This is a genomic window from Azospirillum sp. B21 (assembly GCF_008364825.1).
Classification (GTDB): domain Bacteria; phylum Pseudomonadota; class Alphaproteobacteria; order Azospirillales; family Azospirillaceae; genus Azospirillum.
The window spans coordinates 171,048-227,698 of record NZ_VTTO01000007.1 but is presented as its reverse complement, the minus strand read 5'-3'; the positions used below and the strand labels follow the sequence as shown (position 1 = coordinate 227,698).

The 56,651-nt window shown below is 68.5% G+C and carries 53 protein-coding genes and 1 riboswitch (2 of these 54 cut by a window edge); of the genes, 26 read left to right on the top strand and 27 right to left on the bottom strand.

Features of this window, described 5'->3' with window-relative positions:
* From FZ983_RS18755 to deoC, 9 genes are all read right to left on the bottom strand, one after another.
* Positions 1–1,050, bottom strand: partial view of a penicillin-binding protein activator gene (locus FZ983_RS18755; protein ID WP_149225036.1) — the 5' portion only. It extends 102 nt beyond the left edge of the window; 1,050 of the gene's 1,152 nt are visible here — the first part of the coding sequence; it begins with the start codon at positions 1,048–1,050; the stop codon falls past the left edge of the window.
* Between the two features lie 439 nt (positions 1,051–1,489).
* Positions 1,490–3,130 (bottom strand): FGGY-family carbohydrate kinase, encoded by a 1,641-nt coding sequence (locus tag FZ983_RS18750; RefSeq protein WP_149225035.1) that lies wholly within the window; start codon positions 3,128–3,130, stop codon positions 1,490–1,492.
* 83 nt (positions 3,131–3,213) lie between these two features.
* Entirely contained in the window at positions 3,214–4,137 is a 924-nt protein-coding gene (rbsK, locus tag FZ983_RS18745) for a ribokinase (RefSeq protein WP_149225034.1), read from the bottom strand.
* A 29-nt stretch (positions 4,138–4,166) separates the two neighbouring features.
* The gene (locus FZ983_RS18740; RefSeq protein ID WP_149225033.1) at positions 4,167–5,252 is read right to left on the bottom strand and encodes an aldose 1-epimerase family protein; all 1,086 of its coding nucleotides are present in this window, start codon (positions 5,250–5,252) and stop codon (positions 4,167–4,169) included.
* Positions 5,253–5,275: 23 nt separating this feature from the next.
* A complete protein-coding gene (locus FZ983_RS18735; protein ID WP_149225032.1) occupies positions 5,276–6,268 on the bottom strand; it encodes an ABC transporter permease in 993 nt (330 codons plus the stop codon).
* Between the two features lie 11 nt (positions 6,269–6,279).
* Complete coding sequence (locus FZ983_RS18730) at positions 6,280–7,257, bottom strand: ABC transporter permease (RefSeq protein ID WP_149225031.1); 978 nt, start codon at positions 7,255–7,257, stop codon at positions 6,280–6,282.
* Positions 7,258–7,268: 11 nt separating this feature from the next.
* Entirely contained in the window at positions 7,269–8,771 is a 1,503-nt protein-coding gene (locus FZ983_RS18725; protein ID WP_149225030.1) for a sugar ABC transporter ATP-binding protein, read from the bottom strand.
* An 85-nt stretch (positions 8,772–8,856) separates the two neighbouring features.
* Positions 8,857–9,903: an autoinducer 2 ABC transporter substrate-binding protein gene (locus tag FZ983_RS18720; RefSeq protein ID WP_149225029.1), complete on the bottom strand. Its 1,047-nt coding sequence runs from the start codon at positions 9,901–9,903 to the stop codon at positions 8,857–8,859.
* A gap of 183 nt (positions 9,904–10,086) precedes the next feature.
* Entirely contained in the window at positions 10,087–10,758 is a 672-nt protein-coding gene (gene deoC / locus FZ983_RS18715) for a deoxyribose-phosphate aldolase (RefSeq protein ID WP_149225028.1), read from the bottom strand.
* 285 nt (positions 10,759–11,043) lie between these two features.
* On the opposite strand from deoC, the gene FZ983_RS18710 reads away from it, so the two are divergent.
* Positions 11,044–11,805, top strand: a complete 762-nt coding sequence (locus FZ983_RS18710; RefSeq protein ID WP_247883824.1) for a DeoR/GlpR family DNA-binding transcription regulator — start codon at positions 11,044–11,046, stop codon at positions 11,803–11,805.
* A gap of 15 nt (positions 11,806–11,820) precedes the next feature.
* Here the strand turns inward: FZ983_RS18710 and FZ983_RS18705 are convergent, their stop codons facing one another.
* A complete protein-coding gene (locus tag FZ983_RS18705) occupies positions 11,821–12,705 on the bottom strand; it encodes a DMT family transporter (RefSeq protein WP_211102945.1) in 885 nt (294 codons plus the stop codon).
* 112 nt (positions 12,706–12,817) lie between these two features.
* On the opposite strand from FZ983_RS18705, the gene FZ983_RS18700 reads away from it, so the two are divergent.
* On the top strand, positions 12,818–13,303 hold the full coding sequence (locus FZ983_RS18700) for an Lrp/AsnC family transcriptional regulator (RefSeq protein WP_149225026.1): 486 nt from the start codon (positions 12,818–12,820) through the stop codon (positions 13,301–13,303).
* Positions 13,304–13,311: 8 nt separating this feature from the next.
* On the opposite strand, the gene FZ983_RS18695 is transcribed toward FZ983_RS18700, so the two are convergent.
* A complete protein-coding gene (locus tag FZ983_RS18695) occupies positions 13,312–14,457 on the bottom strand; it encodes a hypothetical protein (RefSeq protein WP_149225025.1) in 1,146 nt (381 codons plus the stop codon).
* Between the two features lie 176 nt (positions 14,458–14,633).
* Between FZ983_RS18695 and FZ983_RS18690 the strand changes: the two genes are divergently transcribed.
* Positions 14,634–15,620: an aldo/keto reductase gene (locus tag FZ983_RS18690; protein WP_149225024.1), complete on the top strand. Its 987-nt coding sequence runs from the start codon at positions 14,634–14,636 to the stop codon at positions 15,618–15,620.
* Between the two features lie 39 nt (positions 15,621–15,659).
* Here the strand turns inward: FZ983_RS18690 and FZ983_RS18685 are convergent, their stop codons facing one another.
* Positions 15,660–16,634, bottom strand: coding sequence for an MBL fold metallo-hydrolase (locus FZ983_RS18685; RefSeq protein ID WP_149225023.1), 975 nt, complete (start codon positions 16,632–16,634; stop codon positions 15,660–15,662).
* Between the two features lie 175 nt (positions 16,635–16,809).
* On the opposite strand from FZ983_RS18685, the gene FZ983_RS18680 reads away from it, so the two are divergent.
* From FZ983_RS18680 to FZ983_RS18650, 7 genes are all read left to right on the top strand, one after another.
* Positions 16,810–18,027 carry an AAA family ATPase gene (locus tag FZ983_RS18680; protein ID WP_149225022.1) on the top strand — a complete coding sequence of 406 codons (1,218 nt, stop codon included), beginning with the start codon at positions 16,810–16,812 and terminating at the stop codon, positions 18,025–18,027.
* 116 nt (positions 18,028–18,143) lie between these two features.
* Positions 18,144–19,220 carry a putative sulfate exporter family transporter gene (locus FZ983_RS18675; protein WP_211102944.1) on the top strand — a complete coding sequence of 359 codons (1,077 nt, stop codon included), beginning with the start codon at positions 18,144–18,146 and terminating at the stop codon, positions 19,218–19,220.
* A gap of 210 nt (positions 19,221–19,430) precedes the next feature.
* A complete protein-coding gene (locus FZ983_RS18670) occupies positions 19,431–19,799 on the top strand; it encodes an HPF/RaiA family ribosome-associated protein (protein ID WP_149225021.1) in 369 nt (122 codons plus the stop codon).
* A gap of 259 nt (positions 19,800–20,058) precedes the next feature.
* Entirely contained in the window at positions 20,059–20,661 is a 603-nt protein-coding gene (locus FZ983_RS18665) for an XRE family transcriptional regulator (protein WP_149225020.1), read from the top strand.
* A gap of 202 nt (positions 20,662–20,863) precedes the next feature.
* The gene (locus tag FZ983_RS18660; protein ID WP_149225019.1) at positions 20,864–21,364 is read left to right on the top strand and encodes a DUF305 domain-containing protein; all 501 of its coding nucleotides are present in this window, start codon (positions 20,864–20,866) and stop codon (positions 21,362–21,364) included.
* A gap of 89 nt (positions 21,365–21,453) precedes the next feature.
* Entirely contained in the window at positions 21,454–22,260 is an 807-nt protein-coding gene (locus FZ983_RS18655; RefSeq protein WP_188092402.1) for an alpha/beta hydrolase, read from the top strand.
* A 317-nt stretch (positions 22,261–22,577) separates the two neighbouring features.
* A complete protein-coding gene (locus FZ983_RS18650; protein ID WP_247883823.1) occupies positions 22,578–23,534 on the top strand; it encodes an AraC family transcriptional regulator in 957 nt (318 codons plus the stop codon).
* A gap of 59 nt (positions 23,535–23,593) precedes the next feature.
* Here the strand turns inward: FZ983_RS18650 and FZ983_RS18645 are convergent, their stop codons facing one another.
* On the bottom strand, positions 23,594–24,964 hold the full coding sequence (locus tag FZ983_RS18645; protein WP_149225017.1) for an FAD-containing oxidoreductase: 1,371 nt from the start codon (positions 24,962–24,964) through the stop codon (positions 23,594–23,596).
* A 242-nt stretch (positions 24,965–25,206) separates the two neighbouring features.
* On the opposite strand from FZ983_RS18645, the gene FZ983_RS18640 reads away from it, so the two are divergent.
* A complete protein-coding gene (locus FZ983_RS18640) occupies positions 25,207–26,844 on the top strand; it encodes an ATP-binding protein (protein WP_247883822.1) in 1,638 nt (545 codons plus the stop codon).
* Between the two features lie 5 nt (positions 26,845–26,849).
* Complete coding sequence (locus FZ983_RS18635) at positions 26,850–27,503, top strand: response regulator (RefSeq protein WP_149225015.1); 654 nt, start codon at positions 26,850–26,852, stop codon at positions 27,501–27,503.
* A 15-nt stretch (positions 27,504–27,518) separates the two neighbouring features.
* Here FZ983_RS18635 and FZ983_RS18630 read toward each other — a convergent pair whose 3' ends face one another.
* The 14 genes from FZ983_RS18630 to FZ983_RS18565 all read right to left on the bottom strand — a co-directional run bounded on the left by FZ983_RS18630 (position 27,519) and on the right by FZ983_RS18565 (position 45,513).
* Positions 27,519–29,675, bottom strand: coding sequence for a TonB-dependent siderophore receptor (locus tag FZ983_RS18630; protein ID WP_149225014.1), 2,157 nt, complete (start codon positions 29,673–29,675; stop codon positions 27,519–27,521).
* Between the two features lie 133 nt (positions 29,676–29,808).
* Positions 29,809–30,594 (bottom strand): (2Fe-2S) ferredoxin domain-containing protein, encoded by a 786-nt coding sequence (locus tag FZ983_RS18625; protein ID WP_149225013.1) that lies wholly within the window; start codon positions 30,592–30,594, stop codon positions 29,809–29,811.
* 16 nt (positions 30,595–30,610) lie between these two features.
* A complete protein-coding gene (locus FZ983_RS18620; RefSeq protein WP_149225012.1) occupies positions 30,611–31,639 on the bottom strand; it encodes an iron ABC transporter permease in 1,029 nt (342 codons plus the stop codon).
* Positions 31,636–32,622 (bottom strand): ABC transporter substrate-binding protein, encoded by a 987-nt coding sequence (locus FZ983_RS18615; protein WP_149225011.1) that lies wholly within the window; start codon positions 32,620–32,622, stop codon positions 31,636–31,638. The genes FZ983_RS18620 and FZ983_RS18615 overlap by 4 nt, the downstream gene beginning before the upstream one ends.
* A complete protein-coding gene (locus FZ983_RS18610) occupies positions 32,619–33,458 on the bottom strand; it encodes an ABC transporter ATP-binding protein (protein ID WP_149225010.1) in 840 nt (279 codons plus the stop codon). The genes FZ983_RS18615 and FZ983_RS18610 overlap by 4 nt, the downstream gene beginning before the upstream one ends.
* A gap of 122 nt (positions 33,459–33,580) precedes the next feature.
* Positions 33,581–33,800, bottom strand: a riboswitch (cobalamin riboswitch).
* Positions 33,801–34,142: 342 nt separating this feature from the next.
* Positions 34,143–35,291, bottom strand: a complete 1,149-nt coding sequence (gene argE, locus FZ983_RS18605) for an acetylornithine deacetylase (protein ID WP_149225009.1) — start codon at positions 35,289–35,291, stop codon at positions 34,143–34,145.
* Positions 35,292–35,321: 30 nt separating this feature from the next.
* The gene (locus tag FZ983_RS18600) at positions 35,322–36,719 is read right to left on the bottom strand and encodes a formimidoylglutamate deiminase (RefSeq protein ID WP_149225008.1); all 1,398 of its coding nucleotides are present in this window, start codon (positions 36,717–36,719) and stop codon (positions 35,322–35,324) included.
* Positions 36,720–36,755: 36 nt separating this feature from the next.
* Positions 36,756–37,715, bottom strand: coding sequence for an agmatinase (locus FZ983_RS18595; RefSeq protein WP_109157420.1), 960 nt, complete (start codon positions 37,713–37,715; stop codon positions 36,756–36,758).
* Between the two features lie 53 nt (positions 37,716–37,768).
* Positions 37,769–38,188 (bottom strand): RidA family protein, encoded by a 420-nt coding sequence (locus tag FZ983_RS18590; RefSeq protein WP_149225007.1) that lies wholly within the window; start codon positions 38,186–38,188, stop codon positions 37,769–37,771.
* Between the two features lie 106 nt (positions 38,189–38,294).
* The gene (locus FZ983_RS18585) at positions 38,295–40,424 is read right to left on the bottom strand and encodes an ABC transporter ATP-binding protein (RefSeq protein WP_149225006.1); all 2,130 of its coding nucleotides are present in this window, start codon (positions 40,422–40,424) and stop codon (positions 38,295–38,297) included.
* Position 40,425: 1 nt separating this feature from the next.
* A complete protein-coding gene (locus FZ983_RS18580) occupies positions 40,426–41,289 on the bottom strand; it encodes an ABC transporter permease (RefSeq protein ID WP_149225005.1) in 864 nt (287 codons plus the stop codon).
* Position 41,290: 1 nt separating this feature from the next.
* Entirely contained in the window at positions 41,291–42,247 is a 957-nt protein-coding gene (locus FZ983_RS18575) for an ABC transporter permease (protein WP_149225004.1), read from the bottom strand.
* Between the two features lie 64 nt (positions 42,248–42,311).
* Complete coding sequence (locus FZ983_RS18570; protein WP_247883821.1) at positions 42,312–43,814, bottom strand: ABC transporter substrate-binding protein; 1,503 nt, start codon at positions 43,812–43,814, stop codon at positions 42,312–42,314.
* Between the two features lie 268 nt (positions 43,815–44,082).
* The gene (locus FZ983_RS18565) at positions 44,083–45,513 is read right to left on the bottom strand and encodes an MmgE/PrpD family protein (RefSeq protein WP_149225003.1); all 1,431 of its coding nucleotides are present in this window, start codon (positions 45,511–45,513) and stop codon (positions 44,083–44,085) included.
* A 196-nt stretch (positions 45,514–45,709) separates the two neighbouring features.
* On the opposite strand from FZ983_RS18565, the gene FZ983_RS18560 reads away from it, so the two are divergent.
* The 14 genes from FZ983_RS18560 to FZ983_RS18495 all read left to right on the top strand — a co-directional run.
* The gene (locus tag FZ983_RS18560; RefSeq protein WP_247883820.1) at positions 45,710–46,666 is read left to right on the top strand and encodes a LysR family transcriptional regulator; all 957 of its coding nucleotides are present in this window, start codon (positions 45,710–45,712) and stop codon (positions 46,664–46,666) included.
* 166 nt (positions 46,667–46,832) lie between these two features.
* Entirely contained in the window at positions 46,833–47,051 is a 219-nt protein-coding gene (locus tag FZ983_RS18555; protein WP_149225001.1) for a hypothetical protein, read from the top strand.
* A gap of 15 nt (positions 47,052–47,066) precedes the next feature.
* Entirely contained in the window at positions 47,067–47,402 is a 336-nt protein-coding gene (locus FZ983_RS18550; RefSeq protein ID WP_149225000.1) for a hypothetical protein, read from the top strand.
* 97 nt (positions 47,403–47,499) lie between these two features.
* Complete coding sequence (locus FZ983_RS18545) at positions 47,500–48,060, top strand: sigma-70 family RNA polymerase sigma factor (RefSeq protein WP_149224999.1); 561 nt, start codon at positions 47,500–47,502, stop codon at positions 48,058–48,060.
* 18 nt (positions 48,061–48,078) lie between these two features.
* A complete protein-coding gene (locus FZ983_RS18540) occupies positions 48,079–48,855 on the top strand; it encodes an anti-sigma factor (RefSeq protein WP_247883819.1) in 777 nt (258 codons plus the stop codon).
* 20 nt (positions 48,856–48,875) lie between these two features.
* A complete protein-coding gene (locus FZ983_RS18535; RefSeq protein ID WP_149224998.1) occupies positions 48,876–49,397 on the top strand; it encodes a hypothetical protein in 522 nt (173 codons plus the stop codon).
* A 235-nt stretch (positions 49,398–49,632) separates the two neighbouring features.
* Positions 49,633–49,968 (top strand): hypothetical protein, encoded by a 336-nt coding sequence (locus FZ983_RS18530; RefSeq protein ID WP_149224997.1) that lies wholly within the window; start codon positions 49,633–49,635, stop codon positions 49,966–49,968.
* Positions 49,969–50,195: 227 nt separating this feature from the next.
* Positions 50,196–50,630, top strand: coding sequence for a DUF4399 domain-containing protein (locus tag FZ983_RS18525; protein ID WP_149224996.1), 435 nt, complete (start codon positions 50,196–50,198; stop codon positions 50,628–50,630).
* A 66-nt stretch (positions 50,631–50,696) separates the two neighbouring features.
* On the top strand, positions 50,697–51,272 hold the full coding sequence (locus FZ983_RS18520; protein WP_247883818.1) for a DUF4399 domain-containing protein: 576 nt from the start codon (positions 50,697–50,699) through the stop codon (positions 51,270–51,272).
* 52 nt (positions 51,273–51,324) lie between these two features.
* Positions 51,325–52,884: a DUF4384 domain-containing protein gene (locus tag FZ983_RS18515; RefSeq protein WP_149224995.1), complete on the top strand. Its 1,560-nt coding sequence runs from the start codon at positions 51,325–51,327 to the stop codon at positions 52,882–52,884.
* Between the two features lie 115 nt (positions 52,885–52,999).
* The gene (locus FZ983_RS18510) at positions 53,000–53,776 is read left to right on the top strand and encodes an OmpA family protein (RefSeq protein WP_149224994.1); all 777 of its coding nucleotides are present in this window, start codon (positions 53,000–53,002) and stop codon (positions 53,774–53,776) included.
* Positions 53,777–53,802: 26 nt separating this feature from the next.
* Positions 53,803–54,159 carry a hypothetical protein gene (locus tag FZ983_RS18505; RefSeq protein WP_149224993.1) on the top strand — a complete coding sequence of 119 codons (357 nt, stop codon included), beginning with the start codon at positions 53,803–53,805 and terminating at the stop codon, positions 54,157–54,159.
* A gap of 25 nt (positions 54,160–54,184) precedes the next feature.
* A complete protein-coding gene (locus FZ983_RS18500; protein ID WP_149224992.1) occupies positions 54,185–55,330 on the top strand; it encodes a DUF4384 domain-containing protein in 1,146 nt (381 codons plus the stop codon).
* Positions 55,331–55,446: 116 nt separating this feature from the next.
* A protein-coding gene (locus tag FZ983_RS18495) for an adenylate/guanylate cyclase domain-containing protein (RefSeq protein ID WP_188092401.1) crosses the window boundary here: on the top strand, positions 55,447–56,651 show its 5' portion. It continues 598 nt past the right edge of the window; the window shows 1,205 of its 1,803 coding nt (coding positions 1–1,205); it begins with the start codon at positions 55,447–55,449; the stop codon falls past the right edge of the window.

The following is a 56,651-nucleotide window of genomic DNA, read 5'->3' as shown; positions in this document are numbered from 1 at the left end:
GAAGCGGTATTCGCCGTTCGGCGCCTTGTAGTCGGTCTTGCCCAACGCCGTGCGGATGGCCTCGGCATCGGTGCTGCCGGCCTGGGCGATGGCCTGCGCGGTGATGTTCAGCGCGTTGTAGCCGGCCGCCCCGTACTTGCCGGGCTTCACCTTGTACTTGGCCTCATAGGCCTTCACGAACTCGTTGTTGCGCGGGGTATCGACGCTGGAGACATAGGGAACGGCGGCATAGATGCCTTCGGCCGCGTCGCCGGTCAGGTTGATGAAATCGGCGGTCGCCCAGGAGCCGACGCCGAACACCTTGCTCTGCACCCCCATTTCCTGGAGCTGCTTGACCAGGATGGAGCCGTCCTGCGTTTCCGCCGCGACGAAGATGCCGTCGGGCTTTGCGGCGCGCAGCTTGGTCAGCAGGGTGAAGAAATCGGTGGAGCCATGGTCGAAATACTCGGTCAGCGCCGTCTTCACACCCAGCGCCGACAGGTCGCGGGAGAATTCCTCCACCCCGCCGCGGCCCCAGTCGTCGTTGACGCCGACATAGGCGACGGATTTCAGCTTCAGATCGTTGGCGAGGATCTTGGCGAAGGCCTTGGCCATCAGCGCATCGGTTTCGGCGGCGCGGAAGAACCAGGGATTGTTCTGCTCGGTCAGGGCGGCGCTCGACGACACGCCGGTCACCAGCGGAATCTTGTACTTCGCCGCCACCGGCATGATCGCCGCGGTGGCGGAGCTGCAGAAGGCGCCGACCAGGACGGCCACCTTGTCCTTCTGTACCAGCTTCTCGACCGCGTTGACCGAGTTGGCCGGGGCGCATTGCCCGTCCTCGATCACCAGCTCCACCGGCTTGCCGAGCACGCCGCCCTTGGCGTTGATCTGCTCGACCGCCAGCTTGGCGCCCTCGACCACCGACTTCCCGTTATAGGCGACGGATCCCGTCAGCGGCTCGACGAGGCCGATCTTCACGCTGTCCTGCGCGTTGGCCGAACCCGATGCGGCGATACCGGACGCGGCGACACCGGCCGCAAGCGCGCATCCCAGAACATAGCGGTACATCTCTAACCCTCCTGTCCCTTGGGGAATGTGTGGAATTGGTCGTGATCCCACGCCTGCGCGGGTGTCGGGCCAGCCCGAAGGCGCGCGCAGGGGTTGCCCCCATTCGGGGTGCTTATGCGCCGTATTCCATACGGTTAGGCGATTTTATTATTCGCCCAATTAATTCTTGTCCCAACGTTAACGAGGGCCGGCGCCCCCTGTCAATCCCGATTATCGGCCTGCCTGCCGACCCGATCGGAGGAATTCACGCTGCGTCGCAAAATACGGGCCAGACCGGGCAACCGGCGGAACGCAGCGGTTCCCGCGGTCCATGGACGTGGGCACACGGAAGATCAGGGGGATGGGAGTGCCCAAAATCCGCGCATGCACATGCATTCCAGGCAGGCCGCCCAAATCTTGGGCGGCTGCAGGTCGAACGTACGGTGGCGCGGCGGAGCGGTCAGCCGGCTCCGGCCATCAGAGCGCGATAGACCATCTGGTCGTCGTGAAGTCGCAGGAAGACGCTGTATTTGGCGTCGTGGTAGGCGCGCAAACGCCCTTCGGCCGGCGCGATGCTGCGGCCGGCGCGGGCCATGCCGGCCATGCCGGCGGCGATGTCGGGGAAGGCGCCCGCCGCGACGGCCCCCAGAACAGCGGAGCCCAGAAGCACCGCCTCCGGTTCCTCCGGCAGGACAAGGGTGCAGCCGGTGGCGTCGGCATGTGCCTCCAGGAACACCGGATTCTTGGTGCCGCCGCCGCAGGCAAGGATGGTGTCGATGGTGTAGCCGGTGTCGTTCATCGCCCCGACGATGTGACGGGTGCCGTAGGCCACCGACTGCACCGTCGCCAGATAGAGCAGGGCCAAGTCTTCCAGCCCGTCGGACAGGCGAAGCCCGCTGATGGAGCCGCGCAGGCTCGCATCCGCCCGCGGCGAGCGGTTGCCGTGGAAGTCGGGCAGCACATGCAGGTCGCGGGTCAGCATCGCCATCGGCCCGCCGCTGCGCTCGGCCAGCGCGGCCAATTCTTCGTTCAGCAGCTGGTAGACAGTCGTGCCGCGGCGGCTGGCTTCGGCGGCAAGATCGGCATGGTGGGGATGGCTCTGCACCACATGGTCGATTAGCGCGCCGGTCGCCGACTGCCCACCCTCGTTCAGCCAGAGCCCCGGCAGCATGGCGGAGTGGTAGGGTCCCCAGACGCCGGGGATGAAGCGCGGCGCCGCCGGGCTCATCACCATGTGACAGCTCGATGTGCCGCCGATCAGCGCCAGCCGCCGGTCGTAGTCGATGACCTCACCGGCGGATACAGGGGCGCCGATGACGCCGATCCCGCCGGCATGGGCGTCGATCATGGAGGTGCCGACCGCGATGCCCGGCGTCAGGCCAAGTTCGCGCGCCGCATCCACGGTCAGGCCGCCGCCGATGGCGCTGCCGACCGCGCCCACATCGGTGCCGATGCGCGCATGACCCTCATCCACCAGATCGCCCAGCCCGATGGCGCGGAAATAGGAATCGTCCCACCGTCCCTCATGGCCCAGATAGGTCCATTTGCACACCAGTGAGCACAGCGACCGCCGCGTCGATCCAGTCGCCCTCCAAGTCAGGAAATCCGGCAGGTCGAAGAAATGGGCGGCGCGGCTCCAGCTTTGCGGAAGGTTCTCCTTCAGCCACAGCAGCTTGGGCGTCTGCATTTCCGGCGACAGCCGGCCACCGACATAGCGCAGCACCTCATGGCCGCCAGCATTGATCCGGTCGGTCTGGTCGATGGCGCGGTGGTCCATCCAGACGATGACGTTGCGGGCGTCGTCCCCAGCCGGATCGACCGTTACCGGCCGTCCGGCGGCGTCCAGCACCACCAGCGAGCAAGTGGCGTCGAAGCCGATACCGACCACCTCCGGCCGTTCGCCGCAAGCCTCCATAGCCTCGCGCACAGCAGCGCAGACCGCGGTCCAGATGTCGTCGGAGGACTGCTCCGCCCAGTCCGGATCGGGCTTCCACATCCGGATCGGGCGCGATGCGGCGGCCAGCCGCCGGCCGGCAAGGTCGAAGATGCCGGCGCGGGCGCTGCCGGTCCCCACATCCACCCCGATCACGGCGCGCGTCATGGCATGTCCTCCGTCCGACGCTTGCAGTGCGATCGCTTCAGACGGAATCGTCTGAAGCGTGAGTCGCACGGAAAATCAAAAAGCTACAGGCTCGCGCAGAAGGCCTCGAACGCCTCGCGGCTGGCATAGGATTTCTGGGTGCCCGGCCGGGTGATGCTGTCGGCGGCATAGCGCACCGCCATGTGCAGTGCCGCGTCGAGATCGCGGTTTTCCACATAATAGCGCGCGAAGCTGCCGATGAAGGCGTCGCCGGCCCCGGTGGTGTCCACCGGCGTGACCCGCACCGGCTCGATCCGCCGCGTGTCCTCCCCCTTCGTCACCAGCAGGGCACCGCGCGCGCCCAGCGTGACGATCACCGTGCGGATGCCGCGGTCGATCAGGGAGCGCGCCGCCGTTTCGGCCTCCGCCTCTGAATTCACCGCCAAGCCGGAGATGGTCGCCAGTTCCGTTTGGTTCGGCACCAGGAAGGTCACCTGCTCGATGCGCTTCGGGTCGAGATCGGCAGGGGCGGGAGCCGGATTCAGCAGGGTTTCAATGCCGTGGCGGGCACCGAATTCGATGGTGTGGTAGATCGTCTCCAGCGGGACTTCCAGCTGCATGACGATCAGGTCGCAGCCCTTCAGATCCTTGGCAGCGCGGTCGACGTCGGCCGGCGACAGCAGGGCGTTGGCGCCCTTGATGATCAGGATGCTGTTCTCGCCCGACGGCTCGACGAAGATCGGGGCGACGCCGCTGGAGGTGCCGGGCACCCGCTCGACATAGCGGGTGTCGATGCCCGACGCCTCGAAGTTGCGGATGGTGTTGTCGGCGAAGATGTCGTCGCCGACCTTGGTGACCATCATCACCTCCGCGCCCAGCCGGGCGGCGGCGATGGCCTGGTTGGCGCCCTTGCCGCCGCAGCCCATTTCGAAGCGCGGCGCTTCGATGGTTTCGCCGGGGCCGGGCATCCGGGCGGTGTAGGTGATCAGGTCGACCATGTTGCTGCCGACCACGGCGATCTTGCCCATCTTCGTATCTCCTCTCACAGCGCCCTAAATCACAGCGCCCGGATGGCGCATTCCTCGGCTTCGGCCTCGTCGGCGGTCAGGTAGCCCAGCCGGACGGAAAAGCGCCGCGTCTCGCCGCCCGCCAGTTTCTGGACGTTGCCCTTCATCGCCTCCGCATTGTAGCCCTCCGGTTCGCAGGTGGAGGGCAGGGCGAAGGCGCAGACCTTCTGGTCGCTGTTGACCAGCACCCAGCGCACCGTCTTGGGGAACTCCCGCGTGCTGTAGGCGATGTGGAAGGCGTCGCCCTCCCGCCGCCGCATCATCACCGCGGTGCCGCCCTCCTCGTCGGTGCGCAGGCCGCGGATGTAGAAGACCTGCTCCGGGTCGTAGCGCTCGGGCTCGTCCAGCACCTCCATCACCGCCGGATCGCGGGCGAGGTCGGACAGCAGCGCGTCATAGGCGGGGCTGCGCGGCACATGGGCCGGCACCGCGGTGCGCACCGCCGTCGCCTCCGGCGTGAAGGGAGCGGGCTGGACGATGCGCGCGCCCTCGGCGAAGGCGAAGTTGACGTGGCACATGTACATCAGATCCATGGCGGCACCCGACAGGTTTTCCACCTCCATCCTGATGTCGAACAGGGCGGAGCCGGGGCGCAGCACCACGCGCGGGCGGGCGGCGTAATGGGCGCCGAATCCCATCACATATTCGCGCAGGCCCGTCACCGCCATGTAGGGGCCTTCGTCGTCATCCCCCACCTCCAACCCGGCGGCGTCCATCGGCGCGCAAGGCATCTCGCCATGCAGGAGGTGGCTGTCCTGCGGGCCGGGGCAGCCGTTGCGCAGCAGCCCGGAATGGAAGGCGAAGCAGCCGTATGTGCCGACGATCTCGCTGGCCGGGCGCGGCATGTCGAACATGTTCGCCATGGTCAGGTCGACGCCGTCGAACACGGCATCCCACACCATCTGGCCGTAATAGGGCAGCACCACCAGATGGCCGCGGCGGTTGGACAGCCGCACCGCCTCGATCCCGCTGTCGTAGCGGAACAGGCTGGCGGTCATGCCGTGCGCCTCGGCGATCGGGCGCTCCGCCTCGCCGAAGAAGCTCTTGCGGAAATGGATCGCGGTCCGGACGTTCATGGCAGGTCCCCCGAAGAAGCGGGCTAACGGGTGCGGTTCTTGTAGGCGTTGATCACGATGACCAGCAGCAGGAACGCGCCCCAGATGAAGTCGATCAGGTGGTTTGAGAAGCGCAGGATCTGGAAGCCGCTCGACAGCAGCATCAGGGCCGCCACGGCGATGGTGATGCCCAGAACCGTGCCGCGCCCGCCGGCCGGATTGGTGCCGCCCAGCACGGCGATCAGCACCGCCTGCAGGAGATAGGAGTTGCCGTAGTCCGACTTCGCCGCGTTGGTCCGCCCCGACAGGATGATCCCGGCGACCGACGCCAGCACGCCGGTCAGCATGTAGCTGTAGAGCACCATGCGCTCCCGCTTCAGCCCGGCGAACAGCGCCGCCTTCGGGTTGGTGCCGATCAGCATCAGGTTGATGCCGAAGGCGGTGCGGGTCAGCACGAAGGCGATCAAGGCGGCGATGACCGCGAACAGCACGAAGGGCGTCGCCAGCCCCAGGATCTTGCCGTTGCCGAGGAAGGCCCAGGCGGTGGGAAAGCCGACGATGGCCGGCCCGCCGGTCAGCACGATGGCGAGCCCGGTGAAGACCTGCCCCGTTCCCAGCGTCGCCAGGATCGGCGTAATGCCCATCCGGGTGATCAACAGCCCATTCACCGTCCCCGCCACCAGCCCGGTGCCGAGCGCGATGACGCCGCCCAGCAGGACGGTCAGGATGCCGGTGTCGGCGATGCCGGCCGCCCCCGCCAGCTTGTGGAACAGCACGCCGGCCAGGATGCCCGACAAATTGGCGACCCCGACGACTGACAAATCGATGCCGCCGGTCAGCATGGCGATCATCATGGCGATGGAGAGCAGGCCAAGCTCGGGGAAGATGTAGGTGATGGATTCGAAATTATAGTAGCGCAGGAACTTGTCGGGGCTGAGCGCCGTCATCACGGCGAAGATCAGCACCGTCATCACCAGAAGCTGGACGATGTTGTTGTCGCGGTTGACCAGACTGCGGATGTTCATCTGTGCCTTCATGATCCGCCTCCTCACGCCGTCCGGCGACGGTCGCGCCAAGCCGACAGGGCGGTCGCGACGATGACGATCGACCCCACGACGACGAGCTGCCAGGTGGTGTCCACTCTCATGATGATCAGGCTGTTTTTGACCATCACCAGCATGAAGACGCCGAGCATGGTGCCGAGAACGCTGCCCCGCCCGCCGAAGATCGACGCCCCGCCCAGCACCACCGCGGCGATCACGTCCAGTTCAAGACCGACGAAGTCGCGCGGGTTGGCCAGCCAGATCATGCCGCTGTGCAGAAGCCCGGCGAAACCGGCCAGCGCACCGGCGACGCAATAGATGAAGAAGATGGTCTTGCGCAGGTCGAATCCGGCGCGCCGCGCCGCCTCCGGATCGCCGCCCAGCGCATAGGCGCTGCGGCCGATCATGGTGTAGCGCAGCACCAGATGCATGGCGACCGCCAGCCCCACATAGATCAGCACCATCGCCGTCAGGCCGTAGGTGGTGCCGTCGGCCTTGGTCACGCTGATCACGTCGGTGCGGGCGAAGTCGATCAGCGCGGTCGGCATCTTGTTGATGTTGATCATGCTGGTGCCGACGACGCCCAGCAGGAAGCCGCGCACCATGGCGCTGGTGCCCAGCGTCACGATCAGCGGGATCATGCGGAATTTGTAGACGAAGAAGCCGTTCACCGCGCCGAACAGCAGCCCCATGATGGTGGCGGCCAGCAGCGGCAGCACGACGCCGTTGTATCCCAGCGCCAGCATGCCCTTGATCGTCAGATACATGGCGGCGACGGCGAAGGCCGGGAAGGACACGTCGATGCCGCCGGAGATCAGCACCAGCAGCACGCCCAGGGCCATGATGCCGATGATGACGTTGCTGCGCATCAGGCTGAACAGGTTGTCGAGCTGCCAGAAGGCAGGGTTGATCGTGCCGATGAGGACCATGGCGAGCAGCAGGATGCCCGCGATGACCGTTTCCGACCGGCGGAGCAGGGCCATCGGTTCCTCCCTCAGGTAAAGGTCTTGAGCCGGTCGCTGACCGTCTCTTCGGTGACGTCGGCGGCGGGCAGATCCTCGATGAAGCGCCCGCGATGCATCAGCACGATGCGGTTGCAGTTCTGCACCAGCTCCGGCACATCGTCGGAGATCATCAGGACGGCAAGGCCGTGATGCTGGGCCAGCTCCCGGATCTTGGCGTGGATTTCCGCCTTGGACCCGACATCGACGCCGACGGTCGGGCCGTTGAGGATCAGCACGCGGGCATCGGTCAGCAGCCAGCGGGCCAGCACCACGCGCTGCTGGTTGCCGCCCGACAGCTGCATCACCGGCTTTTCGGCGGTGGGGGTGGCGATCTGCATGGCGCGGACCATGCCCTGCGTCATCTCCTCCGCCCGGTCGCGGTCGATCACCAGCTTGCGTGCCAGCCGTTCGTAGGAGGTGGCGAGCATGTTGCGCTTGATGCTCTGGGGCAGGAACAGCCCTTCGGTCAGCCGGTCCTCCGGCACATAGGCGATGCCGGCCTCGATGGCCTCCTGGGTGGAGCGCAGCCGCACCGGCGCGCCGTCGATCAGGATTTCGCCCTCATAGCGCGGGACCATGCCGAACAGCGCCAGCGCCAGATCAGTGCGGCCGGAGCCCAGCAGGCCCGACAGCCCGACGATCTCGCCCGGCCGGATGGCGAGACTCAGCCCCTCGCACTTGCCGGGCACGGCCAGGCCGCGGATCTCCAGCCGCGGCACCGGTGGCGGGCCGGAGGGCGGGGTCCAGACATAGGGTTCGCTCAGGATGTCGCTGCCGGTCATGTGGCGGGTGATCAGCGCCTCGTCAAAGTCGCCGGTCGGCCCCTCCGCCACCTTGCGGCCGTTGCGGATGACGGTGATGCGCTCGCTGATCTCCAGCATCTCGCGCATCTTATGACTGACGAACAGAATGGCGATGCCGCGCGCCTGGATGTCGCGAACGATGCGGAACAGCGTCTCGACCTCCTTGCGGGTCAAGGCCGTGGTCGGCTCGTCCATGATGATCAGGCGGGCGTCGGACATCAGGGCGCGGGCGATGGCGACCAGCTGCTTGCCGGCGGTCGGCAGCGAGGCGACCTCCGCATCCAAATCCAGCTCCACGCCCAGCCGGTCGACCGCCTCGCGGGCGATGGCGCGGGTGCGCCGCCAGTTCATCAGGCGCCGCTTCTCGCCGAGATGGACGTTCATCGCCAGATTCTCGGCGACCGTCAGGTTCCCGAACAGGGAGAAGTCCTGATAGATGACCTGGACGCCGTGGGCGATGGCGCCGATCGGCGTCATGCCCGGTACCGGCTTGCCGTCGATCAGGATTTCGCCGCCATCCGGCTGGTAGACGCCGGACATGATCTTGATGACGGTGGATTTGCCCGACCCGTTCTCTCCGGCCAGGCAATGGATCTCGCCGGGCTTGATGACCAGGGACATGGCGTCCAGCGCGACGACGCCGGAAAACACCTTCCGGATGCCGCGGAGTTCGATGAAACCGTCTGACATGTCTTCCGCCCGGCGGTTCGAGGAAAAGGATGAAGACGCGGGCGCCGGCTGCCTTTATGGACCGCCGGCGCCCGTCTTCAGGTCATCAGAAGTCGTAGGCGTCCATGTTTTCCTTGGTCACGCCGACCCAGCCCTGGCCGTACAGCAGGTTGGCCTTGGCACCCTGCGGCGTGGTCAGGGCGGTGTAGCCGGGCAGGCCCAGGTTCAGGCCGGCCTTGATCTGGTCCTTCTTCCCGTCCAGCGCCATCACCGCCATCATGTTCATGGCATAGCCGGCGACCGCGGGGTCCCAGAACTGGATGTACTGGATGTCGCCCTGGGCCAGATACTGGCCGGCGACAGAAACCAGACCGGTGCCGGAGAAGAACAGCTTGTTCTTCAGGCCGCGTTCGGCCACCAGACGGCCGGCGCCGGCCGAGGTCGGCATCGGGCCGCCGATGATGCCCTTCAGATCCGGGTAGGTGGTCAGGACTTCCTTCAGCTTGTTGTAGTCGGTGTTGGCGTCGTCATAGGTCTCCAGACGGTTGGTCACCATCTGCATCTTGGGGAAGTTCTGCTTCTGGTAGGCGATGGCGCCGTCGATCCATTCGTTCTGCGACTTCGAGGTCAGGCTGCCGACGGTGCAGACATACTTGCCCTCGCCGCCCATCGCCTTGCCCAGCACTTCCATCAGCTTGGCGCCGTAGGCGAAGTTGTCGAAGGCCTCCAGCACATAGTCGGCGTTCTGGATGTTCGACGCCTCATGCGCGATCACCACGATGCCGCGGTCGCGCGCCTTCTTCAGCACCGGCTCCACCGCCTCGACGGAGAAGGGGACGATGGCGATGGCGTCCACGCCCTGGGCGATCAGGTTCTCGACCAGCTGGACCTGCGCCGCCGCGTCGGCCTGGCTCGGCCCCACCATCCAGGTGTCGTGGCCGGTGTCGCCGGCGAACTGCTTCACGCCGTCGCGCATGCGGTCGAACCAGGCGATGCCGTCGACCTTCACCACGGTGGCGATGGAGTATTTCTTCTTGGTGGCGTCGGACTTCAGCGTCTTGACGGCATCCGGGGTCGGAACCGGATCGGCGGCCATCGCCGGCCCGGCGACCAGCGACGCGGCGACGATGAGCGAAGACAGCAACTTCTTCATGTTGGCGTGACTCCCATGGCAGGCGATGTGCGCCGCCCGGTGGGGGAGGGGAAGCCTCGACTCACCGGCGGCGCCGGGGTGTTTGCCACCCCCTTCCGCGTTCCGTTTTTGATGATGCCGTGCCGGCTGGGACGGACGGAACACCCGCCCGGCCGGCACGCTGTGCAGCGTGGGCCCGCGGCGTCAGCCGCCGACGATCGCCACGCTGGCGCTGGCGCCGATGCGCGAGGCACCGGCTGCGATCATGCGGCGGGCATCCTCGGTCGTCCGCACGCCGCCCGACGCCTTGACGCCCATCTCGTCGCCGACGGTGCGGCGCATCAGCGCCACATCCTCGACGGTGGCGCCGCCCCCGGCGAAGCCGGTGGAGGTCTTGACGAAATCGGCTCCGGCCTCCTGCGACAGGCGGCAGGCCAGAATCTTCTCGTCGTCGGTGAGCAGGCAGGTCTCGATGATGACCTTCAGCAGGGCGTCGCCGCAGGCGCGCTTGACCGCGGCGATGTCGTCGCGGACTTCCGAAGTCCTGCCGCCCTTCAGCAGGCCGATGGGGATCACCATGTCGACCTCGCGGGCGCCGTGGCGGACCACCCATTCTGCCTCGTCGGCCTTGATCGCCGTGGGATCGGCGCCGAAGGGGAAGCAGATCACGGCGCAGGGCGCCACCGGCGATCCGGCCAGCCGCTCCGTCACCAGCGGGATGAAGATCGGGTTGACGCAGACCGCCTTGAAGCCATGCGCGCGCGCCTCGTCGCACAGCCGCTCGACATCGGCAGGCTGGGCGTCCGGGCGCAGGATGGTGTGGTCGATGAACGGAGCCAGACCGGCCGACTCCGTCGGGACGCTGGGAACGGGCATCTTGGTCCTCCCGGGGAGACCCTTTTCGCCGGGCCTCTCCTCGATTGCCGCCGGGATGCCAACATCTCGTGCGCTGATGTTAACATCCTAACATTTTCTGAAAGGATAGTTTCATGCTGCCGCGCAGTGTGTCAAGATCAATGCATGCGATTGTGATTTTGGCTACGCCCAAGCCGTTCCGGGCATCGTGCCATTGGGATTAACCCGTTTGGATTGTAGGCTGCGGCCGTGCCCGGGCAGGGCGGAACCGGCTGGACGGAAGCGCTACGGGATGCGGATATGTCGATGAGAAGGGCCGATCGCCTCGACCGGTTACAGACCGCACTGGATGCCGGCGGATATCTTCGGCTGAAGGACGCGGCCCGGCTGCTGGGCGTTTCCGAGATGACGGTGCGCCGCGACATCGCGTCCTGCGGCGGGCGCTTCGCCTATCTCGGCGGCTACATCGCCGGCGGGCTGGAGAGCAGCGGCGGCATGGGTTACATGCTGGACCGGGAGCGCGACGCCCATATCGAGATGAAGCGGGCGGCCTGCGAGGCGGCGGCGACCTTGCTGAAGCCGGGGGAGACGGTGTTCATCGACTGTGGCACCACCACCACCCACCTCGCCAGCCGCATCCCGGCCGACAGCCAGATCACGGTGGTCTGCTACGCCATGAACATCGCGGAGATCGTCTGCCGCAAGCCGGGCGTGCGCGTGGTCATGCTGGGCGGCCTCTATCACGCCTCGTCGGCGTCCTTCTCCAGCCCCGAGTCGCTGGAGATGCTGCGCGGCATCGGCATCAACACCGCCTTCATCTCGGCCGGCGGCGTGCACGAGTCGCTGGGAATCAGCTGCTCCAACTTCCACGAGGTGGAGATCAAGCAGACCGCCATCGCCAACGCCGTGACCAAGGCGCTGGTGATCGACACCAGCAAGTTCGATCAGGTCAAGCCGGCCTTCTTCGCCAAGCTCGACAGCTTCGACATCCTCTGCTGCGACCGCGGCCTCGACGACGAGCGGGCAGGGCGGCTCACCGCGGCGGGTGTCCGCATCGTACCGGCCTGAGCCGCCGGACGCCGATCAGCCTGATTTGGCTTTGCCCAGCGCGCTGCCGGCCGACGCGCACATGATGCAGGCGATGGCCGCCCACTGCACCCAGCTCAACCGTTCGCCCAGTATCAGGAAGCCGATCATCGCAGCCACGGCCGGCGACGCGCTGACTGCGAGGCCGAACACGGGGCCGGGCAGGCGGCGGAGCGCCATCATCTCCAGCGTGTAGGGCAGCATGCTGGACAACGCGGCCACCGCGAGGCCGACCGCCAGCACGGACGGGACCAGCAATCCGCCGCCGGCATGGGCGACCCCCAGCGGCACCGTGAAGCTGGCGGCGACCAGCATGCCCCAGGCCACTGCCTGTCCGCCGGGCAGGGACGAGGCGCGCTTGCCGAACACGATGTAGAGCGCCCAGCACAGCGCCGCCGCCGCCGCATAGACGACGCCCAGCGGGTCGAGCGCGGTCGCCGCCTGTTGCAGCGGCAGCAGCAGGGCAAGGCCGGTCGCAGCGCAAGCGATCCACAGGAAGTCCTTCAGCCGGCGGGAGCCGAGCAGCGCCACCGCCAGCGGTCCGGTCACCTCGATGGCGATGGCGATGCCGATGGGGATCAGCTCCATCGCGCGGTAGATCGACAGGTTCATCGCCCCCAGCGTCGTGCCGTAGACCAGCAGGTTGCGCAAATCCCCGCGGCCGGGACGGCTGCGCCAAGGCCGCAGGATCGCCGCCAGCATCAGCGCGGACAGCCCGACCCGCAGCGCCGTGACGCCCTCCGCCCCCACCAGCGGGAACAGCGACTTGGCCGATGCGGCGCCGACATATTGCGACAGCAGCGAAGCCAGCAGGAGCAGCAGCTGCAGCACCGCAGGCTCCGTCCTGCCGGCGGTCGTCGGATCGGTGGAGGCGTTCGCCACGCTCGGGGGCTCCGGATTGAGGGTGGGTCCGGACGAAAAGATACTGTGACGTTGCGGCGCTGAGCGCTTAAGTTTCGCCCCATCGACGCATCGTTATTTCGCAAGAGCCCCCATGCGCTCAACAACCGCTCGACCGCCGGACCAGCTCGACGACCAGGACCGCGCGATCCTGCGCATTCTCCAGCGCGACAACGCGACCTCGCAGCGGGCGATCGGGGAGGCGGTCAATCTCTCCGCCCCGGCGGTGCAGCGCCGCATCGCCCGGATGGAGGCGGCCGGCATCATCCGCCGCAACGTTGCGGTGATCGATCCGGCCAGCGTCGGCCAGGGCGTGACCGTGGTGGTGGAGGTCCAGACGGTCAACGACCGCTCCCCCGTGATCGCCGCCGCCAAGCGCCTGTTCCGCGAGGCGCCGGAGGTGCAGCAGTGCTATCTGGTCACCGGCAAGGCCAGCTTCATCCTGATCCTGCTGGTCCCGGACATGGCGAGCTACGAGGTTTTGTCGCGCCGCCTGTTCGCCGACAATGAACTGGTGCAGTCCTTCCAGACCCTGGTGGTGCTCGACCCGGTGAAGGTCACCCTCGACGTGGACGTCTAGCAGGACGGTCAGTCGTCCCAGTCCTCATAGCCCCAATCCTCGGCATCCGGATCGGCGGTGCCGAGCGGGGCTACGGTCGCACCGGCGTCCAGCGCCGCGGCCAGCCAGGGTTCGACGCTGGTGACGGGGGACAGCCGGCACCAGCGCCGGCGGCGGCCGTCCCACCGGCATTGCCCCTGCCGCTTCATCTCCTCCCGCAACTCCCAGGACGGAATGGAGGGGAAGCGCAGTTCCAGGCCACGGTCGTTCTGGGCGATCTCCACCAGTTCCCCGGACAGCGTCGTGTGGGTCAGCCCATTTTCCAGAACCCGGCGCAGTTGGGAGGCGCGTTCTTCGCGGGCACGGGCCTCGGCCTCCCGCTGGTGCCGGCGTTCCTCCATGGTGTCGGCGATCCAGTCGGGCGGCTCCTCCAGCACGCGATAACCGGCACCGCCGCGCGGCCCCGGCGCCTCCTCGATCAGCCCTTCCTGCACGAGGTCGGCAAGCATGGCCTTCAGCCGGTCGCGGTCGGTCCGGTTGCCGAGTGGCCGCTGTGCCGCGGCATCGGCGGCGGTGAAACGCTCCCCGGCCCCCCAGCCCTCGTACAGTCCGGCAGTCAGCGCGTGGAGGTCGGTGATCCGGCTGCGCTGGTCGGCCAGCCGCTGGGCGACGATGGAGTTGGGGGCCAAGTCGGTGCGCCCGCTCAGCCCGCAGGTGCCGCATTGCCAGCCGCCGGGGTCCGACAGGAGGATGCGCGGCGCGCAACGGCGGTTGCGGCAATGCTCCTCGCTGCCCGGTTCCGGCAGGCCGCGCCCGCTGTCCAGCAGGGTGCGGATCGCGTCGAGCGGGGTGTCTGCGATGGTCCGCAGCCTGTCCAGCAGATCCGCCGGCAGCCAGACCTCCGCACCGCCGGATTCATCGGGTTCGGCGAAACGGCCAGTCAGGCTTCGGCACAAGCTTCTGCGGTGGGCGGGCGCGAGCAGGGAGAGCACCCGCTCGGCCGTATAGCTCTCGTCGAAGGTATCGGCGAGGACTTCGGCCAGTTCGGCCAGCGATGCGGTCGGCACCAGGGCGCTCCGGTCATCGGCGGTGACGATGCGGCGCGCCTCGGCAAGGATCTCCGCGCTTGCCTCCGGTCCGGCTGCCCTTTGTCCGTTCTGGCCCTTCGCCGCCATGTCCGCCCTGTTCCGCCCTGATCCGATGCCGCATCACCCTAACCAAGCTGGTCGTCGGCAAAACGGTCTTCAAGCGCAGGCGGAACGGCCTCCCGAAAAGCGGTGTTGAAGGTGGGCAACCAAAGGCATCGGCGCCCCGCCCAGCGGCAAGGGCGTCGGATATGATGAGGTTTCCCATGCCAGACAGCGCGCATTTCGCTCCGCCCGGCCCGCTCGGCTTCGGCGGCGCTCCCCTGGGCAACATGTTCGAGGAGGTGGCGGACGACATCGCCGAAGCCACGCTCGATGCTGCCTGGGACGCCGGCATCCGCTATTTCGACACGGCTCCCGAATATGGTCCGGGCATTTCGGAACACCGGTTCGGCCATGTGCTGCGCAACCGCCCGCGCGACCAGTTCGTGCTGTCCACCAAGGTCGGGCGGCTGCTCCGCGCGGACGAGAGCAAGGGCGGGCGCCATGGCCCCTTCGTGAAGGGCCTGCCGTTCCGCGTCGATTACGACTACACCGCCGATGGCGTCCGCCGGTCGATCGAGGACAGTCTGCAGCGGCTGGGCATGGCACGCATCGACATCGCCTACATCCACGACTGCGCCGAGGATGCCCATGGCGACCGCTGGCTGGAGGTGTTCGACACCGCCATGAAGGGGGCCGCCGTGGCGCTCACCCAATTGCGCGAGGAGGGGGTGATCCGCGCCTGGGGCCTCGGCGTCAACCGGGTGGAGCCCTGCGTCATGGCGCTGGAGCGCGCCGATCCGGACGTCTTCCTGCTGGCCGGCCGCTACAGCCTGCTGAACCAGCCGGCACTCGACGAACTGTTCCCGCGCTGCGGGGAACGCGGCGTGCATGTGGTGGTCGGCGGTCCCTACAACTCCGGCATCATCGCCGGCGGCAAGACCTTCGAGTACCAGGAAGCCTCCGCCGACAAGGTGGCCGCCCGCGACCGTCTGGCGGAGATCGCCGGCCGCCATGGCGTCGACCTACGCGCGGCGGCCCTGCAGTTCTGCGCCGCCCATCCGGTGGTCGCCTCGGTCATTCCCGGCACCAAGAACCCGGCGCGGGTGCACGAGAACGTCCAATTGATGGCCCAGCCGATCCCCGCCGATTTCTGGCGGGAGCTGAAGGCATCGGGTGTCCTGCCGGAACAGGCGCCGACACCGGCTTGATGGTGTGCGGCTTGATGGGGGCGGGTGGGCGCCGCCCCATCAGGCGCTCACCACCATTCCGGGGAAGGCCGCTTCGAACCGGCCGGGCTCGATGCCGTGGCCGGCCAGCGTGGCGCGCAGCCGTTCGGGCGGCTCTTCGCGCGCCTCGTCGGTCAGGGCGAAGGTGCCCCAATGGATGCCGACGGCCTTCCGCGCCCCGACATCCAGCATGATCCGCACCGCTTCCTCCGGGTCGCAATGCTGGGCGGACATGAACCAGCGCGGGTCGTAGGCGCCGATGGGGATCAGCGCGAGGTCGCAGCCGCCCAGCCGCCGGTGGATCGCCTTGAAGGCCGCTCCGGTGCCATAGCCGGTGTCGCCGGCGAAATAGAGCGTGCCGGCCGGCATGCGCAGGTGGAAGCCGCCCCACAGCGCCATCCGCCGGTCGCGCACCGTCCGCGACGACCAATGGTTGGCCGGCACGATGTGGACCTCCGCGCCCGCGGCAAGCTCGAACCGGCTCCACCAGTCGCCCGCCGCAGTCCTGATTCCGGGCATATGTTTGCGTAGAATGGTGTCGTTGCCGAGCGGCGTGACGACCAGCGGCCGGTCGCGTTCATGCAGCCGCCGCAGGGTGTCGATATCCATATGGTCGTAATGATTGTGCGACAGCAGGACGGCGTCGATCCTCGGCAGGTCGTCGAACCGGATGCCCGGCGCGGTCGCCCGCTTCGGCCCGGCGAAGCGTACCGGGCTCGCCCGCTCCGACCAGACCGGATCGGTCAGGATGTTCAGCCCCGGCGCCTGGATCAGTGCGGTCGCATGCCCCACCACCGTCACGCGCAGCGCGTCGACACCCGGTTCCGGCTTGGCCGGAGTGACCGGCACCTCGCCCGGCCATTCGACCTTCCGGCGGCCGAACTGCCAGCGCAGCAGCTGCCGCAGCGAGCGGTCGGTGTCAGGCTCTCCCGGATTGAAGAAGCGCACCCCATCGAAGTTCGAGGAGACGGGTCCTTGCCAGTAGGGGTTACGCATGCGGGACGGATCCTCTTCAGTGGCGGCGAGGGCGGACACACCATGTACGCAGTCGGGTTCACGCTTGAAAGGGTGTGCTGCAAATCGGCATCAAGGCGGATCGTCACTGGACCGCGGACGGCCGGGCAGGCTACTGTGCCGCCTTGATTCATGGTTTGATCCCGGTTTGGACCCAATGCAATCCGATACGCCGACAGACGAGCAGCACCGCGCGATCCAGGCGATCGATGCATGGTACACGGACGACCAGGCGCCGCAGGTCTTCTGGCTTGCCGGAGAGGCGGGAACGGGGAAGAGCAAGACCACCGCCTTCGTGCTGGAACATCTGCAGGACCGCCGTCGGCTGACCGATTATGTGGTCGGCGCGCCGACCGGCAAGGCCGCGCAGGTCCTGCGCCAGAAGGGGATCGAAGGGGCGGCGACCCTGCACTCGCTGCTCTACGCCCCGCGCAAGGACGGCGACACCGGCGAGCTGTTCTTCGCCCGCCGCAGCGACGGCCCGATGGCCGATGCCGACCTGATCGTCTGCGACGAAGGGTCGATGATCGGCGACGACGTGGCCCGCGACCTTCTGCGGACGGAAAAGAAGATCCTGGTGATCGCCGACGACTATCAGCTGCCGCCAGTCTCCGGCCAGGGCCTGTTCACCAGCGGCGAGCCCGATTTCCGCCTGACCGAGCCGCACCGCACCGCGCGGGAAAGCCCGGTCATCCGGCTCGCCCACCTGCTGCGCCGGCAGGAGATGCCGCGCCGCTTCGGCGCCGTCGGCAAGGTCCATGTCCTGCCGCTGGAGCGCAGCACCCAGTCCCTGGTGATGCGCCCCTCGTCGCAGGCGATCTGCGGCACCCACCGCGTCCGCACCACCTACACCAAGCGGATGCGCTCGCTGCTCGGCCATGAATCGGTGATGCCGCAGACGGGGGAGCGCGTCATTTGCCGGCGCAACCAGAAGGACGAGGGGCTCTACAACGGCATGATCGGTTCGCTGACCCGCCCGGCAGCCGAGGCCCAGGGCCGCGATGCCGGCCTGTGGTCGCTGGGCGTGCAGATGGAGGACGAGGTGCGGTCCCGCGGCAAGCTGATGATTCATCCCTGGATGTTCCAGGCCCATTATACCGAGGGCATGGTCCAGCCGCGGGTGGGCAAGGACATCCAGGTCTATGATTGGGCGTGGCTGATCACCTGCCATGCTGCCCAGGGGTCGGAATTTCCGTCGGTCACGGTGGTCGACGATTCCGCCGCCTTCCGGGAACATCGCTGGCGCTGGCTCTACACCGCCGTCACCCGCTCGCGCGACGAGCTGGTGCTTCTGCTGCGCAACGCGGCGCTCGGCGGTCCGTGGCAGCTGCCGGATTTCGACGACTGCCTGCCGGACCGAGCGAGCGCTCGATAAATTGAAGTGATCGAACGCATCAGGTCTTTGCGTTGGATGTGATCGATCACGGTCTCCATAGTCCCTGCATCGGAGTGGCACCACCTCCCGCCGCACCGCCTTTGGAGACTCCGCCCATGCTCCCTGACACCATGGCACCCGCAAGGCCGGTGCCGGGACGCCCCGTCCTTGCCCGTATTCCCACTGTTCTGCCCGGCATCGCCTTGTGCGCCGCGGTCACTGCGCTGGCCTTTGCCGCCGTCTGGGGGGAGGTGCGGCTGTTCGGCGAGCCGTGGATCGAGGCGCTGGTCCTGGCGATCCTGATCGGTACCGCGCTGCGCACGATGTGGGCGCCGTCGGCGCTCTGGCGGCCGGGCATCGCTTTTTCGGCCAAGATCCTGCTGGAGGTGGCGGTCGTGCTGCTCGGCGCCACGGTCAGTGCCGCCACCATCCTGGCGGCGGGACCGGCGCTTCTGCTGGGCATTGCCGCCGTGGTGCTGGTCGCGGTGGCGGCGGGGTTCGGGATCGGGCGGCTGCTCGGCCTGCCGCCGCGCATGGCGCTGCTGGTCGCCTGCGGCAATGCCATCTGCGGCAATTCGGCCATCGCCGCGGTGGCGCCGGTGATCGATGCGGACGGCGAGGACGTCGCCGCCGCCATCGCCTTCACCGCCGTGCTGGGGGTGGCCGTCGTGCTGGGCCTGCCCCTGATCGGCCTGGGGCTGCATCTCAGCGGAGTGCAGTATGGTGCGCTGGCGGGGCTGACCGTCTATGCCGTGCCGCAGGTGATTGCCGCCGCCGCCCCGCTGGGGACCACGGCGGTGCAGGTCGGCACGCTGGTGAAGCTGGTGCGCGTGCTGATGCTGGGGCCGGTCTGCCTGCTGCTGTCGCTGCTGGCACCGAGGCTGAACAGGGATGTGCCCGGCGCTTCGCGTCCGGCCGCACCGCCGGTCCATCATCTGGTGCCGTGGTTCATCCAGGGCTTTCTGGCGATGATCGCCTTGCGCTCCCTCGACCTCATTCCGCAGGCGGCACTGGTGCCGATGGGGCATGCGGCGACGATGCTGACCGTGGTGTCGATGGCGGCACTCGGGCTGGGAGTCGATGTGCGAACGGTGGCGCGGGCGGGCGGACAGGTGACCGCGGCGGTCGTCCTCTGCCTCCTCATGCTGGGCGCGGTCAGCCTGGGCCTGATCCATGCGATCGGCTTGGTCTGACGTCGGGGCCTGAAAACGGGCGGGATTCTACATCCGGCAACCGAAGGCCGCATTGACCCAGATTAATGCGTGAATTTGCCGGTGTGCGATCCTGACCTCATCAAGTCCCCGCCACCTCCGGGTCCCTTCAGCGGCACCGGGGGTCGCGCCGGGCCCCGCGGGAGAGAGGCCGTTCAGGTCCATTCCGCGCGCCGAACAAGGAGTATGGACATGCGTCAACCGTTGCAGATCGCCTTCCGCAACATCGACCCGTCTCCCGCCCTGGAGCATCTGATCCGCGAGCATGCCGAAAAGCTCGACCGTTTCTTCGGCCACATCCTGGCCAAGCGCGTGGTCTTCGAGGTTCCCCACCGCCACCAGCACCAGGGCAAGCAGTTCACCGTCCAGATCGCCCTGACCGTCCCCGGAGAGGAGTTGGTCGTCCATAGCGACAAGTCCGGCGGCCATGGTCACGAAACCGCAGACGCGGCCATCCGCGATGCCTTCGATGCTGCCCGCCGTGTCCTTGAACGCTTCGCCGAGCGGCACCGGCACGAGGTGAAGTCCCACACTCCGGCGCCCGACGCTGCCCTGTCGTAAGCGCCCAGTCCGGCATTTCCGCGTCTATCCGCCCAGCGCCACGCCCGTCCGACCATCCCGGACGGGCGTGGTGTTTTTGCTTATTGGGCTATTTCAACATTTTCAATTTGCTAATGCCGCAGGAAATTCTCCAAGAATAACACAAAGGAATATAGATTCCTACTTGATGAGTGGGCATTGCTGGTGTTCAATCCTTCCGACCCCCCATAGGGCACGGTCCGCGTCGCCCCGGTCATTCCTGTTGCAGGAGCATGGATCCATGACGATCGGCACCACCGCCGCCCCCGCTTCCCCCCAGACCTCGGTCGATCAACTGGTCGGCGTGATCCGCGAGAATCTGCGCGGCTTCCGCCGGCGCCAGGGCCTGTCGGTGGATGGGCTGGCGCAGTTGTCCGGAACGGATCCGGCGCTGCTGACGGCCATCGAGGAAGGACGCCACCGCCCCGACATCGGCACGTTGTGGACTGTCGCCAAGGCGCTGGACCTGTCCTTTTCCAGCCTGCTCAGCACCGGCGGCGACGCCGGGACCACGGTGATCCGGCGGGCCGAGCAACGCAGCCTGACCTCCCGTGACGGCCGCTTTACCTCGCGCGCGCTGTTCCCGCTCAAGGGAGAGCGGCAGGTGGAATTCTATGAGCTTCGCCTGTCGCCCGGTGCCGACGAGTCCTCCGGCGGCCATTCCCCGGGTACGATCGAGAACATCCTGGTCGGCCGCGGCCGGGTCGAGGTCACCACTGCCGATGGCGAGCACTGGTTGGAGGAAGGCGACTCGATCCTGTTCGAGGCCGACGTTCCCCATCGCTACCGCAATGCCGGCGACGGCGAAGTGGTGCTGTATCTCGTGATGTCCTACATCCTCTGAGCCTGGGGAGATCTCAGATGCCGGATACTCCCCATTCCTTCGCCGGCATCACCCGCCATGTCCGGAAGGCGGAAGCGGAGGCGGTCCAGGCCGCCGAGGCCGTCCGCCGCCACCTGTTGCGGTGAACCACCGGCCGGGCCGGGCTGTTGTCTGCTCCAGGCGCTCGCACACAGGGGGCGTCGATGCCAAGGGAGAGCAGACCATGACGACCACCCGATGCCGCCGCATCCTCGCGCCATGCGTTGCGGCGCTTGCCCTCATTGCCGGCACCGCCCTGGCCCAACCCGCCAATCCGTCCTCCGGCCAGCCTGCCAACCAGCCGGGCTCCGCCTCGACGCCGGGGCATGACCGGATGCAGGGCCACGCCATGCCCTCCGATCACCTGCCGCAGGACCAACTGACCCGGGATCCTGCCTCACAGGCCTACATGGACGGCATGCGCAAGATGAACCGCGAGATGCGCAAGCCGATGACCGGCGATGTCGACCAGGATTTCGCGCGCATGATGCTGTCCCACCACCGGGGAGCCATCGACATGGCTAAGGTCCAACTGCAATACGGCAAGGATCCGGAACTCCGGGCCTTGGCCCAGAAGATCGTCGACGACCAGACCAGGGAGGTCGCGCAACTGCAGGATTGGCTGAAGCGGCGTCCGACCAAGCCGGCACAGAATGAAGGGGCTTCTGCGAAGACGCCGAAATGATGTGAAACCCGCCTGACCGGATGTTCCTGCTTGCGCGTGCGATGCACATTATGGTTGCATATGCTGATGTATTGAGCAGGCATCCGAAGATGATCGAAAGCGCCAGTGTCATTCTGGAGCGGCATAATGCCACCGTCGTCGGATCGGGGGATGAGACGCTCGTCCTCATTCCCGGCTTCGGAACCGAACAGTCGGCTTGGCGCCACGTCGTGGATGCCTTCAAGGACCGCTACCGCATCCTGTCGTTCGATCTGGCAGGGGTCGGGCCGGCCAACCAGATCCACTACGACCATGCCCACTACGGCACGCTGGACGCCTATGCCCGCGACGTCGTCGCGGTTCTCGGCGCCGTCAAGGTGGAGCGCTGCATCTGCGTCGGCCATTCGGTCGCGGGTATGGTGGTGGCGCTCGCCTCGGTCAGGGCCCCCCACCTGTTCCGCGAGCTGGTCCTCCTGGGGGCATCGGCCTGCTACCGCAACATCGGCACCTATCGCGGTGGGTTCGAACGTGCGGACATCGACGGCCTGATCGACAGCGCCACCCGCGATTACCTGCGCTGGACCGCGCAGTTCGGACAAATGATCGTGTCCGCCCCGGCGGAAGATCCGACCGTGCGGGAATTCGTCGCCGCATTGAGAGCGATGCGTCCGGACATGGCGCTGTCGCTTCTGTTGACCGTTCTGAACAGCGACCTCCGCAGCCGCCTGCCCGAGGTGACGGTGCCGGCGGTCGTCCTCCAGACCCGCGAGGACTCCGCGGTCACCCGGGAAGCGGCGGAGTATCTGCGCGACCATCTGGCCGGCAGCGTCTTCGAGGTGCTCGACGCGTCAGGGCATCTGCCGCACATGTCGGCTCCCGGAACGGTGATCGACGCGCTGACCCGCCACTTGCCGTAAGGTTCGCCGGCCGGAACCGTCCGCCGGCAGCGGCGCGCCATGGGCGGGCGCTTGACGACGCTTGCGCGGTCTTTGCTAATTTAGTGTCGTCTCAGCGGATGGCTTGCACCGACAGGTAAGAACCTAAACCAAGGTCTAGGGACACTCCACCTAAACACTGCCGCGGTTTATCTGTGTCTAGTGGTGTGCGGCATGTGGCCGCGCCTACCCTGTGTGCAGGCAAGTCGGGGGCCAAGCCGGCCGTTCCGACATGGCTCGCCCGCCGGTCTTCCGGATGACGGAAGCGGCAGCCTGCACGCAAGCCCACGGAGGCACCCATGGCCACGGCCTTTCAGAGCAATCTCCATCTGCGCTACGTCCCGATGCCGGAAAAGCCCGACGTGCTGGTCCTTCGGTCCCCCCGCGGAACGGTGGGGGTCGCGCGGGTCCGTTGCCAGAGCGGCGGCATCGGCCGCTTCAGCAGTCCAGAGCCCGAGGATGCGTTCCTGGTGAGCCATCACCTGTCGAACTTCCAGTCCGAAGTCCGGGTCGACGGCGTGCTGGTGGAAAAGCCCGCGAACATAGCGGGGCTGACCACCATCCACGATTACCGCCGCACCATCGACTGCCACATGCATTCGGCCTTCGACACGCTGACCTTCCATCTTCCCCGCTCGCTGCTGGAAAGCGTCTGTCCGGATGTCCGCGGCAGCCGGCTGGAGGATCTGGCGATCGAGCCGAGCCGCCCGGTGAAGGACCCGACTGTCACCGCATTGGCCTCCGCAATGCTGCCGGCGCTGGCCTTTCCGGAGCGGATCAGCCTGCTGTTCCACGACCATCTCTGCTCGGCGCTGGCGACCCATCTGGTCACCGCCTATGGCCGGACGAACGAGGTCAGGAGCGGCGGTACGCTGGCGCCCTGGCAGGAAAAACGGGTGAAGGAGATGATCGCGGCCAACCTGGACGGGGAAATCCGGCTGGCCGACCTCGCCGCCGAATGCCGGCTGTCCGTCGGCCATTTCGTCCGCGCCTTCCGGCGTACCGCCAACACCACCCCCTACCAGTGGCTGCTGCAGCGGCGGATCGACCATGCCAAGACGCTGATGCGCGACGGATCCCAGACGTTGGCCGACGTGGCGCTGGCCTGCGGCTTCGCCGACCAGAGCCATTTCACCCGCACCTTCAGCCGCCTCGTCGGCGTCTCCCCCCGCGTCTGGCGGCAGCGCAATACGGCAGCCGACGCGATTCCGAAAGCCCCCGCACTCTGCCTGATGGCGGGGGCGTCGAACGCCTGAGGGGGAGTACGCGGCCAGCGCAGTTCGTCGAGGTACGAACGCCGCGCGCCCCTGTGCCGTCAGTCCAGCGGCTTCAGTTCGCCCAGCAGGGTCGGCAGCAGTTCGGCGACGGTGGGGTGGATGTGGACGGCGCGCTGCAGGGTCGGGTAGGGCGCCTTGGCGTACATCATGTCCAGCACGCCGTGGATCGCCTCGTCGCCGCCGGGGCCGAGGATCGCGGCGCCCAGGATCTCCTTGCTGTCGGCATCGACGGTGATCCGCATGAAACCCTGCGCCTCGCCCTTTTCGACCGCACGCCCGACGCGGGTCATCGGCCGCTGGCCCACCAGCGCGCGCCGGCCGGAACGGCGGACCGCATCGTCGGTCATGCCGACGCGGGCGAGCGGCGGGTCGGTATAGAGCGCATAGGCCTGGATGCGGTCGTCGACGCTGCGCGGATCGTCGTCCAGCAGGTTCGCCGCGACGATCTCGAAGTCGTTGTAAGCGGTGTGGGTGAAGGCGCCGCGCCCGTTGCAGTCGCCCATCGCCCAGATGCCCGGCACGTTGGTGCGCAGTCTGTCGTCCACCGTGACGTAGCCACGGGAGTCCGTCGCCACGCCGGCCCGGTCGAGGCCCAGATCGTCGGTGTTGGGCCTGCGCCCGACCGCCAGCAGCACATGGCTTCCCACCACAGACGGATTGCCGGATGCACAGTTCACCCCGACCTCCACGCCGTCGGCATGGGGGGCGAAGCGGATGCAGTCGGCCGACAGGCGGACCTTGATGCCTTCGTTTTCCAGCAGTTCCCTGATCGCGTCGGACACGTCGGGATCCTCGCGAGAGATCAGCCGCTCCCCCTTCTCCACCACGGTCACCTCGGCGCCGAAGCGGCGGTACATCTGCGCGAACTCCAGGCCGATGTAGCTGCCGCCGACCACCACCAGATGCCGCGGCACATGGTCGAGGTCCAGGATCGTACCGCTGGTCAGGATCTCCACGTCGCGCACGCCCGGCATGTCCGGCACCGCGGCGCGGGCGCCGACATTGAGGAAGATGCGCTCCGCCGTCAGCAGCTCGTCGCCGACGCGCACGCTGTTTGCGGACTCGAAACGGGCATGGCCCTGCAGAACCCGGCAGCCGGGCATGCCGCGCAGCCAGCGTTCGACATTCTGGCGCGACCGGCCGGAAACGTCATCTTTGCGCGCCTTCACCCGTGCCATGTCGATGCGCACCGGGCCGTCCAGCATCACGCCGTATTCGGCGGCGCGCCGGGCCATCTGCGCCACGCGGGCGCTGGCGATCAACGTCTTGGTCGGGGTGCAGCCGGTGTTGACGCAGGTGCCGCCGAACAGCTTGCGCTCCACCACCGCCACGGTCATGCCGGCGGTGGTGAGGCGTTGTGCAAGCGGCGGTCCGGCCTGGCCGGCTCCGATGATGATGGCGTCGACCATGGCGGGCTCCTGCGGCCGGATGTGCTTGTAGAGGTACTTGCGTGAGGGAGGATGGTAGCGCCGGTGCCGGGCGTCCTCCAAGCAAACCAAGGTATGACTGGCGGCGGACGGTTCAGATCCGTCAATTCATCGCCAGATCGTTCAAGAAGCGGGCGCCGCCCGTACTTAGGCTGCCGGAAACGCAACGGCACGACGCGGGGGTTGGAAGCGGGCGCATGGGAGCAAGCGGAGGAACAGCTGCCGTGCCGGGCGGTTCGCATACGGCCGGGCGGCCGAACGAGCGCCGGATCGGCGTGCTCGCGATTCCGCTGGCATTTGCGGTGTTCGTCATCGACACCTTCACCGACATCGAGAGCGCCATCGCCGTCCTCTATGTCCTGGTGCTCCTCCTGGCGGCAACCACGCTGTCCCGGCGGGGGATCCTGCGGGTGGCGGCCGGCTGCGGGCTGCTGGCGGTGCTGTCCTTCCTGCTGTCCCACTGGCACGACATGGACCTGTCGGCGGTGCTGCGCTGCGGCGTGTCGCTGTCGGCCATCCTGATCACCGGCGCGCTGCTGGTGCGGGATCATGATTCCCGGGCGCTGCTGGTGCGGGCCAACGGGGCGCTGGCGCGCAGCGAGAAGCGTTACCGCAGCATGTTCGAGCAGGCGCGCGTTTCCCTGTGGGAGCAGGACTTCACCGCCGTTATGGCCGCGCTCGACGCCCTGCGGGCCGACGGCGTGACGGACCTCACCGCCTACGCGCAGGCCAATCCCGGCTGGGCGCGGAAGATGGGGGCGCTGATCGTCACCACGAACGTCAACGACGCCACGCTCGAATTGCTGGGTGCGGCCGACCGGACGGAGGTGCTGGGGCCGCTCGAACGTTTTCTTCCCGCCGACGATCCGGCGATGCCGCAGGTGCTTCTGGCGCTTTGGGAAGGGCGTAACCGGTTCGAGGGGCGGGCGCAGCTGATCGCCGCCGACGGGCGCGTCCTGACCGTGCTGCTCGGCATCAGCTTTCCCGACGACGGGATCGGCTTCGATCAGGTCGTGGTCGGCATCGTCGACATCACCCAGCGCGAACGCACGCAGGAGGCGCTGCTGGCCGCCCAGGCCGAACTCGCCCGCGCCGCGCGCGCCGCCACGCTGGGCGCCCTGTCCGCCTCCATCGCCCATGAGCTGAACCAGCCGCTGGGCGCCATCGTGCTGAACGCGCAGGCATGCCTGCGCTGGCTGCGCCGCGACCCGCCCGACATCGACACCGCCGCCAAGGCGGTGGACCGCATGATCCGCGACGGCAAGCGTGCCGCCGAGATCGTGCAGCGGACGCGCGGCATGCTGGTCAAGGACGCCCATTGCGACGAGACCATCGACCTGCGCCAGTTGGTGGGGGAGGTGGCGCTGCTGTTGGAGCGCGAACTGTCGGCCGCCGCCGCGGTCCTGTCCACCGACTTCGCCGCCGATGTTCCGCCGGTGCGGGGAAGCCGGGTGGGGCTGCAGCAGGTGCTGATCAACCTCGTTACCAACGGCCTGTACGCAATGGCGGAAGCCGGCAGCCCCCGACGCGACCTGACCGTGACCGTCGACAGTCCCGAGGCGATCCAGGGCATGCCGCAGGTGCGGGTTTCCGTGCGCGACCGCGGCCGGGGCATCGACGAGGGCAGCCGCGCCCGCCTGTTCGATCCCTTCTTCACCACCCGGCCGGACGGCATGGGCATGGGGCTGGCCATCTGCCGCTCCACGATCGAATCCTGCGGCGGCACGCTGACCGTCCACAACCATCCGGAGGGCGGCGCGGTGTTCGAGTTCACCATTCCCGCGGCGTCGCACCCGCCATCCACCCCATTGCCGGCCACCCCATCGCCAGCCGCGCCGCTGGCGCCGGCACGAGAGGACTGACCGCCATGCCGCCAACCCCCGCCGCGCAACAGGCCCCGTTATCGGCCAAGGACGATCCGCTGGTTCTCGTCGTGGACGACGACGGCGGCATGAGGGAGGCGGTGGCCGACCTTCTGCGGTCCGTCGGCATCGAAAGCCGCGCCTTCGGCAGCACGGCCGAACTGCTGGCGGCGGCGGTTCCCGACCGGCCGGGTTGCCTGATCCTCGACGTGCGGCTTCCCGGCTTGGGCGGGCTGGAGTTCCAGACGAGGCTGGAGAGCCTGGGCATCGCGCTGCCCATCGTCTTCATGACCGGCTTCGCCGACGTGCCGATGTCGGTGCGGGCGATGAAGGCCGGGGCGATGGATTTCCTGATCAAGCCCTTCCGCGACCAGGACATGCTGGACGCGGTGGAAGCCGCCATCGCCCGCGACCGTGCCCGGCGGCGCGAGCGGACCGCCACCATGACGGTCGAGGCGCAGGCCGCGACCCTGACCCCGCGGGAACGCGAGGTGATGGCCGCGGTGGTCAAGGGCCGGCTGAACAAGCAGATCGCCGGCGATCTCGGCATCAGCGAAGTGACGGTGAAGCTTCACCGCGGCAAGGTGATGCGGAAGATGCAGGTCCGCTCGGTCGCCGACCTCGTCCGCAAGGCGGAGATGCTGACCCCGGAGGAGTGACGGCCGGCGCGGAGGTCAGAAGGTCATCGAGAAGGCCAGTTCGGCCGAGCGCGGGCGGCCGAGCACCCAACTGTTCGCGCTGCCGGCCACCGCATAGACCTCGTCGAACAGGTTGAAGGCGCGCAGGCTCAGCTTGGTGTCGCCGGTCGGCCGGTAATCCAGCCCGGCATTGACGACGGTGTAGGCGGGCCGGACGCTGCTGTTGGCGGCGTCGGCGTAGGTCTTGCCGACATATTGCAGGCCGGCCCGCACCTCCCAATCCGGCAGGAAGGCCCAGTTGGCCCAGACATTGGCGGTGCGCTCCGGCACGCCGGTCGGCACATTGCCGGCATAGGACACCGCGCGGCCCGAAACCGATTGCGTGAAGTCGTCATATTTGGCCCGCAGCAGCGCGCCGTTGACGTCCACCCGCACACCCTCCCACAGGCCGAGCGACAGGGACGCCTCCAGCCCCCGCGACGATTGCCGGCCGACCTGCATCGTCACGCCGGGCCGGTTGGGATCGGTGGTGAGCAGCTTGTCCTTGACGATGCGGTAGGCGGCCAGCGTCCACTCGCCGCGCCCCTCCAGGAAGGATTGCTTGACGCCGATCTCCACTTGCCGGCCGGTGGACAGGTCGAAATCCTTCTGCGTCGGCGACAGCGAAATCAGGTTCCCGACCGGATCGACCGCGGTGGCGTACTGGCCGTAGAGAGCGAGGCCGGGCATCACCTCGTACACCGCGCCGGTCCGCCAGCTGGTGGCGCGAAAGTCCTTGGTGTAGCTGCTTCCCGTCACCAGATCCCGGCGCTCCACCGTCGGCGCGTCATGGCGGATGCCGCCGATCAGCGACAGTTGCGGCGTCACCGACAGCCGGTCCTCGGCGAACAGCGAATATTGGCGGGTGCGCGACCGGCTGCGCGGAGTGGTGCCGGCGCTGTTGAGGAACAGGCCGGGCGCCGGCTCGAAGGGATCGACCGTGCTGGAGCCGCCGTAGGGCGAGTTGTTGGCGTGCTTGAACTCGATCCGGTTCAGGTCGAAGCCGCCGACCAGTTCGTTCTTCATGCCGAAGAGGCTGCTGCGCCACGTCGCGTCGAAGCGGTCGCCGACCTGCCGCTGGTCGTGATAGATCTCTATGTAGCTGTCGCGCAGCACCTGCCGGCTGGCGGCATTCCAGGCATAGCTTTCCACATTCTTCCAATGGCGGTGGCTGGTCAGGTGATAGGCGGTGTTGCGCAGGGTCAGCGCGTCGGACACCGCCCATTCGGCCTTCAGCTGGGTCCAGTTGTCGCGATAGCGGATCTCGCTGTCGGCCACGTTGAAGTTGCGATGCCGCAGTGCGCTGTCGAGCCGGCCGGCGATCAGCGGCGTCCCGAAATATTCTTGCGGCTGCTGGTCGCCGTAATCGTTCGACAGGATGATTGCGAGGTCCGGCGTCGCCTGCAGCTTCACGGCACCGGAGACCGCGAGGGACTTGGTGTCGCCGCGGTCGACCCAGCCATCGGAGCGGTTGCCGCTGACGTCCAGCCGGTAGGACAGCTTTTCGCTGACCGGAGCGCCGCTGCCGACGGCGGCGCGCCGGGTGCCGTCGGTGCCGATGGCGACCATCGCCTCGTTGCGGAAATCCGTCGTCGGCCGCTTGGGCACCACATTGACGACGCCGCCGATAGCCCCCTCGCCATATAAGACGGAAGCCGGACCGCGCAGCACCTCGATCCGCTCCGTCGACCACGTGTCGAAGGGGAAGGTGACGGTCCCCGACCCGACATAGAGCCGCGTGCCGTCATAGAGTTGCATCACCGAGCCATGGCCGGCGAAGCCGCGCGTTGCCAGCGAGGAACCTCCATTGCCGGGTGCCGCCAGCGTGGTGAAGCCGGTGGCGTTCTGGGTGACGGCCTCCGTCACGATGGTCTGGCCGCGGTCGCGGATGGTCCGGTCGGAGATCACCTCGATGCTGGCCGGGGTTTCCAGCGGGGTGAGGTCCAACCGGCTGCCGCCGCTGTTCGGCCGGTCGAGCGCCAGACCGGCGGGAGCCGCATCCGCCGAACGCCCGGTCACGGTGACGGGGGACAGGGTGAGCGGTGCGTCGCCCTCCTCGGCACTTGCGGCAGCGGGCGCGACGGTGGCGGCGACCAGGAACAGTGTTGCCAGTGGGGCCGGGCGGCGGCTGGGACGGGAAGGAGCGGGCGGCATCGATGATCCTCCGGATTGGCTTGGAAAAGGATGAGGAAAGGCATTCCGCGAAGGCGGTCTTCGCGGAGGCGGTCGGGTCGGGGTGTTTCGAGAAGGCGTCCCCGGATTCGCCGGGCGGTGCAGGGCGGCGGCGTCAGCCCATCGGGGCGTCCTCCGCCGGCCGGTTGCTGTGAAGGATGTCCGCGGCGCTCGGGCTGTCGGCCAGCAGATGGCTTTCGACAATGCGGTCGATCCGCTCCGGCGTCAGCCCGCCATACCAGACCGCATCCGGCTGGATCACCAGCAAGGGCCCTTGGTTGCAGGGATAGAGGCAGCTGGTCCGTGCGCACATCACCCGACGGGGACCGGCGTTCAGCGCACGGTGTGGCTTCATGGCGGTGCGCAGATGCTGGTACAGCGCATCGGCGCCGCGATGCAGGCAACGCGCACCGGTGCAGAAGAACAGTTGGCGGCGATGCTCGGGGATCTCCGACCAGCCGGGCTTGCCGAGGCTGGGCTCGACGCTGCGCACATCGTCCATGCTGTCGGACGGGCCGCCGGCGATACGGTCGAGGGCTGCCGGCAGGTCCAGCGCGCTTTCAACCGGAGGAGCGAGCCGCACAGTCATCCGGGAGTTGCGCGTGCCGGCCCAATGGCTGAGCGCGCCCGGCAGCCAGGCCGACAGGCTGGGGTCGGCCGGCACCATGCTGGGGATCACCAGCGCCTCTTCGATTCCGGCGCGCTCCAGCTCCGCCAGCACGGCAGGCAGGGCAGGGCCGGACAGATCGGCATGGGCGGTCGCGACCGTTGCGGAAGCGCCGCGTGCGGCCTGAAGCGCGGTCAGGGCCGCGGCCAGCGCCTTGAGGTTCTGCCCATGGTCGAAGGAGGCCCGTCCATAGAGCACGATGGCGCGCGACGGCGATTGAAGGGTGGGAATCATCGATTTCCGGCTTTCGTCAGGCCGCCGCGCGGCGGCGCATCAGCCACAGGAAGAAGGCGCCGCCGACCAGGGCCGTGGCCACGCCGACGGGGATTTCGCGTGGGGCGAACAGCGTCCGTGCGGCGACATCCACCCACAGCAGCAGCAAGGCCCCGCCGAGGGCCGCCACCGGCAGCAGCGTCCGCAAATGCCCGCCCACCAGCAGGCGCGCGATGTGGGGCAGCACCAGCCCGACGAAGCCGATGCCGCCGCAGGCCGACACCAGCGCGCCGGTCATCAGCGCGGTGACGACGAACAGCTCCAGCCGCAGCCTCTGCGGATCGGTGCCGAGCGAGCGGGCCGCATCGTCGCCGAGTGCCAGCGTGTTGACCGTCTCGGCTCGCAGCCACAGCCAGCCGAGCCCGCACAGCGTCAGCAGGGCAGGGGCGGGCAGGACGCTCCAGCGCGCGGTGCCGAAGCCGCCCATCATCCAGAACAGCGCCGCGTCGGCGCTGCGGTCAGCCGTCGCGACGATCAGGGCGTTGGTGACGGCGTGCAGGATGAAGGCGACCGCCACACCGGTCAGCACCAGCCGCTCGCTGGTCACGCTGCCGTCGCGCCCGCGCGCGGCGGCGAAGACGGCCAACATGGCGGCGAGCGCGCCGAGAAAAGCGGCGGCCGGCAGGCTCAGCGCTCCGGCCACCACGCCGGCGAACAGGATGACGCTCACCGCCCCGACCGACGCGCCGGCCGACACGCCGAACAGGTAGGGGTCGGCCAGCGGGTTGCGCGTCACCACCTGCAGCACCGCTCCCACCGCAGCCAGCCCGGCGCCGGCCAGCGCGCCCAGCAGAACGCGGGGCAGCCGCAATTCCCAGACGATGTTGCGCTCCGCCCGGCCGAAGCCCTGCGCGGGGAAGGCTGCCGGCCAAAGCTCGTGCGAGACGACCGACCAGACGGTGGTCGTGGGGATGCGGGCGGCGCCGAAGCCGACCGCTGCGACGAGCGACAGGATCAGGGCAGCGGTCAGCACCAGGCACAGACGCAGCGCGCGGGGGCCGCTCATGGCGTGAACAGCTCCGGGTGCAGCGTCCGGGCCATCCGCTCCAAAGCATCGACATTGCGGGTCGACGGGGTCTGTTCGGCATAGGTCAGGACGATGAACTGCCGCTTGCGCACGGCCTCGACGTCGGCCAGCTGCGGGGCGGACAGCAGGAAGCGGATGGCGGCCTCGGCCGGGACGTGGTGGTCGCTGACGATGATCCATTGCGGGTCGCGCCGCGCCATCTCCTCCCAGCTGACCCGGACATAGCTGTTGGCGATGTCGTCGAAGATGTTGCGGCCGCCGGCCAGCTCCATCAGTAGGCTGGTCATGCCCTCGCGCCCGACCGACAGCGGGGCGGCGTCGGTGTGGCAATCGTCGCAATACATGACGCGCGGCCGCCGGGCGGCGGTGCCGGTCAGCCGGGTCACCGCGGCGACGCGGCGGCGGAAGTCGGCGACCATGGCCTCCGCCCGGCCGGCGATGCCGAAGATCCGGCCCAGCGCCAGCAGGTCGGCGTAGAGCGTCTCCATGCCGATCGGCTCGCGCGGGCCGATGCGGATGCAGCTTTCCCGCAGCGTGTAGGTGGCGACGCCCATCTCCGCAAGACGGGCCGGGGTGAGGCCGCGTGCCTCGTTGAAGCCATAGCTCCAGCCCGCGAACAGGAAATCCGGGTCGGCGGCCAGAACCGCCTCCAGCGTCGGGGCGCGGTCCGGCAGTTGGGGCAGGGCGGCGACCACCCCCGGCGGGGCGATCAGGTGGCGTTCCGCTCCGGCGATACCGGACACCGCGACCAGCCGGTCGGCCAGCCCGAGATCGAGCATGGTCTGCGTCATGTTGACGTCATGGACCATCGGCCGCTTGGGAGGAGCGCTGAAGCGGGCGGCTTCGAAGCAGTTCGCCACCTCCACCGGATAGCTCTGCGCCTGGGCGGAAGCGAAAGGCAGTGCAAGCCCGGCGGCAAGCAAAGCGTTGCGGACAAGGTGGCGGAGAAGGACCGGGATCATGCGAGGTCCATCCGGCGAGGCGCCAGCGGCGACAGGTCGATGCGCAGCCGGCCATCGCACGGGCGGCGGTCCACGGCGGCGGCGACCCGGTAGACGGCGGTGAGCCGCTCCGCCGTCAGTGCCTCCTCCGGCGCGGCGTCGGCCTGCAGGCGGCCGTCCTTCAGCAGCAGCAGGCGGTCGCACCAACGCGCCGCCAATTCGATGTCGTGCAGCGTCATCACCACGGTGATGCCCAGCGAGCGCACCAGATCGAGGACGGCGAAGCGGTGCTGGATGTCCAGATGGTTTGTTGGCTCGTCCAGCAGCAGGATGCGCGGGCGTTGCGCCAGAGCGCGGGCGATCATCACCCGCTGCCGCTCACCGCCCGACAGCTGTTCGACCGGCCGCTCGGCGAGCGCCTCCAACTCCAGCCGGGCCAGCGCATCCTCGACGATAGCGCGATCTTCTACTCCGCTTCCCGAGAAGACCGAACGGCGGTGGACCAGCCGCCCCATGCCGACCACGTCACGCACGGTGAAGCCGAGCGCCGCGGCGGAATCCTGCGCCTGGAGAGCCAGACGGCGGGCAAGCTCTGCCGGGCGCAGGGCGCGCGGATCGGCCCCGTCGATGCGTATCTGCCCGGCCGAGGGAGCCTGCAGGCCGGCAAGGCAGCGCAGCAACGTGGTCTTGCCGGAGCCGTTCGGCCCGAGAATGCCGAGGATCGCCCCGTGTGGAACGGTGAATCCGATGTCCGACAGGACCTTGCGGCCGGCCAGCTCGCAGTTCAGCCCCCCCACCACGACGGCGGAGGTCTGGCGGGGGTGGAGTTGCCTTGTGGGGAAAGGCGCTGGCGTCATCCGTGCATCCTGCCGTTGCGGGCGGGAGGGTGGAGGCGGACGCATTGCGGAACACGCGGGCAATCCGGCGCGGAATCCGGACGTGCGGTGGCAAGCGTTCCACCGGGACACCCCGCCCGAGGACGTTTCGTTTTGGCGCTGGCAGGTCTCCTGGCTTGCGGGTCATCGCCGGTCCGTCCGGCCTTCCCAGCGCCTAGGGGCGCCAGTGGCGGGAAATGACGGAACGGCTCACCGCTCACAGTTGCGGGGACAGCTCCGGTCTCGCCGCGCGACGCGGCTCACCGGATTCCCTCTTAGCTTCCGGCGGCGACCGCCGGAAGAACCAGTACCAGGGCCATTCATGAGCGACCCGGCTGCAGAGGTCAAGGTTCGAAACGAAATGGCCGCGGGAAATTTCTTGGCGGCATGGCCCTGACCTGGGCGCCGATTTCGGCCCTGCTTAAGTTGAGCCGGTCATGGGGCGTCTCCCCGCGGGTGGGAAGCGGTGGGGAGTAGGAGAGGGCGTCCGCAAGTCGATCCGCAAATGGGTCATCGCCACACCGGTCCAGTCATTGCTCGGTAGCGTTACACACCAAAATGTAACGTTATAACATTACATATCTGGTTCGTGCGCGACCTGCAAGGAGAAGATCGGCATGGGCGGGGCTTCGCCGCGGCGCGCAAAAACGTCGTTTGCCGCTGCGGTCACGCCAGATTGGCGAGCAGGGCCTCCAGCATGCGGTCGCAGGCGGCCAGTTGTTCCTCGGTGATGAACTCGTCGGGCTTGTGGGCTTCACCGATGCTGCCGGGGCCGCACACCACGGTGGGCATGGACAGGCGGCGCTGGAACAATCCGCCTTCCGTCCCGAAGGAGATCTTGCCGGTGCTGTTGCCGCCGGTCAGCGCCTTGACGAACGCCACCACCTCCGCGTTGCCGTCGGTGTCGAGCGCCGGATAGCTGGACAGTTCGCCGATCGACAGTCCGGCGGTGGGGAAGTCGGCACGCAGCCGCCGAACGATGCCGTCGGCCTCCTCCCGGATGCTGTCCAGAAGCGGTTCCACCGGATCCTGCGGCAGATGGCGGATTTCGAAGTCGAGACGGCAGCGGTTCGGCACGATGTTCAGTGCTTCGCCGCCCTGGATGACCCCGGCATGGATCGTGGTCCACGGCACGTCGTAGGCGTCGTCATGCGCGCCTTCGTCGCGCAGCCTGTCCTGGATGCGGCGCAATCCCGTCAGCAGGTCGCTGGCCATGTGGATCGCGTTCAAACCCTGCGGCGCGAGGCTCGAATGGCATTCGACGCCGTGGCACTCGGCGCTGAGAGCGGTCTTGCCCTTGTGGGCGGTGACCACCTGCATGCTTGTCGGTTCGCCGACGATGCAGAAGCGCGGACGGACGGGCAGGGCCGCCATCATCTCGATCAGGCGGCGGACGCCGAGACAGCCGACCTCCTCGTCATAGGACAGGGCCAGATGCAGCGGCTGGGACAGGGTCCGTCCGGCGGCGCGGTCGAACAGGGCGAGGCTTGCGGCGATGAAGCCCTTCATGTCAGCGGTTCCCCGGCCGAACAGCTTGCCGTCGCGGCGGATCAGCCGGAAGGGATCGCCGGTCCAGGCCTGTCCTTCGACCGGCACCACGTCGCTGTGTCCCGACAGCATGACGCCGGGGCGATCCGCAGGGCCCAGCGTCGCGAACAGGTTGGCCTTGCGTCCATCCTCGCTCGGCACCAGCCATGTGGCGGCACCGGCGGCTTCCAGCCGCTCCTGCACCCAGCGGATCAGCTCCAGGTTGCTGTCGCGGCTGACGGTGCGGAAGGCAACCAGCCGCTCCAGAATGTCGATGGTCGCCGTCATGGAAATTTCCTCGCGTCTTCGGTGAGCGTCTCAGGCGGCATTCAGCCGGTCGACGGCATGGCGCCAGCCATTGCGGATCGCGTCGGCATCGACATGCCGGCCGTCCCGCACCACCAGCCGTCCCCCCGCCACCACATCGCGCACCGCGTCGCGGGCGCCGGCAAAGACGTAGGAGTCCAGCAGCATGTCGTCGTTCCGGCCGTACAGCCGCGGGTCGTCCAGGTTCAGCACGACCAGATCGGCGCGCTGGCCCGTGGCGAGACCGCCAGCCGGCCCCGGCAGGCCGAGCGCCTGCGCTCCTCCGGCCACCGCCGCCCGGTAGAGCGCCGCCCCGGTCGAAGCGCCGGCTTCCGGCGCCAGCAGGTTGCGCCGCCTCGCGGCCAGCCGCTGCCCGAACTCCAGCAGCCGCAATTCCTCCGCGGCGTCGATGATGACCTGACTGTCGGACCCGACGCCGAACCGTCCGCCTTGGGACAGGAAATCGCGGGCCGGGAACAGCCCGTCGCCCAAATCCGCCTCCGTCGTCGGGCAGAGGCCGGCGACGGCGCCCGATGCCGCGATTCCCGCCACCTCGTCCGGCGTGACGTGGGTCGCATGGACGAGGCACCAGGACGGCCCCAGCCAGCCGCGGTCGAGCAGCCATTCCACCGGCCGCCGGCCCGACCAGGCGAGGCAGGCATCAACCTCCGCCGTCTGTTCGGCGATATGGATGTGGACCGGCGCCGCCGGGTCGAGCGCCGACAGGCCGTTCAGCGCCGCCGCCATGGCGTCGGGCGACACCGCGCGCAGGGAATGGAGGGCGAGGCCGGTGCGATGGCCGCCGGGCGCGGCGCGGCAGGCCTCGACGATCGCCAGCAGCCTGTCGGGATCGTTCAGGAAGCGGCGCTGCCCCTCGCCCGCCGGCTGTCCGCCAAAGCCGCCCTGGGCGTAGAGCACCGGCAGATGGGTCAGCCCGATGCCGGTGGCGTCCGCCGCGGCGAGGATGCGCTTCGACGTCTCGGCCACGTCGGCATAGGGCCGGCCGTCGGTGTCGTGGTGGAGGTAATGGAACTCCGCCACCGACGTATAGCCCCGCTCCAGCATCTCGGCATAGGCCATCGCCGCCACCGCCTGGAGGCTGTCGGGATCGATGCGGCCGACGAAGCCGTACATCACCTCCCGCCATGTCCAGAAGCTGTCCTCCGCCGGCCCGGCCCGCTCGGTCAGCCCGGCCATCGCCCGCTGGAAGGCGTGGCTGTGCAGGTTGGGCATGCCGGGAATGACCGGCCCGGCGGCGCGCTTGACTCCGGTGGGCAAGGTGTCAAGCCCCGCCTCCAGCCCGGCGATCATCCCTTGCGCGTCGAAGCGCAGCAGCACCCCCGATGCCCAGCCGCCGGCCAGCAGCGCCCGGTCGCAGAACAGCCGGTCGAGCCGGCGCGCGGCAGTCATCGTCCGATCCTCCTCATCGCAATCACCTTGTCGCCATCACTTGGCGTCGAAATAGCCGGCCTGGATGGTCTTGCCGATCAGGTTGCAGATGATGCGCCCTGCGGTGATGGCGGTGATGCCGTTGAGGTCCTTCTTCGGCGTGATCTCCACGATGTCCATGCCGACGACGCGGCCCTTGGCCACCAGCCCGTGGATGAGCGTGCGGATCTGCGGATAGGTGACGCCGCCGGGAGCGGGGCCGTTGACCGCCGGCATGATGGTCGGGTCCATGCCGTCCGCGTCGATGGTCAGGTAATAGCGGCCGCCGTCGGGAATGCGGTCGAGCACTGCCTTCATCCCGATGTCCTGCAGTTCCACGTCGGGCACCAGCACCGCGCCGTAGGACAGCGCCGCCTCCACCTCTTCCGGGCGGGCGCTGCCGGCCGACCGCAGGCCGATCTGGAAGATCTGGCCGATATGGTCCATTTCCGCGGCGCGGCGGATCGGGCTGGAATAGCCGTTGCGGGCGCCGTTCACGTCATCGCGCCAATCCAGATGGGCGTCGATGTGGACCAGCGTGATCGGCCCCTGGTCGTCATAGGCGCGCAGGACCGGAATCGGAATGCCGTGGTCGCCGCCGATGACGATGGGCAGCATGCCCTTGGCCAGCATCCGGCGCACCACCGCCTCGGCGTTGCGGTAATGCAGGTCGAGATCGCGCGGATCGGCCTTCACGTCGCCGCAATCCACCACCTTGATGTCCTTGCCGCCCAGCAGCGGACCGCCGATGTCGAAGTCCCAGCGCTCCAGCTTGCGCAGCGCCCGCTCGGTGTAGCGGCGCACCCAGGTCGGGGCGTTGGTCTGGTCGTTGGTCACCTCGTCGATCGAATAGGGATCGCCGTAGGGAATGCCGAGGATGCCGATATGGCCGTCGAGCTGGTCGATGTCGGTGCAGATCGGGAAGTCGAGGAAGCTCTGCAGTTCACGGCGCGGCGGGTTGGTCAGGCTGGTGCTCATGGTGGCGGTTCTTCTTGTCGGTTGGCTGGACGGTTGGCGGCGGGACTGGAGCCTCAGGCGTCGGGGATCACCGCAATCGCATCGACCTCGACCACCCATTCCGGGCGGGCGAGCGCGCTGATCACGAGGCCGGTCGACACCGGGTGGACGCCCTTCAGCCACTTGCCGATGGTGCGGTAGACCGGCTCGCGATAGCGCGGGTCGGTGATGTAGACGGTGATCTTGCAGATGTGCTCCAGCTGCGAGCCGGCCTCTTCCAGCAGCATCTTGATGTTGGCCATCGCCTGTTCGGTCTGGCCGGCGGCATCGCCGATGGCGACGCTCTCGCTGGTGTCGAGATTCTGGCCGATTTGGCCGCGGACGAAGACCATGGTGCCGCGCGCGACGACGGTCTGGCACAGGTCGTTGTCCAGCGCCTGTTCGGGATAGGTCTTCTTGGTGTTGAACTGACGGATGCGGGTGTGGACGGTCATGGCGGATTCCCTGATTCGGATGGTCGGAATCGGTTCGAAAAGGTAAGGGGAGGGCGTCCGGCGCCCCTGCGGGGAGCGTCGGTGGCGGACGAGCCGAGACGGCGGGTCAGTGCCGGGCGTCGTCCCCCATGAGTTCCGGAAAGACCGACGCGCGTTCGGCCAGCGTCGCCAGCGGGATGTGGCAGGCGATGCGGTGGCCGTCGGCCGTCGCATGGACGGGCGGGGCCTGTTCGTCGCAGACCGCCCCCAGCTTGCGCGGGCAGCGGGCGGCGAAGGCGCAGCCCCGGCCGCCGGGGGCGGCGGCGGCATCCTCCAGAAGGATCCGCGGCACTTCCTGCCCGTCCTCCGCCAGCCGCGGCACGGCGGACAGCAGCGCCTCGGTATAGGGATGGTAGGGCGGGCGGAGCACGCTGGCGATCGGGCCCTCCTCGCAGATGGTGCCGCCATAGACGACCAGCACGCGGTCGGCGATGTGCGACACCACCGCGATGTCGTGGGTGATGAAGAGGTAGGACAGGCCCATCTCGTCGCGCAGTTCGGCCAGCAGGTTCAGGATGTTGGCCTGCACCGACACGTCGAGCGCCGACACCGCCTCGTCGCAGACCACGAAGTCCGGATTGGTGGCGAGTGCACGGGCGATGTTCACGCGCTGGCGCTCGCCGCCGCTCAGCTCATGCGGATAGCGGTCGGCATAGGCGGCCGGCAGCCCGACACGGGTCAGCAGGCCGGCGATGGTCTTGCCCCGCTCCTCCGCATCGCCGTGGCCGGCCAGCACCAGCGGCCGGTCCATCGCCGCCCCGATGGTCTTGCGCGGGTTCAGCGAGGCGGCGGAGTTCTGGAAGACGAGCTGGGCACGGCGGCGCAGATCCTGGTCGCCGCGCCTGACCCGCTCCGTCAGGTCGGCGCCGTCGAACAGCACGGTGCCGGCGCTGGGTTCGGTCAGCGCCAGCAGGGCACGGCCGATGGTGCTCTTGCCGCTGCCGCTTTCGCCGACCACGCCCACCACCTCGCCGCGGCCGACGGTGAAGGACACATCGTCCACCGCCACGGTGCCGGCGCGGCGCAACCAGGGCAGGACGGAGCGGTTCGCGCCGTAGACCTTGCGCAGATGGTCCACCTCGACCAGCGGAGCCGACTGCTGAGGCTGTGGCCTGGACGGGCGGGCAGCGCCGGCATCCTCGTCCGGCCATGGCATGCCTGCCAAGGCGTCGGCCTTCCAGCAGCGCACGCCGTCTCCGGCCTCGTCCATCCGCATCGGTTGCGGCTGGCTGCGGCAGGTCTCCTCGGCGAAGGGGCAACGGGGGGCGAAGACGCAGGCGGTGACCGCGCCGCTCAGCTTGGCGACCGTTCCGGGAATGGAGGGCAGGCGGTGGCGCCGCTCCGCGGTGATGCGCGGCAGGGCGGCGACCAGCCCCTTGGCATAGGGATGGGCCGGACGGGACAGCACGCGGCCGGTCCGCCCCGTCTCCACCACCACGCCGCCATAGAGCACGGTGACGGTTTCGCAGATCCGGTTGACGATGCCCAGATTGTGGGAAACGAACAGTGCGCTCAGCCGGTGGCTGTCGCACAGCTTCGCCAGCAGGTCGATGATGCGGGCCTCCACCGTGACGTCCAGTGCGGTGGTCGGCTCGTCGAGGATCAGCAGCTTCGGTTCGCAGCCGAGCGCGGTGGCGATCAGCGCCCGCTGCTGCATGCCGCCCGACAGCTCGTGCGGATAGGATGCTGCCACCCGGCGGGGTTCGCGGATGCCGACCTCGGCCAGCAGTTCCTCCACCCGGACCGCGGCCTGCCGGGGGGAGAGGCCCTTGTGCTGGATGAGCGGTTCGGCGATCTGGCGTCCGACGGTTAGCGCCGGGTTCAGGGAGGTGAAGGGATCCTGGAAGACGGCGGCGATCCTGTCCCCGCGCAGCGCCCGGCGCTCGGCCGCCGGCAGCCGGCGGAGATCGACGCCATCGAACAGGATCTCGCCCGAATCCACCCGTCCCCCGCCGCCCAGCAGATCGAGGATCGCCATGGCGACCGTGCTCTTGCCCGATCCGGATTCGCCGACCAGCCCCATCACCTCGCCGGGGCGGATGGCGAAGCTGACGTCGCTGGCCGCGCGCAGCGTGCCGCGGGCATTGCCGTAGCTGATGGTCAGGCCGCGGATGTCCAGCAACGGCGCCGGTGCGGGCGTCACCGCCGGAGCGGCGGCCGGCTGCAGGACCGGCTGCGCTTGCGGAGCGGTCATCATGTCAGTGCGCTCCCATGTTGCGGGGGTCGAGCAGGGCACGCAGCCCGTCGCCCAGCAGGTTGATGCCGATCACCGCGATGGCCAGGGCGAAGCCGGGGCACAGCGCAATCCACGGCGCCTGTTCGACGAAGGGCCGCGCCTCGCTGATCATCAGGCCCCAGTCGGAGGAGGGCGGCTGCGCCCCCATGCCGATGAAGCTGAGCGAGGCGCCGAGCAGGATGGCGAAGACCACGCGCAGGCTGGCCTCCACCGCCAGCGGCGGCCAGATGTTCGGCAGGATTTCCTTGAACAGGATGTAGGTGGCGCTCTCTCCGCGCAGATGGGCGGCGGTGATGAACTCCTCCTGCATCAGTTCCAGGGTGATGGCGCGGGTCAGGCGCACCACCTGCGGCACATAGACGATTCCGATGGCGGCGATGGCCTTCCACTGCGCCGGCGGGGTGACGGCCAGCACCAGAATGCCCAGCAGGATCGGCGGGAAGGACATCAGCACGTCCATGGCGCGCATGATCGCCTCGCCGACGCGCCCGCCCTTGTAGCCGGCGACCAGCCCCAGCGGAACGCCGGCCAGCAGGCTCAGCGCCGTGGCGGCGACACCCATCAGCAGCGAGCTGCCGGTGCCGACAAGGGTGCGGCTGAACACGTCGCGGCCGAACTCGTCGGTGCCGAACCAGAAATCGGGCCCCGGCGGCTGCAGCCGGCTCAGGATGTTCATCTCGTCGTACGGGTAGGGCGCGAGCCAGGAGCCGGCGACGGCCGCCACCACCAGCGGGGCCAGCAGGACGATGCCGACGATCAGCGAGCCGGGCAGCGCAGACATGCGCAGGCGCCGCGGGGCCGGTCGGATGGAAGTCGCGTCGGTCATGTCAGGAGGCCCTCATGCCGTGGCGGATCTTCGGGTTCACGAAGGCGTAGAGCAGGTCGGCGGTCAGGTTGGCGAGACAGTAGGCGGCGGACACGATCAGGATGGTCGCCTGGATCAGCGGCAGGTCGTGACGCTGGATGGCGAACAGCAGCAGCCGTCCCATGCCGGGATAGGAGAAGATCGTCTCGATCACCACCACGCCACCCAGGATCAGACCGAAATCGATGGCCAGCACCGTGATCGTCGGCAAAAGCGCGTTTTTCAGCGCATGGCGCAGGATCACCACCGATTCCGGCATGCCCTTGGCGCGGGCGAACTTCACGTAGTTGGTCTGGAGAACGTCGATCATGCTGGAGCGGGTCAGCCGGGCGATGCGGGCGAGCAGCATCAGCACCAGCGTGACGACCGGCAGCACCAGATGGGCGGCCCAGGGCAGGAAACCCTCGGAGATCGGGGTGTAGCCGCCGGTGGGCAGCAGTTTCAGGTAGCTGCCGAAGATCAGGACCAGCACGATGGCCCAGAAGAAGTCGGGAACCGCGATGCCGAGATAGGAGATTCCGGAGACCATCTGGTCGGTCAGCTTGCCACGCCTGACCGCCGCCAGCACGCCGAGCGCGATGCCGACCACCGCCACCACCACCAGCGCCACGACGGCCAGCACCAGCGACCGGGCCAGCGCCTCCATCAGGATGGGACCGATCGGCTGTTCCAGCACCAGCGAGCGGCCGAGGTCGCCCTGCAGGATGCCGGCGGCCCAGCGTCCGTACTGGACGATCAGCGGCTGGTCGAGGCCCAGCTTGACCGCGATGGCGTCCACGACTTCCTTGGACGCGAACTGGCCGGCGATCATCGAAGCGACGTCGCCAGGCATCGCCTGGGTCACCAGGAAGATCAGGACCGACATGACGACCAGGATCAGCGCCAGGGAGGCGAGCCGGGTCAGGAAGTAGGCAAACATGGCGGCATCCCTGTCGGATGGAGGAGGGGACCGGCGGCGGGCGCGGCCGGTCCCCGGTTCGGCCTCAATCGACCGACACGTTGCGCAGGTCGAGGAACATCATCGGGTGCGACTGGAAACCCTTGACCTTGGCGTTCAACCCGTTGATGTGGTTGATGACGTAGGGGATGACGCCCGGCGAATCCTCCACCGCCAGAGCCTGGACCTGGGTGTAGAGCGACTTGGCCTCATCCTCGCTCTTGGCCTGGCGGGCGCCGTCCAGCAGCGTGTCCATCTTCGGGTTGGAATAGCTCCACAGCGCGGTGTTCCACGACCCGCGCGAGTGGTACCAGGGGTAGACGGACGTATCGATGGTCGGGCGGCTGAAGAAGCCGTCGATGTAGAAGCCGGCCTTGCCCTCGATGTCCTTCAGGAAGACGTCGAACGGCACGCGCTGCACGTTGACGGTGATGCCGGCCGGCTTCAGCAGTTCACGCACGGCAAGGCCGAGCCGCTCGCGGGTGGCGCGGCCGGCGGGGGTGTGCAGCGTGACCTCGAACCCGTTGGGATATCCCGCTTCGGCCAGCAGCTTCTTCGCGCCCGCCGGATCGCCCTTGGCGATCTTGAGGTCCTTGTTGAAGAAGGGATGGCTCGGCGGGATCGGCGAATGGGTCGGCGTGCCGTTGCCGAACAGCGCGATCTGGGTGATCGTCTGCTTGTCCAGCGCCATCGCCACCGCCTTGCGGACGCGCGGATCGTCGAAGGGCTTCACCGTGTTGTTCATGATGACGCCGTCCCAGGTGGATGTCGGGACGGAATCGATCTTCAGCTTCGTGTCGGCCTTGACCTTCTCGATGGCCTCCAGCGGCAGGTTCCACACCAGATCCAGCTCGCCGGTGGTCAGCGCCGCCACCTGGGCCGCCGATTCCGGCAGGATCCGCACCACCACCTCGTCCAGCTTCGGCAGCCCCGGTTCGAAGTAGTTGGCGTTGCGCTTCAGGACGACGCGGTCGCCGGGGGCGAAGGACACGAACTCGAACGGGCCGGTGCCGACCGGCTTGGTGGCCAGCGTGTCGACGGCATCGCGCGGAACGATGCGCGCCTGCCGCTCGCCGAACAGTTCGGCGAAGCCTGCATAGGGGCTCTTCAGCTGGAACTGGACGGTCGCCGTGTCCAGCGCCTTCATCGACTCCACGATCTCGAAATTGACGCGGGCGGTGGAACCGGTTGCCTTGTCCTGGATGCGGGCGATGGTGGCGACGACGTCCTCGGCCTCCAGGTCGCGGCCGTTGTGGAACTTCACGCCCTTGCGGAGATGGAAGGTCCAGGTCTTCAGATCGTCGCTGTGTTCCCAGCGTTCGGCCAGATCGGGTTTCACCGTCATGTCGTGACCGATGATGGTCAGGCCGTTGAAGATCAGGTAGGCGGCGACATACTCCTGCCCGCCCTTCATCTTGGCGGGATCGAGCGTGTTCAGGTTGGAGTCCACCGAGACCTTGAGCGTGCCCGCGGCCTGGACCGACATCGCCGTTCCGGACAGGAGGATCGCCGAGAGCACGGCCCGTGCCACCAAACGTCGCATCATCATGAAAGCCCCTCTGTTTTCCGGTCCTTGCGGTGGACCTTGGTTTCCGCGTCCACCAAACGGTGTCACAAGGCCGCGGCAGGAGGAAAGGGCGGCGGGAGGGCGGCCTATCGGGCAGAATTCTGCCTAACTGTTGCGCAAACGAAGCGCGCGCACGGTTTTTGTGCAGCGCACGCGCCGGAAAGTTGCTGGAAATCCTGCGTTTTTTGGCGATTGTTCGGCATCGCAGCCTGATCGGAAAACAGGCGGTCACGGACAAACCAGCGGCGGATCATGATCGTTTTTCATCGGGATCATGAATCGTTGGCATGGTGCGGAGCTGAAGCAGGCGCGAGAGGTCCGTTTCCAGTTCAAGGTTCTGCAATTTCAAATGGAGGCACTCCGCTCCCTCCGCCCCGACCGCAAGGGCCGCGCAGCTTTTGAACTTGGCCGCATGCTCCGCTGCCAACAGCGGGCGGGCCACCGTGCCGCGCGCGGACGGGCAGAAGCGGGTGATCCGCTCCCCCGCCACCGTTTCGACGGTCACCTCCGCGCCCTCCGGCGCAAGCCGCGCACGGTCGGCGTCGGCGTTCCAGTCCGGATCGGCTGCCATGGAGACACGCCCGATCACCGCACCGACCGCCGGATCCGTCAGCACGGCCCAGCTCAGATGCTCCAGCGTCAGGGTGCCGTGCAGCAACACGCAGGCAACGGCAAAATGCAGGCTGAAGCGGGCTTCTCCCGCCGTCGCCGGGCGGGCATAGGTCAGGTTGGCCGCCACCACCGGCGGAACACGGCAGTGGACGGACGCGATGTCGGCGGCGCCGAGCCCCCGCTCCGCCATCAGGTCGCGCAGCGCGTCCATGGCGGCATGGGCGGACAGGCAGACCGGGTAGAGCTTGGTGTCGATGCCGGGATCGAGAAGCCGCCAGCGCCTTCCGAGCGACTCCAGTGCGGTCGGATCGAACCGGTCCTCCGCCATCAGCCGGGCGAAGCCGCGCGGATCCTCCACGACCCCATGCGGGACGATCAGGCCGCGGGCGGCAAGCCGGGCGGCACGCACCCCGTTCGCCGCCGCCTGTGCGGCCAGCAGCGGCTTGGCTCCGGTGCCGAAACAGGCGCGCAGGCCGCCGGTCCCGCAGAGCGCGAAGGCGACGGCATCGGCGGTCGAACGTCTGTCCAGTCCCAGAGCCTTGGCCGCCGCCGCCGCGGCGCCGACCGTGCCGAACAGGGCGGTGGTCCACCAGCCGGCATGGTAGACGCCATTGCCGACCGCCTCCGCCAGGGCATATTGCGCCTCGGCCCCCGCCACCACGGCGGTGAGCAGGTCGCCCCCCGTGCCGCCGGCCATCCCAATTGCCGCCAGCGCCGTCGGCACCACGACGGCGGAGCCATGGACGAAGCCGGCGTAGCTGTTGTCGTCGAAATCCAGCGCATGGGCGGCGGCGACATTCGCGAACGCGGCACCTTCCATGCACAAGCGTCCGCCCGCCAGAAGCGGCGCCGGACCGGGGGTGTAGGTGTCGCGCGCGACATCGGCGGCCAGCACCGCAGCCTCCGTACCCGCGCCGGCCAGCGCCACGCCCAGCGTATCGACGATGCAGGACAGCGCGACGGCGGCGACCGGCTCCGGGATGTCGACCCGCCGCAGGCCCGCCACCCAATCGCCGATGCGACGTGCCGCCGGGGTGGGAAGGGCAGGCGCGTCAGGGGGCGTCGTCATGGATGGAACTCCGGCAGGGGGATCGATATCCCTGCGAGGCTGCCGCGGAAGCCCCCATACCGGTCAGAGGAAGAAATCAATTTCATGATCGGCATGAATGCCGTTCATGGCGGCTCTGTTCACAAGCCTTATACATAAGATAGTATGCAGATCGCTGTCCGAACCCGCCGGCCACCGGGAGCCTGATCGAAGCCCCATGCATCACCGAGACTTCGACCTTGGCTCCCTTGAGGTGTTCGTCGCCGTGGCCGAATTGGGAAGCATGACGGGCGCCGCCCGCAGGCTTGGGCTGACCCAGTCGGCCGTTTCGCATGTCGTGCGTCAACTGGAAACCGCCTTCGCCAGCCAACTGCTCGACCGCAGCATCCGGCCGATGGCCTTGACCGCCGCCGGCCAAAGGCTTTGGCATTGGAGCAACCGCATCCTGACCGATGCGCGGCAGCTGCCGGCCGTCATCGGCGGGGCCGACGCGTCCTTCATGCCGGAACTGCGCATAGGCTGCATCGATACGCTGGCGGCCCCCTTCATCCCGCGGCTGCTGCAACGGCTGCGCGACAGCGTGCCGTCCTTCAGCATCGCATCCGGCCTGTGCGGACAATTGCGCGAGCAGTTCCTCGCCCGCCGCCTGGACGTGCTGTTCACCATCGACAGTTTCGACGACATGGACCAGGTCGACAGCCTGCGCCTGCTGGTCGAGCCGTTCGTACTGCTGTTGCCGCGCAACTGGCCCGACGTCGCCGACGAGGCCGCACTGCGGACATTGTCGCGGACTCTGCCGCTGATCCGCAGCACGACGGACAGCGCGCTGGGCCGGCTGGTGGACCAGCATCTGCGGCGGCTGGGCATGGAGGTGCCGCGCAGCTTCGCCTTCGACGCCACGGATACGGTGATGGCCATGGTGGCGGAGGAGATGGGGTGGAGCCTGCTTCCGCCCACCGCGCTGGTGAAGAGCCGTCAGCACCTCGGCCATATCCGCGTGCTGCCGCTGCCCACCTCGGGATTCCGCCGGTCCATCCATCTGGTGACCCGGAAGGGCGAGTTGGGCGGGTTGCCCGAAGGAATCCACAAGGCCGGGCGGGCGGTGATCCGGCAGGGCTATTTCACCGAGGTCTTCGCCAATTCGCCCTGGCTCAAACCGATGATCGGCCGCTAGCGGTCCCGATGCCGGCTGCCGCTCCCGACGCCCAGGATTTTCGGCGGCTTCGGCGGATTATTCCGGGCGCCCGCGCGTAATCCAAGGAAACGAACGATCGAAACGGGCGCCGCCCTTCGGTGGCGCGAGGTGACCGTATCGAGCCATCCGAACCGCGGAGGCCACCATGACCTATCCCCGCTGGGCCACCGGCCTTGCCATCTCCGTGATCGCCGCCATCGGCGTCCTTCTGGCGCTGGACTGGGTTACCGACGAGCGGCTGGGGGCCTGGGCGCCCTATTCCATCGGGGTCGCGCTGATCCTGCTGATGCTTCTGTCGTTCGGCGCCATGCCGCGGGCGGCTGCGACCCGCGCGTCACGGCGCCGCGACGGCGGGGATCTTTGAACGCGGAGGGACATCATGAGCCTGCACACCGATCCCGACGAGCGCACCGGCCTCTTCGCCGACGGCTTCGAAACCTATGTCGCGCGCGAACACTGGGCGCCGATCCTCACCCAGGCGCTTCTCTATGGAACCACCCTGGTGGCCGTCGCGCTCATGCTGGGCCTGCCGGCCCTGAATGCGCTGGCACTGGTTCATGTGGTCGCCTCCGTGTCCGGCTTCTTCGGCGGCCTGCTGGCCATGCGGCTGGAAGAGATGGAGCCGGGGACGGCCTCCGTCGTCATCGCGCGGCGGAGCCTTGCGGCGCTGCTGGTGTCGGGCACCGCGTTGCTCCTCGTGCCCTTCGCGCAGTGAGGCCGGTTCCGCACCGGCCGAGGAATTGAAACGTCGGGGGATTAAAACGGCCTGCCGCGCGAACACATAGAAGCAGCCCCATACATGGAGCGACGATGTGACGTTCAGCCTGCGAAGCCAGTTGTCGGATCACGTCCGCACGTTGCGCCGCTACGCGATGACCCTGGTGCGCAACCGGGACGACGCGGAGGATCTCGTGCAGGAGACGCTGGTGCGGGCCATCGCCGGTGCCAGAACCTACCGGCCGGAGGCCAACCTGCGCTCCTGGCTGTTCGGTATCCTGCACAACGTCCATGTCAGCGACCGGCGCCGCGATCAGGTGCGGACCCGTGCGGCGGCGTCCATCGAACCGCTCGTCCACAGCGACATCGCCCCCAATCAACCCGATCAGGTCGAGCTTGCCCGCACCATGGAGGCCTTCGCCCGGCTTCCCGAGGATCAGCGCCGCGCGCTCATGCTGGTCGCGGTCGACGGGTTGAGCTATCAGGAGGCCGCCGGGATTCTCGGCATTCCGCTTGGAACGCTGATGTCGCGCCTTGCGCGCGGGCGGGAGTCACTGCGCGCCGATGTGCGCGGTGACTTGCGCGGGGATCGAGGCCGCGGGGATGGAGGCCGCGGGGATGACGGCAGGCCGGCCCCTTTGCGGGTGGTGAAGTAAGCCATGATGGGGAACGGGATGAACGGTGAGTGGCAAGCCGATCTGCACGCCTACATCGACGGCGAACTCGATGCCGAGCGCCGGTTGGCGTTCGAAGCGTTCCTCGCCTCCAACCCGGCGGCCGCCGCCCGGTTGCACGACTATCTCCATCAGAGGGAGATCCTGCGGCACGGCTTTGCGCGGATGGCCGGCGATCCTCCCCGACACACGGAAAGCCTGACCGGGCGCCTCTACGGCCGCTTGCGCATGGAGCACGTCATCCGGCGCTTCGGTCCGCTCGCGGCAGCGGTCCTGCTGCTGGTGGGCGGCGCCAACATCGCGGCCCTGGTCCATCACCAGCAGAAAACGGGAGCTTACGGCGTGCCGGAGTTTGCCGAGGAAGCCGCCGAGATGCATGAAAACGCCGTCAGCCAAAGCCTGGCATTCTCGGACCTGTCCCCTGCGGATCTGAAGGCGATGGCCGAGGGGCTTCCGCACCGCCTCGGCGCGATCACGGTCAACCTGCCGGCCTTGGACCCGAACCTGCTGACGCTGGTGCGGGCCACCCTGGTGCCGTTGAACAGCGGCGTCGGCCTGCAGTTCGTCTATCGCGAGAGGGATGGCGAGATGCTGACGCTTCTGGTCGTCGCCGAGGAGCCGATCGACGACAAGGGCCTGCACGCCGTCGAAGAGCGCGGGCTTCAGTTGGTCTACTGGCGCAACGGCGCCACCGCCTACACGCTTGCGGGCAGCCGGTCGGACGGCGACCTTCTCGTGGTCGCCAAGAAGATGGCCGACAGCGTAAGGCGCTCCTGATCACAGAGAGGAGGAATTGCATGAGCGTACCGATTTCGTCAGAAAGGCGTCGGCTGACGGCCGCGGAATTCGAAATGGTCGAACAGACTCATCATCCCCGGATCTGCGCCCTCTCCGACGACGAGCGCACCGCCGTCATGCGTCGCATCCGGGAATTCCGGGACAAAGCCCGGACCATCGCCAACCAGCAGCGCCGGGAGATGCGCCGAAAGGCCGAGCCGCGCGGCGACCGCGAAGCGGCGGACAACAGCGGAACGGCGCTGAAGGTGCAGATCTTCACCAGCGCCCTGAAGCGCCTGAACCGTGAAAGCCGAAGGATGGAGGAGGCGGCCAGACGGCCGACTCAAAGTGCCGTGGCGCGGAACGCGCTTGAACTCAAGCGGGCCAACCGGCGACGGCATCATCCCGACGGCAGGCAGACCCCGTCCCAGGGGATGCGGGCGATCACGAACAGCCAACGGACCGTCGATACCGACCCGCGCGAGATCGGCCGGGTTTCGCAATTCGTCAAGGCGTCCCAGGCCCGCCGGGACGCCCGCTGAACGGCCGGGGTTGATCGAAGCGCCCCGGATTTCGCCCCGGATTTCCAGAAGGCCCCGCTCTTCCGAAAGAGCGGGGCCTTCGTCATGATCGGGCATCCCCCACGGACGCTTTCCGGTCGGCACACGGGCCCTGCTTTCAGTCGACAGTGTGGCCCGGGCCACAGCGGGCGCCGGGCCGATCACGGCAGGATGCGGGTCTTCCCCGGCCCTGGTCCTTGCGTGAAGGAAATGCCCGATGTGCAGACTTGTCGCCATCCCCCTGTTCCTGACACTCGTCGCTGCAATTCCGGCCGCCGTCCAGCCAGCCTCGGCGTTCGAGGTGCAGTCCGGCGGCATCCCGTTGCCGGCCGCGGCGGCCTCGATGCCGGCGCACCGTGCCGGCACCGTATCGCCGGCCGCCGGCGTTGCCTTTCCACCCTGGATGGGCGGCGGCCGGACGGGGGCGGAAGCCATGGCCGCCGGGCTGCCGGGGATGAGGGGCGCCGGGGCGCCGCCGCAGGGCAGGGCAACGGGGGTGGGTGCCCCTGACCGCGCGGCGATGAACGAACAGCTGTTCGGAATCAGGCGCTGACCGGTGCCGGCCGCCGCATTGCACGTCTCGCGCCCCGATTTCCGGGATTGCCGCAAGTATGGGGAAGCCGACCGCGATTCTCGGCCAATTCGGAAGCAGGCGGCGCTGAACCGGAGCGTTTTCAACGGGATGGGATTACCCAAGAATTCGGGGGGACCCTACTTCCCGGACGAAGACTAAGATGCAGGTCATCGGACAAAGGGCAATGAAGAAAACAGGGGGAAATCATGCTGCGGACTGCCGTCATCGCAGTCGGCGCCCTGCTGCTTCTGCCGCTGTTTCTGGCTGGGCAGGGAATGGCCGACCGGGCGAAAGCGCCCGACGACGCGCGTGCCTACATCCTGTGGCCGTCCAACGGGACGGTCATCAATGGCGGTAAATTCTGGGTGCGCATGGGGCTCCAGAACATGGGGGTGGCACCGGTCGGCATCAGCCATGCCGATACCGGGCACCATCACCTGCTGATCGACACCGACCTGTCGAACCCGGACGAACCAATCCCCAACGACAAGCAGCACCTGCATTTCGGCGCTGGCCAGACAGAAGCGCGGCTGGAGCTTCCGCCCGGCCGCCACACGCTGCAGATGGTGCTGGGCGACGCCGACCATGTTCCGCACAACCCGCCGGTGATGTCGGAAAAGGTGACCATAACCGTCCGCTGACCGGTTCCGTCCGGCTGATGTCCGCCGGTTCATGTTCGCCGGCTTGCGTCCATTTGGGAGGGCACCATGAAGACTGGAATGTCCGTGCTTGCGTCCGGCCCCGGTCCGCGCGCCGCTGTGAAGGTCGTGCTGTGGGGAGTGCTGTCGGTCGCACCATTGATCGTGCCGGCGGCCCCCGCGGCTGCGGCAGAGGCGTCTCCCGACCAAAAGGCCGAGCAAAAGCCCGCGGCCGCGGAGCAGGCGTCTCCGGCCGCGCCGCGGACGCCCGGCCGCAAGGAGGCATGGCTCTACATCGGCTGGCCCAACAACGGGCAGGTGGTGGGAACGCGGTTCAAGGTGTGGTTCGGGCTGCGGAATTTCGGCGTCGCTCCGGCCGGCGTGCGCAAGGACGGCACCGGGCACCACCATCTGCTGATCGACACCGATCTGAAGGCCTTCGACGAGCCGATCCCCAGCGACAAGCAGCACCTGCATTTCGGCAAGGGCCAGACCGAAACCATCCTGGAACTGCCGCCGGGGCGGCACACGCTGCAGCTGGTCCTGGCCGACGCCGACCATGTGCCGCACGACCCGCCGATCATGTCGAAGAAGATCACCATCACCGTCCGTGCCGACCGCGGCCAGCAACTTTCGGCGCGGTGACGGCCAAAGCCGGAGACCCGGACCCGGCCCCAACCCACAGGAGACAGCGCCGATGAGCATGGTCCGGTTCCTTGGTTCGCTCGGGGTTTCCGCCGGCCTGACGCTGGCGCTGGGCGGCTGCTTCACCTCCGGCGAGATGGCCCGCGTGGTGCAGCAGCCGAAGACACCCGCCGTCCGCACCATCAGCAGCTTCAGCGAGGCGCTGCGCTGCATGGACACGCTGCTGTGGACCCACGGCAAGCGCGACATCTACATCACCGCCAACGGCCTGCCCGATGCCACCGGCCGGGTGGCCGGCGGCACGAAGGAGATGCTGATCACCGCCGTCTCCCGCATGTCGGAGACGTCCAACGCCTTCCGCTTCGTGGATTTCGAACCGGCTCTGGACGACGTCAACGCGCTGTACTGGATGATCGGGGTGCAGCCGAATTTCCGCGCGCCCTCCTACTACATCCGCGGCGCCATCACCCAACTGGACGACAATGTGGTCAGCGAGGCGGCGGGGGCGGGGCTGTCGCTGCCCAAGCTGGACCTCGGCGTGTCGGCCGACCAGGTGATGTCGATGGTCTCGGTCGACCTCAATGTCGGGGAGTTGGTGACCCGCCAGATCATCCCCGGCATGTCGGCGTCCAACACGCTGGCGGTGGTGTCGTCGGGGCGCGGGGCGGATGCTGGCGGGGTGATCGGCAAGGCCGGACTGTCCTTCAACATCTCGCTGAACCGATCGGAGGGTCTGCACCAGGGCGTGCGCACGCTGGTCGAACTCAGCACCATCGAGGTATTGGGCAAGCTGACCCGCGTGCCCTATTGGCAATGCCTTGGCATCGACCAGACCAACCCGGCCTTCATGGCGGAGGCGCGCGGCTGGTTCGACGGCATGGCACCGGCGGAGCGCGTCACCTTCACCCAGCGGGCGCTTTCGGCGCAGGGCTATTACGACGGGCCGGTCAACGGGCAGCTCGACCAGCGGACCGCCGAGGCTGTCGGCCGCTTCCAGGCGGACAACGACCTGATCGCAACCGGGCGCATCGATTTCGACCTCTACCAGCGCCTGCTCGCCAAGCCGCCCGGCCAGGGCGGAGCACTGCCGGCCCGGCTGCAGAGCGTCAGCAACGCCGGCGGCGAGGGACTGCCGCGTCCCCAGCCGTCTCCGGCCAAACTCGACCTGCTGCTGTCGTCGGACCGCGGCCCGGCACCGCGTTACCGCGCCGGGGAAGCGCTGGTGGTGCGGATGCAGCCGACGGCGGACGGCTTCGTCTACTGCTATTACCGCGATGCCGCCGGTACGGTTTCCCGCATCTTCCCCAACCGCTTCCAGCCCGACGCCTTCGTTGAGGCCGGCCGGCAGGTGGAAATCCCGCCCGGCGTGCAGAAGCCCTTCAATCTGCGGATGGACCGTGCAGGCGCGGAGGAGACGGTGGCCTGCATCCTGTCGCATGACGAGATCGGCGTGCGGATCCCGGAGGCGCTCAAGAGCGAGGATCTGCAGCCCATCCCCGGCACCGCGCTGGATGACGTGATCAACGCCTTCGCGACGGCCAAGGGGAGCGACGCCCGTGCCAAGCGGCTGTCGGTGAAAGTGCTGCCGGGCACGCTGGCGCAGGGCGGTTAGACCCGTTCTCTCCGGAAAACCGCCGCCGACTGTTGGCCGGCTCACAGCGCGGGGGAGGGGGGTGGCGATAGAACCAGGGGCAACGCCGTTCCTTGTCCTGCCCATGGAGCCTCAGATGACGAAGTCCATCCTGTCCCCCTTCCTGGCCCATGCCCTGGCCGCCACCCTGCCGATGCTGGCCGCCGTTTGCGCCGGACCGGCATCCGCCCAGACCGTGGAAGGGTCCGGCCCGTCGAAGGTGATGATGTTCGACCGGCCGCCCAGCGTGGAAGAACTGCGCGAGGTGGTGGCGCCGGAACCGAAAATCCGCACGCGCAGCATCGAGATCATCGGCGGAGCGGCCGGCGCCGCCGCCAAGCGCCCGCGCCCCATCGACGAGATCAACTACGGCACGGCACCCGTCCCGCCTGCGGCGCAGCCGGCTCCTCAGTATGATGCCCAGCCCGCCGCCCAACCCGCCCCGAGCCGCCCTGCCCATAAGCAGCGCCGGCAGGAGGTGCGGATGGAGGCCCCGGCCGCCGAACCGCCCGCCGACACCACCGCGCAAGGGGGTGAAGCGCCGCAAGCCTTCGGGTTCCGCATCAACTTCGCTCTCAATTCCGCCGAGATTCCGACGGACTCCGCGTCCTACATCGACGCCGTCGGCGCGTTGATGAAGGAGGACCCGAATCTGGGACTGACGGTTGAGGGGCATACCGATGCCAGCGGCAGCCTTCCCTACAACATGCTGCTGTCGCAGCGGCGCGCGGTGTCGGTCGGCGAATATCTCGTCCGCGTCCACCAGATCGATCCCAAGCGCATCACCGTGGACGGCAAGGGGCCGAGCGCGCCGCTCGCTGCCAATCCCTATGACGGCCGCAACCGGCGCGTCGAATTCAAGCCGACCCGTTGAGCGGCGGCCGGAACGGAGGGGATGTCATGAAGCACGCCTTGCTCCTCGCCGCCTGCCTCGGCCTGGCCGTCACCGGCGCCGCCGACGCCACGCTGGTCCGGAAGAAGAGCCCGGAGAATTCCGGCGCCACCAGCGGCGGCGCCCAGGGTGGCGTGGACGTCGCCCCGGCCGGCACGCGGGTCCGCGTCCAGTGCTGGCAGGACGGCCACAAGATCATTGACGAGGCGGACCTCGCCGTCGTCTCGCTCAGCATCGCCAGCCAGATAAACGGGCTGCGCTTCCGCCGCAGCGGCGGTCCGGATGGAACGGTGTCGGTGATGACGCAGTCCCGCACCGCCTGCCTGCTCGCCCCCGATGACGGGAAAGGCCGCAGCCGCGACTGACGAATCCAACCGAAAGGTGACCATCATGTCCAAGAGAACTCTGTCCCATCTGCTGGGTGCCGCGGCCGTCGCGGCCCTGGGCTGCGGCCTCGCTCCCGGAGTGCGGGCGGAGGCCGTGGTGGTGGCGTCCAGCGCGCCCGGCTATGTCCAGGGCCAGCTCGTCGCCGACGGTCAGGCCGTCCGGCTTCCCGACGGGGCCAACGCGACGCTGCTGTTCGCCAATGGCCGCCTGTTGCGGCTGCGCGGCCCCTATGACGGGATCCCCGGCGAGATGGCCGACAGCGCCGTTTCGGCCCGTGCCGGTCCCGTCGACGACCGCTTCATGCAGAGCGACCTGGGCGCGGCCCGCGCCTTGGGAAACCCGCTGGAGGCGGCGCTGGAGCGTGCGCTGGCGATCGACCCGTCGGTTCCCGGCACCCGCTGCGTCAGGGCCGGAAGCCTGCCCATGCTGCGCCGCCCGGCGGATGGCGGGCTGGACGGCATGCAGTTGCAGGACATGGCCGCTGGAAGGCGCGCATCGGTCAGCTGGGCCGGCAGTGCTTCGGCTCCCTGGCCGCAGAGTCTTCCGCTGACGGACGGGGCGGACATTGCGGCCCTGCGGCCGGATGGAACGCCGATCGGCACCTTGCATGTCCGCCTTGTGGACCCGACGGCCGGGGCGGCGCTGGCGGTGGGCATGGCCTCGGCCGGCTGCACCGGGCAGATCGGCGCGGCGATGGCGGCCTTGCGCGATGTTACGGTGCCGCTTGCCCTCTTTCTCACCGCCGATCCGGCTTCCGCAGCCGGTGCCGGAGCCGCCTACCGGCCGGGCGAGGATATCCGGCTGCTGGTCCAGACCGACCGCGACGCCCACCTTTATTGCTATCTGCGCAATGCGCGGGCCCAGCTGATTCCCATCTTTCCGGCCGGCGCCGCCATGAGCGCCCATGTGGCGGGCAATGCGCCGGTCAGCCTGTCCGGTGACCGCATGCCCCTGCGGGCCGGTGACGGTCCCGCCGATCTGGAGGTGCGCTGCATCGCCGCCAGCCGCAATCTTGACGGCGAGATGCCCGGCCGTACCGACGCCTTCCGCCCGCTTGCCGAGGAGGCCGCCGTCCAGCTCGACCGCGCGGTGTCCCGCCTGCGCGAGACCGAAGTGGCATCCGCACAGCTTGTCCTGAAGGTTCGCTGAGGAGCCGCATGGACGGAGCACCCGCGCCCCCCAAGGAGAGACCGCGGGCCTCTCCCGCCGTAAAGCCGGAGCCGCCGGAGCCCGGCCGGCGCCGCTGGCCGGGGATGCGGTTGGCCGTGGCCGTCGTACTTGGCAGCGCCCTGCTGGCGCTTGCCGCCGCGAGATTTGTGCCGCCGCTGCGCACCGCCGACGAGAGCCTGGGCGACCGGCTGATCGCCGCGTCGGCACCGGCCCGGCCGCAGCATCCGGCCATTGCATTGGTGCTGTTCGGGGAGGACAGCTTCGCCGGGCTGGCCTGCCGGTCGCCGGTGGATCGCGGCATGCTGGCCGACATGATCGGCGTGCTGGAGGCGGCGCGGGTCCGCGCCATCGGCATCGACGTGCTGTTCGATCAGCCGACCCTGCCGGCGCTTGACGAGCGGCTGCGCCGCGCCATGCTCGGCGCGTCGGTTCCGGTGGTCGCGATCACCGCGCTGGAGCAGACGCCTTTGACCGAACGGCAGAGACGTTTTCTGAACGAGTTCACCGAAGGGCTGCCGCGCGGCCACGCCAATCTGGCGAAGGACCGGCTGGATGCCGCCGTGCGCTGGCATGTTCCCTTCGGCGGCGACGGAACACCCAGCCTGCCGGTGCAGCTCGCCCGCGTCGGCGGCGTGTCCGGCGTGCCGGCGGAGCCCTTCCGCATCGACTGGCATGGCCGGCCGGACGGCGCCACGTCCCCTTTCCCGGTCTATCCCGCGGAGGCGGTCGCCCTGCTGCCCAAGGACTGGCTGGCCGGGCGGATGGTGCTGGTGGGCACGGCCCTGGCTGGGATCGACCAGCACCGCACGCCGCTGTCGCCCGCCGGATCCTCGACGGCCGGCGTCGAGATTGAGGCGCATGTGCTGGCCCAACTTCTCGACGGGCGGAGCAGCCCGCGCCTGCCTGTCGCGGGGGAGGCGGCGCTGGCGCTGCTGACGGCGGCCGCCGGGGTGGCCGTCGCGCTGGCCGGGCTGCCGTTGTGGTTGCTGGCATCGGTGGGCCTGCTCGTGCCGGCGGCGGGCTGGACCGGCGCGGCGGCGCTGTTCGCGGCCGGCGGGCCGCTGGTGCCGCTGGTGGTGCCGTCGCTGGCCTGGGTCGCCGGCATCGCCGCCATGACCGTGCAATTGTCGCTGCGGGAGCGGGCCGACCGGCGCGTCATGATGCAGCTGTTCGCCAATCACGTCTCCCAGCCGGTGGCGGAGGAAATCTGGCGCGAGCGCGCGACCTTCATGGCCGGCAACCGCCCGCGCCCGCAGCAGTTGACCGCGACCGTGCTGTTTTCCGACATCGAAGGCTTCAC

Bases quoted from the DNA above. Each gene is read 5' to 3' on its own strand.
- FZ983_RS18750 (WP_149225035.1), bottom strand. From the start codon at position 3,130: ATGACGCGCGCCGTGATCGGGGTGGATGTGGGGACCGGCAGCGCCCGC.
- rbsK (WP_149225034.1), bottom strand. From the start codon at position 4,137: ATGGGCAAGATCGCCGTGGTCGGCAGCAACATGGTCGACCTGATCACC.
- FZ983_RS18740 (WP_149225033.1), bottom strand. From the start codon at position 5,252: ATGAACGTCCGGACCGCGATCCATTTCCGCAAGAGCTTCTTCGGCGAG.
- FZ983_RS18735 (WP_149225032.1), bottom strand. From the start codon at position 6,268: ATGAAGGCACAGATGAACATCCGCAGTCTGGTCAACCGCGACAACAAC.
- FZ983_RS18730 (WP_149225031.1), bottom strand. From the start codon at position 7,257: ATGGCCCTGCTCCGCCGGTCGGAAACGGTCATCGCGGGCATCCTGCTG.
- FZ983_RS18725 (WP_149225030.1), bottom strand. From the start codon at position 8,771: ATGTCAGACGGTTTCATCGAACTCCGCGGCATCCGGAAGGTGTTTTCC.
- FZ983_RS18720 (WP_149225029.1), bottom strand. From the start codon at position 9,903: ATGAAGAAGTTGCTGTCTTCGCTCATCGTCGCCGCGTCGCTGGTCGCC.
- deoC (WP_149225028.1), bottom strand. From the start codon at position 10,758: ATGCCCGTTCCCAGCGTCCCGACGGAGTCGGCCGGTCTGGCTCCGTTC.
- FZ983_RS18710 (WP_247883824.1), top strand. From the start codon at position 11,044: ATGAGAAGGGCCGATCGCCTCGACCGGTTACAGACCGCACTGGATGCC.
- FZ983_RS18700 (WP_149225026.1), top strand. From the start codon at position 12,818: ATGCGCTCAACAACCGCTCGACCGCCGGACCAGCTCGACGACCAGGAC.
- FZ983_RS18695 (WP_149225025.1), bottom strand. From the start codon at position 14,457: ATGGCGGCGAAGGGCCAGAACGGACAAAGGGCAGCCGGACCGGAGGCA.
- FZ983_RS18690 (WP_149225024.1), top strand. From the start codon at position 14,634: ATGCCAGACAGCGCGCATTTCGCTCCGCCCGGCCCGCTCGGCTTCGGC.
- FZ983_RS18685 (WP_149225023.1), bottom strand. From the start codon at position 16,634: ATGCGTAACCCCTACTGGCAAGGACCCGTCTCCTCGAACTTCGATGGG.
- FZ983_RS18680 (WP_149225022.1), top strand. From the start codon at position 16,810: ATGCAATCCGATACGCCGACAGACGAGCAGCACCGCGCGATCCAGGCG.
- FZ983_RS18675 (WP_211102944.1), top strand. From the start codon at position 18,144: ATGCTCCCTGACACCATGGCACCCGCAAGGCCGGTGCCGGGACGCCCC.
- FZ983_RS18670 (WP_149225021.1), top strand. From the start codon at position 19,431: ATGCGTCAACCGTTGCAGATCGCCTTCCGCAACATCGACCCGTCTCCC.
- FZ983_RS18665 (WP_149225020.1), top strand. From the start codon at position 20,059: ATGACGATCGGCACCACCGCCGCCCCCGCTTCCCCCCAGACCTCGGTC.
- FZ983_RS18660 (WP_149225019.1), top strand. From the start codon at position 20,864: ATGACGACCACCCGATGCCGCCGCATCCTCGCGCCATGCGTTGCGGCG.
- FZ983_RS18655 (WP_188092402.1), top strand. From the start codon at position 21,454: ATGATCGAAAGCGCCAGTGTCATTCTGGAGCGGCATAATGCCACCGTC.
- FZ983_RS18650 (WP_247883823.1), top strand. From the start codon at position 22,578: ATGGCCACGGCCTTTCAGAGCAATCTCCATCTGCGCTACGTCCCGATG.
- FZ983_RS18645 (WP_149225017.1), bottom strand. From the start codon at position 24,964: ATGGTCGACGCCATCATCATCGGAGCCGGCCAGGCCGGACCGCCGCTT.
- FZ983_RS18635 (WP_149225015.1), top strand. From the start codon at position 26,850: ATGCCGCCAACCCCCGCCGCGCAACAGGCCCCGTTATCGGCCAAGGAC.
- FZ983_RS18630 (WP_149225014.1), bottom strand. From the start codon at position 29,675: ATGCCGCCCGCTCCTTCCCGTCCCAGCCGCCGCCCGGCCCCACTGGCA.
- FZ983_RS18625 (WP_149225013.1), bottom strand. From the start codon at position 30,594: ATGATTCCCACCCTTCAATCGCCGTCGCGCGCCATCGTGCTCTATGGA.
- FZ983_RS18620 (WP_149225012.1), bottom strand. From the start codon at position 31,639: ATGAGCGGCCCCCGCGCGCTGCGTCTGTGCCTGGTGCTGACCGCTGCC.
- FZ983_RS18615 (WP_149225011.1), bottom strand. From the start codon at position 32,622: ATGATCCCGGTCCTTCTCCGCCACCTTGTCCGCAACGCTTTGCTTGCC.
- FZ983_RS18610 (WP_149225010.1), bottom strand. From the start codon at position 33,458: ATGACGCCAGCGCCTTTCCCCACAAGGCAACTCCACCCCCGCCAGACC.
- argE (WP_149225009.1), bottom strand. From the start codon at position 35,291: ATGACGGCGACCATCGACATTCTGGAGCGGCTGGTTGCCTTCCGCACC.
- FZ983_RS18600 (WP_149225008.1), bottom strand. From the start codon at position 36,719: ATGACTGCCGCGCGCCGGCTCGACCGGCTGTTCTGCGACCGGGCGCTG.
- FZ983_RS18595 (WP_109157420.1), bottom strand. From the start codon at position 37,715: ATGAGCACCAGCCTGACCAACCCGCCGCGCCGTGAACTGCAGAGCTTC.
- FZ983_RS18590 (WP_149225007.1), bottom strand. From the start codon at position 38,188: ATGACCGTCCACACCCGCATCCGTCAGTTCAACACCAAGAAGACCTAT.
- FZ983_RS18585 (WP_149225006.1), bottom strand. From the start codon at position 40,424: ATGATGACCGCTCCGCAAGCGCAGCCGGTCCTGCAGCCGGCCGCCGCT.
- FZ983_RS18580 (WP_149225005.1), bottom strand. From the start codon at position 41,289: ATGACCGACGCGACTTCCATCCGACCGGCCCCGCGGCGCCTGCGCATG.
- FZ983_RS18575 (WP_149225004.1), bottom strand. From the start codon at position 42,247: ATGTTTGCCTACTTCCTGACCCGGCTCGCCTCCCTGGCGCTGATCCTG.
- FZ983_RS18570 (WP_247883821.1), bottom strand. From the start codon at position 43,814: ATGATGATGCGACGTTTGGTGGCACGGGCCGTGCTCTCGGCGATCCTC.
- FZ983_RS18565 (WP_149225003.1), bottom strand. From the start codon at position 45,513: ATGACGACGCCCCCTGACGCGCCTGCCCTTCCCACCCCGGCGGCACGT.
- FZ983_RS18560 (WP_247883820.1), top strand. From the start codon at position 45,710: ATGCATCACCGAGACTTCGACCTTGGCTCCCTTGAGGTGTTCGTCGCC.
- FZ983_RS18555 (WP_149225001.1), top strand. From the start codon at position 46,833: ATGACCTATCCCCGCTGGGCCACCGGCCTTGCCATCTCCGTGATCGCC.
- FZ983_RS18550 (WP_149225000.1), top strand. From the start codon at position 47,067: ATGAGCCTGCACACCGATCCCGACGAGCGCACCGGCCTCTTCGCCGAC.
- FZ983_RS18540 (WP_247883819.1), top strand. From the start codon at position 48,079: ATGAACGGTGAGTGGCAAGCCGATCTGCACGCCTACATCGACGGCGAA.
- FZ983_RS18535 (WP_149224998.1), top strand. From the start codon at position 48,876: ATGAGCGTACCGATTTCGTCAGAAAGGCGTCGGCTGACGGCCGCGGAA.
- FZ983_RS18530 (WP_149224997.1), top strand. From the start codon at position 49,633: ATGTGCAGACTTGTCGCCATCCCCCTGTTCCTGACACTCGTCGCTGCA.
- FZ983_RS18525 (WP_149224996.1), top strand. From the start codon at position 50,196: ATGCTGCGGACTGCCGTCATCGCAGTCGGCGCCCTGCTGCTTCTGCCG.
- FZ983_RS18520 (WP_247883818.1), top strand. From the start codon at position 50,697: ATGAAGACTGGAATGTCCGTGCTTGCGTCCGGCCCCGGTCCGCGCGCC.
- FZ983_RS18515 (WP_149224995.1), top strand. From the start codon at position 51,325: ATGAGCATGGTCCGGTTCCTTGGTTCGCTCGGGGTTTCCGCCGGCCTG.
- FZ983_RS18510 (WP_149224994.1), top strand. From the start codon at position 53,000: ATGACGAAGTCCATCCTGTCCCCCTTCCTGGCCCATGCCCTGGCCGCC.
- FZ983_RS18505 (WP_149224993.1), top strand. From the start codon at position 53,803: ATGAAGCACGCCTTGCTCCTCGCCGCCTGCCTCGGCCTGGCCGTCACC.
- FZ983_RS18500 (WP_149224992.1), top strand. From the start codon at position 54,185: ATGTCCAAGAGAACTCTGTCCCATCTGCTGGGTGCCGCGGCCGTCGCG.